Below are 57,671 nucleotides of genomic sequence, written 5' to 3'. Positions count from 1 at the left end.
CCCTTTCCAGCTCCTGCCCTGTGATCTCCCCTTTTACCAGGTAGTCCGTGGCACCAGCCATCATTGCTTCATTATCTATGGCATAATCTCCCTTGCCCGTGAGCATGATCACGGGAGCTTCATAACCAATTTCATGAAAATGACGGAGGGTGTCTATACCGGTATGCTGCCCAAGGCGGTAATCTACCAGATATAGTTCATGTTCCTTTTTCTCAATGGCGGCAATCCCCTTTTGATAGGTGGGCGCCCATTCCACTTCGTACTGGTCAGGGGCAGTATCCTGTAACAAACTGTTGACGAGGAAAAAATCATCCTCATCATCGTCTATCATTAAAATGCGCTTACGTGTATTTTTCATCCGTTCAGTTTATCAGCAATAAGTATGCTCTTTTTTCGAAACCCCGGCTTTTTTATTGTTTGAGGGGTAGAATGATCACGAAAGTGGCTCCTTTTCCCGGATAGCCGTAGGCACTGATGTAACCATGATGTGCGTCCACTATCTTTTTACAGATGGCCAGGCCAATGCCGGTACCTTTGTATTCGCTGACGCCATGTAAACGTTGAAAGATCAGAAAAATGCGTTCTGCATAGGCCTGATCAAACCCGATCCCATTGTCTTCTATCGTAAAGCGGCAGTAAGTGGCTTCCTGTTTATCGTCTTTCACAACACCTGTTTCCCTGCCGGTTAATAGTTCTTTTTTGATCCTTATTTCCAGGTTGCGTTCCGGATAGGCAAATTTTATGGAGTTGGAGAGCAGGTTGAGGAATAACTGGTGAAAAGCAGTATCGCTGCCCTCAATGTCCGGTAGCTGATCAGCATAAACAGTGCCTTTGCGTTCCTGCAGGGCCAATTCCAGGTCTACGATCACATTCTGGAGGAGCTGGTTCATGTTCACCGGTTTTACAACCTCTGTAGTGATCCTGCCTGCGCGGGAAAAGGTGAGCAGATCATTGATCAGCACCCGCATCCGGGACACGGCTACCACCATACGGTCTATCAATTGAGACGCTTCAGGGGGAAGTGCCGGTTTATATTTTAGCTGCAGGCGGTCTGAAAACGTAGAGATCTTACGCAGGGGTTCCTGCAGGTCATGCGAAGCCACGTAGGCAAACTGTTCCAGTTCCAGGTTACTTTTATTCAGCAGGTTGATATTTTCCTGGAGTTCCCGCTGGTAATTCTTGAGGCGCGTTTCTATATGTAATTGCATGCGGAATTCCCTGGTGAGGATAATATAGGAATAGACGCCGATAAAAATGGCAAAGATGGAAATGATAAAAACAACGGGGATCCAGAGATTGGAGAAGAACTGGAAGAGGCGGGACCTTTCCGTTAACTGCTTTTCTTCGATATCGGTCATCTCCTGTACTTTCTTATCTATCAGGTCCATATACGCTTCCCCTTCCCCTACTGAGATGCTGGCTCCGATAACAGCATCCTTTTGTTCACCTGCAGTGAGCTGTTTATATTTTATATCCAGCAGTTTCTTCAGGGTATCGAGGTTCTTCTGCTGAAGAGGGTCCGTCATGATCTTCCGGAGGTTCATGTACTCCTTTTCGATCTTGATACTACGGGTTTCCATACTGGGATGCAGGAAAGCCGTTTGTTTGGTGAGGTTGTATCCACGAATGGCGGCTTCCGCATCTTTCAGCTGTTTGGTGATCACCTCCAGCTTTTTGGATACTTCAATGGTATGATTCAACTGATTAGCGTTATGCATTAGGTTTTTCGCTATCAGATATGATAATACCGTGGCTCCTACGATAATCGTAAACGCGATAAAGAAGCCAATCCTGATCTTTTTCTGTACGCTGATATGCATTTGATAAATTAAGATGGGCTTAACTAAGTTACTTAAAAACAAGTACTTATTAGTGTTTCCCCCCTCGTGCAACAATTTCTACAGTTTGAAAAGGTATTTCTACATAACAAGATCAGGCCGATAGAATGGTGCAGGGGTAATAGTGCTTACCCCATGAATATTAGGATTGTTAACAGCAATTGAAACCACTTGTGGTTGTAATTCTCACGCCTATACCTCTATCAGAACGCAAATGTGATACCGTTATTGGAATGTTGTTTGAAATATTTTCCATGTCGTGCAGCAGTGCATATCTATTCTTTACATCTTATTAAAATTGTGAGTTATGAACAGCCTAACCAATCAGGACAATCCTGTAAAACCCGGCCAACCACAGCCGCAGCCACCAGGAAAGGAAGAGGAAAAAGGGAGACATGGAGAAGGAGGTGGGCAACCTAAACCTGAAATACCAAGTGTACCGGAAGAAGTTCCTAAACGTGAGATAGATCGTAAACCGAGTGACCCGCAGTCTGTTCCCAACGGACCAGAGCAGGGACCTAAAGAACAGATACCGGATAAAGGAGAAAGTGAGGAGAACACTGATGTGGAAGAACAAGACCCGGACCTGTTGGTAGAAGATGACCGCGATACCGGGAACAAAGATCCGGAGAGTTTAGTAGACAGCAGGGATCGTTTCCCTTTTCCTAATAAAGAAACACCATATAAAAAGAACAAAAATGGCAACTAAGAAAGCATCCCCCGCAAAAACAAAGACCGCTTCCTCAACAAAGAAGAACGGTAATGCAAAGATGGAAAACTCCAAATTCCATCAATTATTTATGGACGAACTGAAAGACATTTACTGGGCGGAAAAACACCTGGTAAAGGCTTTGCCCAAAATGCAGAAGGCCGCTACATCTGAAGAACTGGCCAATGCGATCGGCGAACATCTCGCTGTGACCAAAGAGCAGGTAAGCCGCGTTGAAGAGATCTTTGAACTGCTTGGCGCCAAGGCTGTGGCCAAGAAATGTGAAGCAATGGAAGGCCTGGTGATGGAAGCACAGGAACTGATCGAAGAAGAAGAGGAATCCGCTGTACTGGATGCCGGTTTGATCATTGCGGCACAGAAAGTGGAACATTATGAAATTGCTGCTTATGGAAGTCTCCGTACGCTGGCAAATGTAATGGGCCATACAGAAGTGGCGAAATTACTGGAACAAACGCTGGCAGAAGAAAAAGAAGCGGATGGCTTATTAACACAGATCGCCGAATCAACGGTGAATGAAGAAGCGTTATCTGAATAACCAGCGCGGAAAAACATGCAGAAAGCAAATCGAAAAAAGGATATCAGACCGCCGCAGCATCAGAACAAACAGCCTGGTATAGAATCAAAGATGAAACCGCTGCCGGTTGCAGAGAGGGAGATCGTTTCCGCCAGTGGACGGTTACAGGGGAAAGTAGCTTTGATCACTGGCGGAGATAGTGGCATCGGGAAAGCGGTGGCTTTGGCATTTGCAGCGGAAGGTGCAGATGTAGCGATCGCTTACCTGGATGAGCACAACGATGCAAAAGATACTGCGAAGCAGATAAAGGAATATGGCCGCAAGGCGTTATTGATCGCGGGGGATATCGGTCGGGAGAAACATTGTGAGAAAATTGTTCGGCAAACTGTGAAGGAATTCGGGAAGATCGATATCCTCGTGAACAATGCTGCCGTGCAGTACCCGCAAAAATCCATTCAGGATATCACTGCGGAACAACTCCTGAAAACCTTTACGGTGAATATTTTCGCCCAGTTCTATTTCGCCAAAGCAGTTTTACCACATATGGCGCGTGGCAGCAGTATTATTAATACAACTTCTGTTACCGCCTATCGCGGTAGTGGCCATCTATTGGATTATTCATCCACTAAAGGCGCTATCGTTAGCTTCACCCGCTCTTTATCTTCCATGCTGGCGGATAAAGGGATCAGGGTAAATGGCGTGGCGCCCGGGCCTATATGGACGCCATTGATACCGGCTACTTTCAGGGCGAAAGATGTTGCCGAATTTGGTTCGGATGTTCCGTTGAAAAGAGCGGGACAACCTGTGGAAGTTGCGCCCTGTTATGTGTTCCTCGCTTCTGAAGATGCCAGTTATATAACCGGGCAAATACTACATCCTAATGGAGGAGAGATAGTGAACGGGTAAATCATGTGTTACGGCTGTTCTTTTCGGAGCAGCCGTTTTGAACCCCTTCTAATTGAAGAACCAACATTAGGTTATCTGTTGGTTTGTTTTCCCACCTTATAATAAAAAACCGCCTCAGAACTTGTTCCGAGACGGTTTTTTTCCACTAGCCTATCTTCACAAACCACCAAAGATTGCTTGTTCATCGCGGTCTTCCACAGGGATCTTCTTTAAGAAGTCATCAAACCCCGCTTCGTCATGCGAACTGTACATGCCGTATGCATCCACCACATAGCCTTTATGGCCTTCCTTATCTTCAAGCAGGTACAGTACGGCGCTGTCAGATGGGTCTGACTCACCTTCAAAACGATAGGTTTTGATGATCTTCAGGTCTTCCGGATCATAGATCTGATCCCCTTCTACAGGTTGCATTCTTCCATGGTCGCTCATCTTAAATTCATTATCGTATCCCTTTGAATGAAGCTTGTTCATTATCTGGGAGAGAGTTGTCATTTCGCCTGGTTTATTAGGAGTTGGTGTTTCCATAAAAGTATTTTTTGTTCAGTAGTATAAATCCAAAAGCTATGCCACATCAAAGTGGCGCAATTATTGGATGGTTTTTATAAAATAATTAACATCTATTCCCCCCATAGTTATGCATATTTATTAAGCTAATTCCGTCCCGGTCCCGGGACGGTTTTTTTTGCTGGTATAATGATTGATATTCTATTGTTATAAAATCATAATAACTATGAGAGCTGTATGGTCAGGTAGTATAGGCTTCGGCCTCGTAAACATCCCGGTTAAATTATACAGTGCTGTTCAGGAGAGTAGCCTCGACCTGGATATGCTGGATAAAAAAGATCATTCCCGCATCCGCTTCCAGCGGGTCAATGAAAAAACGGGGAAAGAAGTGGTGTGGGGGAATATTGTGAAGGGATACAATCTGAATGATGAATACATTGTTCTGGACGATAAAGATTTTGAAGATGCCAGTCCGAAGAAAAGTAAGATAATAGAGATCTCTTCTTTTGTGGAAGCAGCGGAGATTGATGACGTGTATTTTGAATCACCTTATTTTATTGAGCCGGATAAAAGTGGCGGGAAAGCATATGAATTACTGCTCCGCACACTGGAGAAAACAGGTAAGGCAGGTGTAAGCCTGTTTGTATTGCGTAACCATGAGAACCTTGCTATTGTGCGGCCCAAAGAGAATTACCTGATGCTGCACCGGCTACGTTTTGAGGAAGAGATCCGCAAACCGGAGATAAATCTTCCCACTAATGTGAAGATCTCCAAGAAGGAACTGGACATGGCAGTAAAGCTCGTGAACGAGTATACGGAGCCGTTTGATATTTCCCAATACAAAGATGAGTATAAGAAAGAACTAATGAAGATCATCAAAGCCAAAGCCTCCGGCAAGAAACCTACTGTGAAGAAACTGAAGGTAGCGCATACCAGGAGTACAGACATCTTTGAACAGCTCAAAGCGAGCCTTGGTGGTAAAAAGAAAGTATCATGAGCCTTGCGAAGTATAAACAGAAAAGAGATTTCAAGCAGACCTCGGAACCTGTTTCCGGTAAAGCAGAGGGTAAACACATCTTTGTGGTGCAGCGGCATCATGCTACACGATTGCATTATGACTTCCGCCTGGAGATAGACGGAGCGCTGAAGAGCTGGGCAGTCCCTAAAGGGCCTTCTTTGAACCCTGCAGATAAACGGCTGGCGATGGAAGTGGAAGATCATCCTTACGACTATAAGGATTTCGAAGGGCAGATACCGGCTGGGAATTATGGAGCAGGGTATGTGTATATCTGGGACAAAGGAACTTTTGAACTGTTGGATAAAAAGGGAAATGCACTGAAGGAATGGAAGTCTGGCAGTATGAAGGTGGTGTTGCATGGGAAGAAGTTGAAAGGAGAATTTGCGATTGTGAAGATGAAGGGAGGAAGAGAGGAGAATGCCTGGCTGCTGATCAAACATAAGGATAAGTATGCGGTAGATGGAGAGTATAACAGTGAGGATTATACGCCGAAGCGGGTGATTGCGAAAAAGAAGGGTGATGCGGAGAAGGGAGTTCCAGAGAAAGCCGCGGTTGCAAAGAAGGGCACTAATAAAAAAACAGCAGCGAAAAAGACGCCTGAGAAAAAAGCTACGGTGAAAAAGGCAGCAGCAAAAGTAACTACAGCTAAAGGCGCTTCAAAGAAAGCCGCCACCCAGGTAAAAAAAAAGCTCCGCCAGCAAAAAGTAAAATAAAAGAATGGTATCATCCCATGCTCGCTACGCTGGTTGATGAACCTTTTGACAGAGCAGGATGGATCTTTGAAACGAAGTGGGATGGTTATCGTGCTATTGCGGCGGTGCAAAACGGGAAGGCTGAACTCTATTCGCGGAATCAACTTTCTTTCAATACAGTATATGCTCCCATTAAAGCGGCCGTAGAGAAAATTCCTCACAATGTGGTACTGGACGGAGAAGTAGTGATACTGGGCGCTAATAACTACACAGATTTTCAGGCTTTACAGAATTATAAATCTACCAGAAAGGGAAAGCTCACCTACGAAGTATTTGATCTCCTGCACATGGACGGTCATGATCTGAAGGCTTTAACATTAATAGAAAGGAAAACATTATTGCAGGAGTTGGTGAAACAACTGGATGACCCTGCGGTTAAATACTCCGGGCATGTGGCAGAGAAGGGAGTTAAACTTTTTGAGAAAGCAAAGGAGAAAGGCTGGGAAGGGATCATTGCCAAAAATGGGGAGAGTGAATATTTGGAAGGTGATCGTTCTCTTAACTGGCTCAAGGTAAAGATATTGAACCGGCAGGAGGTGATCATTTGCGGATATACAGAACCCCGGGGCAGCAGGAAGAAGATCGGCGCTTTGATATTAGGCGTATATGACAAGAAGAAACTCCGGTATATCGGACATTGCGGTGGCGGATTCAATGATCAGGGATTAAATGACATGCATCAGCTGCTACAGCAATATATACAGGAAAGCTCCCCTTTTGCGGAAAGGATCAAAACCAATACAGCCGTTACCTGGTTAAAGCCGGTGTTAGTGTGTGAGGTGAAGTTTGCCGGTTGGACGGAGGATGGGGTTTTACGGCAGCCGATCTTTGTGGCGCTCCGGGAAGATAAACCGGCTAAGAGTATTAAGGAAGAGAAACCTTTGGATGTAGAAACCATAAAAGGAAAAACCATGGCTACCAAAACACTTTCGAAAACGGTTAAATCTGGAAAAGCAAAAGCATCTACAGCGTTAAAGGCAACAAAAGCCACCGCAAAAAACGGAGAGATAACAAAGCAGACATCTGCAAAGGCATCCACTTCACCCAAAACAAAAGCATCCCCTGAAAACGAACGCACCCTGCTCTTAAATAAAAGATCCGTTTCCCTCACCAACCAGCAGAAGATCTACTGGCCACAGGAAAAGATCACCAAGGGGCAACTGATAGATTATTACATCTCAGTTGCCGATTACATCCTCCCCCATCTGAAAGACCGGCCTTTATCCTTGCACCGTTTCCCCAATGGCATTACAGGCATGAGCTTTTATCAGAAGGACATGGATGTGAAAACTATCCCATCCTGGTTGAAAACAATTTCCTTCCTGGCTGAATCCACAGGGAAAGAAGTGGATTACCTGCTCTGCAACGATACCGCCACCTTATTATACATGGTGAACCTGGGCTGCATAGAAGTGAACCCCTGGTTATCCCGCATCAGCAAACCGGAACATCCTGATAATATAGTAATAGACCTCGACCCGGAAGGCATTCCTTTCTCCGCCGTGATAGAAACTGCGCAATGTGTACATGAGATACTGGAGAAATACGGCATCAACTCCTATTGCAAAACTTCCGGTTCCAGGGGTCTGCATATTTTCATTCCCACCGGCGCAAAATATGAATATGATACCTGCAGGCTCTTCGCGGAATTCATTGCCAGGGAAACCAATGCACAATTACCCGGTATCACCAGCGTGATACGCACAAAATCCCAAAGGAAGAAAAAGGTGTATGTGGATTTTTTACAGAACAGCCGCGGACAAACCATTGCAGCCCCTTATTCCGCCAGGCCCAAACCAGGCGCTACCGTTTCCACGCCACTGGATTGGAAAGAAGTAAATGAGAAACTGGACATGAAAGATTTTCATATAGGCAATACCGTAAGCCGTCTTAAAAAGAAAGGAGACCTCTGGGCCAATATCTACAAAGATAAAAACGATCTCAAAGCAGTGCTTAAAAACCAGGTAAAATGAACAAGTATTTCATAAAAGGCCTCTTGACAGGCACGTTTATTGGATTTATACTCACATCACCCAAGCGGGACTTGTGGCTGCAACAATTGCAATGCAAGCTGAAACGTATTGCCCGCAAGACGATTACTAACCAAAAATAACGCGTATGCCAGAAACAACTGTTCCATCTCCGCTAAAACTAACATGGGTATACGGTATCCTGATTGCGCTTGTATGCATCGCCTTAACCATGATCTTTTACATGACACAATGGGCCGCTGACCTGTGGACAGGTTACCTGGTAAGCGGCGTATTATTCATTGGTGTACTCTTCGCCGTTATCCATGCGAACAAAGCCATGGGTGGCAAGGCTTCCATCGGAAGTTTATTAACGATGGGTGTTCTTACCGCCGCCATTGCTATTATCATGATCTCTACCGCTACTATCTTTTTCCACCTGGCCACAGAGCCCAACGTGGATAATTCAGTGAATATCCCTTCAGACGGGGGCCGTTTGAGCGAATACAGTGTTACCAAAAGAGAAGGTTTCTGGATCTACCTGGTCACCAATGTTCTCTTCATGAATTTAGTGCTGGGCTTCCTTGCCGCAGGGATCGGGGCCATGACCGTAAAGCGTAATCAGAAAACTACTGCGGCCAAATAGTACTTTCCCCCTACCTTTGCATGCATGTCCAAAGGTCAAATTCTTATTATTGATGACGAGGAGCAGTTACGCAAACTGCTGGGGAGATTATTGTCGCTGGAAGGATATAATATCCTGGAGGCAGGAAACATCAAGGCAGCAGGTAAGCTGCTGGAGAAAGAAGATGTGCAGGTGGTATTGTCTGATGTGAAATTGCCGGATGGCAATGGTGTACAGTTCACGAGTGAACTCAAACGCCTGTACCCGGAAACGGAAGTGATCGTGCTCACAGCGTATGGCAATATTGCGGATGGCGTGCAGGCCATTAAAAATGGCGCGTTCGATTACCTGACTAAAGGGGATGATAATAACCGCATCCTTCCATTGGTGAGTAAAGCCATGGACAAAGCACAGCTGCAATTCCGCATCCGTTCGCTGGAGAATAAGATCGGGAGTAAGTACGATTTCGGGAATATCATCGGGCAGTCCAAAGAAATAAAGGAAGCAATTGCGGTGGCAGAGAAAGTGGCAGCCACGGATGTAACAGTGTTATTGCTGGGAGAAACAGGTTCCGGTAAAGAAGTGTTTGCACAGGCTATCCACCGTGCCAGTTCCAGGCGTTCACAACCTTTTGTGGCAGTGAATTGTAGTGCATTTGGGAGAGAGATCCTGGAAAGCGAACTCTTTGGACATAAAGCCGGGGCCTTTACCAGTGCGGTGAAAGATAAAAAAGGGTTTCTGGAAGAAGCACATAATGGCACCATTTTCCTGGATGAGATCGGGGAAATGGCGATAGAGTTGCAAGCGAAGTTGTTGCGTGTACTGGAAACACAGGAATTCTATAAGGTGGGGGATTCAAAACCCATTAAGGTAAATATCCGCATTATTGCGGCTACCAACAGAGAGCTGGAAAAAGAAATAGAGGCCGGGCATTTCAGGGCGGATCTTTATTACCGGTTGTCTGCTTTCCAGATCAAGTTGCCTTCCCTGAATGAGCGCAGTAAAGATATTCCCATGCTGGCGCAATTCTTCCTGCAACAGTTTGCACCTAAAAACGGCAAGAAGATCACGGGCATGACGGAGGCTTTTTCCAAAGCGCTGCAACAACATAACTGGAAGGGTAATATCCGCGAACTGCGGAATGTAATAGAGCGGGCGGTGATCTTATCTGATGCCACCGAGCTGGATACGGATTCTTTGCCTTTTGAATTCCAGTTTGCAGGGCCAGCCTCGGCAAACAATTCCTCTCTTACTTTGGCCGATGTTGAAAAACAGCATATTATAAGGGTACTGCAATTTGCCAAAGGGAATAAGACCAAAGCGGCGGAGTTAATGCAAATAGGCTTAACCACTCTCTATAATAAGATCAAAGAGTACAACATTTAACCAACCCATTTTTGCACATACCCTTCAATTTCTGCATGGTTGCCGCTTTTTAAGCAGCAACCTTTTTTTAATGTTGTTTGTTAATTACCAATGAGTTGAGAGCGGATTTACACATCTGGCACCCCAATGGCATATACCGGGAAAATTGAACAACATGTTACCGGATGCTAAAATCCCCTTACTGATCGCTCAACAGATCCCCGCTTTGTCGCCAGGCATGGAGCAAACGGGGCCCGTAACGCAAACGATCAGAACTTTTACCGCCTACACAAAGCAATTGATCAACAAAGGACAGCTACAGGAAGTGAAGAAGTGTTTTTCCATGGCTGGCGTGTTGTACAGGAACGGGAGTACCCTGTTAAAGAATGCGATCGAGGATGTGTTCCTCTACAGCATCTCTCCTTTCCTGGAAGCGCAGCAGTACATAAAGGAATCCCTGCCGCAGTCCTTAAAACACCTGAGAAATCAACAACTAAAAAATACATTATGTTAATGTTCCTGCTCTTTTTAGCCGGTATTGTCAGCTTCTGGCTGATCTATAAGGCGGTCGACTTTTTTGAAAAGATTTAAACTGTATCAATTATGATGAACGCATTATTTGTATTGTCCATCCTCGTTTTCCTATACATGATCTATGTATTGCTGAAGCCTGAAAAATTTTAAAGCAATAAAATGAATACAGAATTATTAGGCGTCATTGCCACATATGTGCTGACGCTGATCATCGCCATACCATTGGGGAAGTATATCTCCAAAGTTTTCAAAGGGGAAAAGACCTGGCTGGATTTTCTAAACCCCGTGGAACGGTTTATCTACAAGATCTGCGGGATCAATCCCAAAGAGGAAATGAACTGGAAGCAACACCTCAAGGCATTAATTACCATCAACATGCTTTGGTTTGTGTATGCTTTCTTCCTGCTTATTTTCCAGGATAAACTTCCCCTGAACCCTGACGGCAATCCAGGCCAGACACCGGACCTCGCTTTCAATACAGCCATCAGTTTCCTGGTGAACTGTGACCTGCAACACTACTCCGGTGAATCAGGACTAACCTACCTCACGCAATTGTTCGTGATCACTTTCCTGCAATTCGTGAGCGCTGCTACAGGTATTGCCGCACTGGTTGTATTGTTAAAAGCATTCAGGGATAAAACCACTACCAGGCTGGGCAACTTCTGGGAGTTCCTCGTGAAAACCAATACCCGTTTGTTATTACCACTGTGCATAGTGATTGCGTTGATCCTTTCATTTAACGGAACACCTGCCAGTTATGCAGGTAAGGATACCATCGTAACCATGCAGGGAGATACAGTAGGTGTATCCCGTGGACCGGCTGCGGGCATGATTGCCATTAAACATCTTGGCACCAATGGTGGTGGCTGGTTTGGTGCTAACTCCATCCATCCGCTGGAGAACCCCAGCTACCTTACTAATATGACGGAAGCTATTGCACAAATGATCATACCCATTGCGATGATCTTTGCATTAGGATTCTTTATTAACCGCAGAAAGTTTTCTTATGTAGTATTCGGGGTGATGACGGCAGGTTTCCTTTTACTGCTGGTGCCCTCCATGCTTTATGAAATAAACGGTAACCCGGCCATCGCTAAAATGGGTGTTTCCCAACTAACAGGGGCCATGGAAGGAAAAGAAGTACGGTTCGGGCCTGCTGCTACTGGTTACTGGAGTACCATCACCACAGTTATATCTACCGGCTCTGTGAATGGTTTCCATGATAGTACCATGCCACTTACAGGTATGATGCAAATGATGGGAATGATGACGAATGCTTTCTATGGAGGTTGTGGTGTAGGGTTCCTCAACTATTTCATTTTTGTGATCATCGCAGTATTTATATCAGGATTGATGGTAGGCCGTACGCCTGAATTTATGGGGCATAAGGTAGAAGCGAAAGAAGTAAAGATAGCGGCGTTGGTAGCATTGCTGCATCCTTTCCTCATTCTTTCAGGAACGGCTCTTTCTTCTTATATGATAGCCCACAATCCGGCCTTGCCCTGGTTAAATAACCCCGGTTATCATGGTTTCTCAGAGATGTTGTATGAATACACCTCTGCTGCAGCCAACAACGGTTCCGGTTTTGAGGGGCTGGGGGATAATAATATTTTCTGGAACGTAACTACAGGTTTCGTGCTCATATTCTCCCGCTTCCTGCCTATCCTTGGCCCTGTAGCCATTGCAGGCATCCTGGCGCAGAAGAAATACATTCCTGAATCGGCAGGTACCCTGAAAACCGATACTGCCACTTTCGGGATCATGACCTTCGCGGTGATCCTCATCCTGGCGGCATTGTCTTTCTTCCCTGCACTGGTGCTGGGTCCAATTGCTGAGCACTTCTCCCTGTATTAATGATAAAGCTGAAATCAACATGAAAGCAAAAGATAATAAACTCTTCCCCGCGGACCTCGTGAAAGAAAGCCTCAGGCAGTCTTTCGTAAAACTGAACCCGCGGTTACTCATCAAAAATCCGGTGATGTTCACGGTAGAGATTGGTACCATCGTTATGCTGGTGGTTACACTCAATACCTTTTTCACCGGCGATCTTTCCCAGGGCAGCTTCGGCTATAACCTGACCATCTTCATCGTGTTATTACTAACGGTGCTCTTCGGCAACTTTGCGGAAGCGATTGCAGAAGCAAGAGGTAAAGCACAGGCAGAAAGTTTACGAAAAACCAGAGAAGAAACACCAGCCAAAAAGATCCTGGCCGTGGGCGAAATGTTTACGGATGAGATCAAAGTGATATCTTCCTCCCTGTTGCGTAAAGGTGATCTGTTCGTTTGTGAAGCAGGCGATATCATTCCCTCAGATGGCGAGATCGTAAAAGGACTGGCCAGTATAGATGAATCTGCTATTACCGGGGAAAGTGCTCCCGTGATCCGGGAAGCCGGTGGCGACAAAAGCAGTGTGGTAGGCGGTACTAAAGTATTGAGCGACCGTATTGTGGTAAGGGTAAGTACAGAACCGGGGGAATCATTTCTTGATAAAATGATTGCACTGGTAGAAGGGGCTACCCGTCAGAAAACACCCAATGAAATCGCCTTAACGATATTATTGGCCAGCTTCACGCTTGTATTCATTATTGTGTGTGTAACGCTGAAACCTTTTGCCGATTATGCGCAAACACCCATCACCATCGCTGCGTTCATTTCTCTTTTTGTCTGTTTGATCCCCACTACTATAGGTGGCCTTTTATCAGCTATCGGTATTGCGGGAATGGACAGGGCTTTGAGGGCGAATGTGATCACCAAATCCGGTAAAGCCGTAGAAACAGCCGGAGACGTGGATGTGCTGTTACTGGATAAAACCGGGACCATCACCATCGGTAACCGTAAAGCCACGAATTTTTATGCAGCCAGTAGTTTTACCAGTGAAGAATTTATTCGGGCCAGTGCATTAAGTTCCCTGGCGGACGAAACGCCGGAAGGCAAATCCATTGTGGAACTGGCAGGTAAAGAAGTGGTGAGCCGTTTATCCGTACAGGGAGCAGCATTGGTGAAGTTCACTGCGGAAACACGCAGCAGTGGTATTGATCTGCCTGATGGTACAAGGATCCGCAAAGGTGCTTACGATGCTATCCGCGACATGGCGGTAAAGGCAGGTAATGAAGTTCCTGCGGAAACATTGCAACAGGTAAAACAGATCTCCAGCAACGGCGGTACACCACTGGTAGTAGCTGTAAACAACGAAGTGATGGGTGTGATCGAATTGCAGGATATTATTAAACCCGGTATCCAGGAACGTTTTGAACGCCTTCGCAAAATGGGTGTGAAAACCGTGATGGTAACAGGTGATAACCCGCTAACCGCAAAATACATTGCACAGAAAGCCGGTGTGGATGATTTTATCGCAGAGGCCAAACCGGAAGATAAAATGAGTTACATCCGCAAGGAGCAGCAGGAAGGAAGACTGGTTGCCATGATGGGTGATGGTACAAATGATGCGCCGGCACTGGCACAAGCGGATGTTGGGGTGGCCATGAACAGTGGTACACAGGCTGCAAAAGAAGCCGGTAACATGGTAGACCTTGATAATGATCCTACCAAACTGATTGAGATCGTAGAGATCGGCAAACAGTTACTGATGACGAGAGGTACATTAACCACCTTCTCTATTGCAAATGACGTAGCAAAATATTTTGCGATAGTGCCCGCCCTCTTCATTCTTTCTATCCCTGCTTTGCAAAGCATCAATATCATGCAGCTGCATAGCCCTGAAACGGCCATCCTGAGTGCAGTGATCTTTAATGCCATCATTATACCATTGCTGATACCATTGGCGCTGAGAGGCGTGGCTTACAAACCAATAGGGGCTAGTGCATTGTTACGCCGTAACCTGTTGATCTATGGCCTGGGAGGTGTGATCATCCCCTTCATTGGTATCAAGCTGATTGACATGGTGGTTTCTTTATTCTATTAATTCTCACAATCATGAAAAGATATTTTTTGCCTGCTTTAAAACTGACTGCCGTACTGGTGGTATTAACTGCCGGAATTTATCCCCTGCTGGTGGCAGGTATATCTAAACTGGCACCCGGTAAAGGAGATGGGGTAACCATTGAACACAAGGGATCAGTAGTGGGCTACGCAAACGTTGGACAGTTATTCTCTGACGATAAATATTTCCAGGGCCGCCCATCTGCGGTAGGTTATAATGCCGCAGGCTCCGGTGGTTCCAATAAAGGACCTTCCAACCCTGATTACCTGAAAGTAGTACAGGAAAGGATAGACACCTTCCTGGTACACAATCCGGGCGTTAAAAAATCCGAGATCCCTGTGGAACTGGTTACAGCTTCCGGTAGTGGATTGGACCCTCACCTTTCTCCTGAGGGCGCCCTGGTTCAGGTACAACGTATTGCTACCCTGCGTGGCATTTCTGCAGAGAAGCTGAAAGAACTGGTAAAGGAACAAACGAAAGGCCCGTTGCTGGGAATGTTTGGGCCTGCTACCGTGAATGTGCTGCAATTGAATATAGCACTGGATAATATCAAATAAACGATTCCTATATAAACCTTGTGTGCGCCGGGCATAAAAGTTTGGCGCACACTATCAAAGAACTTAAATGAAGAAGACAATTTTACTGGCCGCAGGTAGCATCCTGTGTATGCATGTGATGGCGCAGGACCAACCTGTGAAAGAAGCGCCAAAGATCAGTTTCTCTGGTTATGTGGAGGCCTATTACTCTTTTGATCTCAATGAACCGGCAGATCACTTACGTCCCGGTTTCCTGTATAATCACAACCGGCATAATGAACTGAACGTTAACCTGGCTTACCTGAAAGGCAGTTATGCAAGTGACCGTGTACGTGCGAACCTTTCTATTATGGCCGGTACCTATGCACAATATAACCTGGCAGCAGAATCAGAACTGATGCGCCATATCTATGAAGCGAATGTAGGGCTGTGTGTTGGAAAGAATGTATGGGTGGATGCAGGTATCATGCCTTCGCATATTGGTTTTGAGAGTGCTATCACCAAAGATAACATGACCCTCAGCCGGAGCCTGGGTGCAGAGAATTCTCCCTATTATGAAGCCGGAGCAAAGATCACCTGGACGCCGAATGAAAAATGGACATTGGCGGCCATGTACCTCAATGGCTGGCAAAGGATCAAACGTGTGAACGGTAACCAAACCCCTGGATTTGGTACACAGATCACGTTTAAACCCAGCAGTAAAGTAACGTTGAACTGGAGCACTTTTGTTGGAAACGACAAACCGGATTCCGTACGCCAGATGCGTTATTTCAATGATGTTTACGGTATCTTTAATATCACAGATAAATTCAGCCTGATTGCCGGGTTCGACTATGGCCTGGAACAAAAAGAGAAAGGCAAAAGTGATCTGAATAACTGGTACACTCCTGTGCTGATGGCCAAATATGCCTTTACGGATAAGATAGCATTGGCAGGCAGGTATGAGTATTACAATGATGAAAATGGTGTGATCATTGCCACGGGTACTCCCAATGGATTTAAGACCAGCGGTTATTCCCTGAACTTTGATGTGGCGCCTGTGAGCAATGTGTTGTTCCGTTTGGAAGGAAAATTATACAATAGCAAGAATGATATTTTCGTGAAGAACACGGAAGTTAAAAACAGCAACGTAGCGTTGACCGCCTCACTGGCAGTGTCATTTTAAACCATAAGCAAAAGCCATCTCCGAAGCGCTTCCCGAAAGGGAGCGCTGAGGTGGTTTAAACCAGTTTGCAAATGATGCAACGTTTTTTACACCTGGCCAATAAAGCGGGCCGGGGAGAATTCAAGATCTACATTGGCATGAGTGCCGGTGTGGGGAAGAGTTACCGGATGTTACAGGAAGCGCATAGCCTTCTGCGGAAAGGTGTGAATGTACAGATAGGATTCATTGAAACACATGGCCGGAAGGAAACGGAGGCTTTGGTAGAGGGCCTGCCATTGATCCCCCGGCGGCAGGTTTTCTATAAAGGCAAGATGCTGGAAGAAATGGACCTCAACGCCATTCTCTTACTGGCGCCGGAATGGGTGATCGTGGATGAACTGGCACATACTAATATCCCGGGATCGAAGAATGAAAAACGCTGGCAGGATGTGATGGACCTGCTCAATGCCGGGATCAATGTGATCTCTGCCGTGAACATCCAGCACATGGAAAGTATCAACCACCAGGTGAAAACAATCACAGGGGTGGAAGTACAGGAAAGAGTGCCGGACAGTATGTTGCAGATCGCGGATGAAGTAGTGAACATAGACCTTACGGCAGATGAACTGATCACCCGGCTGAAAGAAGGAAAGATCTACGACCCCGCTAAAGTGGAATCGGCCCTGAAGAATTTCTTTCAATCGGAAAAGATCTTGCAGCTGCGGGAGCTGGCATTGAAAGAAGTAGCTTCGCAGGTAGAAAGGAAAGTTGAGATAGAGATCCCGCGGGGGCAGCAAATGCGGCATGAGCGGTTCCTGGTTTGCATTTCCACGAATGATGAAGTGGCGAAAAAGGTGATCCGGAAAGCGGCAAGACTGGCCGCTTATTATCATGGGGAATGGTACGTGCTGTATGTGCAAACACCCCGGGAAAGTGTAGGACGCATCAAACTCTCCGATCAGCGGCATCTGATCAATAACCTGAAACTAGCTACAGAGCTGGGAGCAGAAGTACTGCGGGTACAGGATTCCAATATCTCCCATGCCATCATGCAAACAGCGGTTGAGAAGGATATTACTACTGTATGTATCGGCAAACCGCATATCAGCCTGTTTGGGATTATTTTGCGGACCAATGTGTTTTCCCAGTTGTTGAAAACGTTATCCTCTAATGAAATCGACTTAGTTATATTATCATGAAGCGGTTAGGACTTAAATCAAAGATCACGGTAGGGGTTTTATTCCTCTTTCTCATGCTTATGCTGGTAAGCATACTGGGATACTATTACCTCAATCGCGTGAACAGGGATGCCCGTACGATCCTTCAGGATAACTATGAATCCGTAGAATATGCCAAAAACATGCTGCAGGCCCTGGATGCCCAACCGGTGAATGAAGCTGTTTTCCTCGCGAATCTGCAAAAGCAGCAGCAGAATGTAACAGAACCCGGAGAAGCATTGGTTACGGCAAGAGCAGCCCAACATTTTAAAACGGCGATACCGGAAGCGCGTAAAGACCTGTATGCGATCATGGAGCTGAACATGCGTGCCATTATCCGGAAAAATGAAAGTACAAAAGATGCGGCAGACAAAGCCATCCTATACATTGCTATTATCAGTGGTGTCTGTTTTGTACTGGGCATCACCTTCGTTTATAACTTCCCCGGTTATATAGCCAACCCCATTCATGAACTAACGGAAGGGATCAAAGGGATTGCACAGAAAAAATATGAACAAAGGCTGCACTTCAAATCTATGGATGAGTTTGGAGAACTGGCATCTGCCTTTAACACCATGGCGGAGAAACTGGATGAATACGAACACAGCAACCTGGCAAAGATCGTATTTGAAAAGAAACGGGCGGAAGCAGTGATCAGTAGTTTGAAAGATGCCACCATTGGTGTGGATAATAAAGGCACCATCCTTTTTGCGAATGCAGAAGCGCTGCAATTGCTCAATATGACGGAAAAGGATGTGATCGGCTGGGCAGCTTCTGAAATAGCTAAAAAGAATGACCTGATGAAATACCTGCTGAATCAACTGGAAGGCGGCGGCCCGGTGAAGATTGTGGTGAATGGAAAGGAGAGTTTCTTTACCAGGGAAACAGCGGATGTACATTATGAAAATGCGAAGATCGGGTACATCATGATCCTGAAGAACATTACAACGTTTAAGGAACAGGACCTGGCCAAAACACATTTTATTGCTACCATCTCCCATGAATTAAAAACTCCACTGGCAGCAACAGATCTTAGTTTAAAACTGCTGGAAGATGAACGTACGGGCCCTCTTTCCAGTGAGCAAAAGGAACTGATGGAGAGCATCCGGCAGGATAACCGCAGGATGATCCGTATGGTAAGTGACCTGCTTGACTTCTCAAGAGTGGAAAGCGGGAACATACAATTACAAATTCAACCAGTGCCTCCGGAGAATATCGTGCAATACGCATTGGATACTGTGCAGAAACAGGCTTTTGGTAAACAGGTGAATATCCGTACCACATTACCTCCCGGCTCCCCGATGATAGTAGCGGATGCAGAAAAGAGTGCCTGGGTGCTGGTAAACCTTTTAACGAATGCCATCCGGTATTCTTCCAAAGGAACGGAGGTGGAACTGGATGTGCTGCAAACGGAAACGGGTACACTGCATTTCAGTGTACGGGACCATGGAAAGGGTATTGACCCTGCTTTTCGCAGCAGGATATTTGAACGTTTCTTCCAGGTGCCGGGATCTGATGATGCCAAGGGCAGTGGGCTGGGATTGGCCATTGCCAAGGAGTTCATTGAAGCCCAAGGTGGTGCCATAGGGGTGGAAAGCGAATTAGGGAAGGGAAGCCGTTTCTGGTTCTCTTTGCCGCTGGCTTAATTCTTCTTTATTTGCTCCATTTCCTTTTTTAATACTTCCTGTGCATCCATATAGATCTTGATGGCGAGATTGATGTCTGGCATGACGGTGTGCAGATAGGTTTTGTTGCGGACGTTATGCTCTATTTCCAGGATGATCTTTGATAAAGGGTCTATGCGTACGATCATAAAACTACTACGCAGCAGGCTTGCGTGCTGAAGCGCATCTTCCCAGTTCTCCAGCTGTGCGCTGTTCTGCAGGTTATCAAACATGCCGGCTGTTCTTTCCAGAAAAGTGTTCAGGAGGTCCAGCATGGCATCCTGGTCATCGTCTACAATACTACGCAGATAATGCAGATCAATGAAGGGGCGGTGTGTTTGCTGTTCATAATCCAGGGCTTCGAAATTAGCGAATCCGGGATCCCTTTCTCCGAGTACTTCCAGGATCTTCTGGAAGAGTACATTGGGTATAAATGGTTTGGCGATATAATCATTCATGCCGGCCAGCAGGCATCTTTCGCGGTCTCCTTTTAAAGCGGAAGCGGTCATGGCAATAATGGGAATGCCAAGGCCCTGATCCCTGATCTGGCGTGTGGCACGGAGCCCATCCATGGTGGGCATCTGGATGTCCATCAATATCAGGTCATAGGTATTTCCTTCCAGTTTGTTCAATACTTCTACCCCATTCTCTGCAATTTCCACTTTGGCGCCTGCCTGTACCAATGTGCGTTGGGCCACTTTCTGGTTGAGCAGGTTATCTTCCGCCACGAGAATGGATTTTCCATAGAGAGGTGGCAGATGCAGGTTGCCTGTTTCGGAGGCCGCTGTTTGCTGTGGTACGGCAAAAAGATAATAAGGAATCGTGAAACGGACCAGGGTACCGGCTTCTTCATTATTGTGAATGCTGATGCCGCCATCCTGTAGTTTGAGTAAGGCCCGTGTTAATGCAAGGCCAAGGCCTGCACCACCAAACTTTCTATCGTTGCTTCCCTGGATCTGCGAGAAACTCTCAAATACTTCTTCATGCAAATGCTCGGGGATGCCCATGCCCGTATCCCTTAATTCAAAAGAGAAAGTGACCTGCTCTTCATCCTTTGCGCTGACCTGTGCGGAGAGGTGAATGCTGCCTTTTTCCGTGAAACGGATGGAATTATCCAAGAGGCTTACGATCACATCGTGTAAACGGCTTGGGTCGCCGATCACGGTTTCCGGCATGGCCAGGTCTATGTCCATATCCAGTGACAGGCCTTTGTTTTCGGCTTCTTCCCTTTTGCTGTTCAGGGCTTTGCGGATCACATGTGCAGGATTGAAATCTACGCGGGCCAGGGTTAGTTTGCCGGAGTTGAGATGAGAGAAATCAAGGATCTTTTCTACGAGCACCAGCAGGTTGTTGGCAGATTCCTTGATGTCTGTGATATATTCTTTTTGTTCCGGTTGTACCTCTGTTTGCTTTAAGAGATTGGTGATACCAATAATTCCGTTCAATGGTGTTCTGATCTCATGGCTCATATTCGCCATAAATCTTTCCTGTGTTTTACGGGCGTGCTCTGCTTTTTTCCTGGCGCTGATCAGGGCATGTTCATGTTCTATCCTGTCTGTAATATCCGTGGCAATTCCGCAGAGGCCATATACCCTTTGGGTATGGTCCCTCAGCGGGAATTTGGTGATAAAGAAATAGCGGGTTTCGTTGTTGATCTCCAGCATATCTTCCATTTCCACGGGTCTTTCATGTAAGACCACTTCCTTGTCTGAAGGCGCATACTTTTCCGGTTTCAGTTTGGAAGGGAATTCTTTATCTGTTCTGCCAAGGATATGTTCTTTATTGATACCGAACACTTCTTCAAAACGTTCATTGACCATCTGGTACCTGCCATACACATCTTTAATGAAAATAACGGAGGGCGAATTGCGCAGTACGGATTGGAATCTGAAATTGATGATATCGAGTTCCTTCTGTGTGTTTTCCGCTTTCATCTGCATCATTTTCCTGGCGTGGATATCCTTCACAATACATTGGTATTGTTTCACCACACCATGCTGGCGAAGCAGTACAACCTGTTGCTCCACCCATTTTTTCTCTCCGTTCTTGTGGCGGATGGGGAATTCTATCGTTGAATCGTCCGGCCCCTCAAAGGCTTGCGTTTCGTAGAAATTGCGCAATTCCTTTTGTTGCGGAGGGTCCAGCAGCATGGTGTATTGTTTGCCCAGCAATTCTTCTGCGGTATATCCTGTAAGGGCCAGTGCCTTGCTATTTACATAAGTAAAGAAGCCGCCACGGTTAGTGGTGAACATGGTAGCGCCGGCACCTTCTATCAGCTGGCGGTATTTCTTTTCACTGCGGCGGAGTTCGTCTTCTGTTTCGCGGGCTTTATTGATCATTTTCACCAATTGGTAGATTCCCCATATGAGAAAACCTACAAAAAGAATACTTATGAGGAGGGAAAAGAGGTAAGGACTGCGGTTTTGTAATTGATTGCCGAGGCGGTTTTCCAGCAGGGCATGTTCTTTTTGGAGCATGCTGGCCAGTAAACGGGAGCTGGCATCTGTACTGAAAGCAGGTTTCCTGGTTTGCAGCATAGCGCCTGCCATTACAGGAGATTCCTGGTTGGCCCGGATGAGATAATTGAAGAAAATGATCTTTTTTTCTATTTCTGCGCGAAGGGAATCCAACTGTTTTTGGTCTGCCGTGTTATCCTTATATAACAGCATGAGATTGGCCAGCGGGGTACGGAGATGGGCTTCCATATAGTCCTCCCGGTAAAGGAAACCGGAATCACCTGTAATAACATAGGCTCTGACGGCGGATTCCATAGATTTTACCGTGTAGGCGATCTGTTCCAGCTGACGGATCTTGTCATTCACGTGACGGACCCGTTCGTTATTGGTCATGGCCAGTTTGTCGGCAGACCAGGCGTGATAAACGAACCAGGCAACGGATATGATGGCAGCAACAAAAATGATAATGAGGGGGCTGCTGATTTTTTTCATGCAAACAATTATTTTCAATCCCGCTACACGTATGGCTTTTCAGGCTATCGGGGCTTAAAACAACTAACGTGTTTCGAACTACATGATTGACTTTGGTGTGATAACTACTAGCTTTACAATTTACTTAAAATAGGTGAATCGGCCGTAGGGTAAATTACCATGAATTATTTTTGCAATATTTTAACCCTTTGGTTTATTTGCATTCCATTAAATTTGCCTGATATTCTTTTTGCCAAGCATTTAAACATATTATGAAAAAATTACTTTTTACACTGGGTTGTATCGCGGCTTCTACGGGTGTTTTTGCGCAGGATAATATGGCTGGCGCGGCCATGGGTAAGGCTCGCGAAAGGGCTACCTACTCAAGGGACTTCTTCATGATCCAGTTTTCTATTGATGGCTGGGCGCAGAAACCCGATAGTGTTAAAACGAAAGGATTATCCCGCGGTTTCAATGTGGCATTCATGTACGATGTACCTTTTAAGAATTCCAATTTCAGCGTAGCGCCGGGTTTGGGAATCAGCACAAGCAGCATGTTCCTGGATGATCGTTATCTGGATATGTCCAACGGCAACTCTAATGTAGTGAGGTTTGCGCCTAATGCAGGCAAGTATAAGAAATTCAAAGTAGCTACTACCTATCTGGAAATTCCGTTGGAATTGCGGTACCGCCAGGTGAAGGATAATGCCAATACCGGCTTTAAAGCATCTATTGGTGTAAAAGCAGGCATGCTGATAAATGCGCATACCAAAGGAAAGAATACCCTGGGTGGCGAGAAGAACATCATCAAAGAACAGAACAGGCGTTTCTTTAACCCCTGGCGTTTTGCTGCCACTGCCCGCGTAGGCTATGGCAACTTTGCCCTGTTTGGTTCCATGAACCTAAACCCGCTGTTTAAAGACAATGCGAATATGGAAGTAAGGCCATTTTCCATTGGTTTGGCGCTGAGCGGTTTATAAGAGAAATAACGTACCTTTATAGAAGAGGGGCTGATCTAACATTGTTAGGTCAGCCCCTTTGTTATGATACTATATTAACGATTTGGCCCGGGTAAAGGATGAACGAACGAGTGGCGAACCTGTCTTATAGGATTGACTTTAGAACCGCCCGTTAAAATATCATCATTCCCCCTTAAAAACAGGCTTCCTTTTCTCGAGAAAAGCCTGCACCCCTTCCACATTATCGGCCGTATTTCCGGCTATTTCCTGGCAATAAGCCTCATAATCCAATACAGCATCCAGGTCGTCCGTCATGCCCTTTGTGAGCATTTTTTTGAGGAGGGCGATGGCTTTCGTAGGGGCGTTGGCGTAAAATTCCGCTTCTGCCTGTACGGCAGCATCCAGTTCTTCCGGTTTCACAACTTTATTGATCAGGCCTAACTGTAAAGCTTCTGCGGCACTGAGTTTGGTGGCTTTGGTGGCCAGTTCGAATGCACGGTGATAACCAACAGTACGGGGCAGGAAGTAAGAAGAGCCGGAATCCAGTACGAGTGCAATGTTGATGAAGATCTCTATCAGGGAGGCGTTTTCTGAAGCAATGATCACGTCACAAGCCAATGCCAGTGAACATCCTGCCCCCGCAGCCACCCCATTCAGCCTGCAAATTACAGGTTTGGGCATATTGCGGATAGCACGGATAATAGGATTATAGCGCTTGTGCAGGGAATCTCCCAGGTTGCGGGGCTTGCCGGAACTGTCCATGGCGGCTTTCAGGTCCTGCCCGCTGGAAAAAGCTTTGCCGGCACCGGTTAGTACAACAGCCCTTACTGCGGGATCTTTCTCTGCCTTTTTCAGGGCATCCTGCAATTCATAACTCAGCGGATCATTGAAGGCATTATACACATCAGGCCGGTTGAGGGTGATGGTGGCAATACCGTTTTGTATATCAAGTGTGAGTGAGGTCATGGTTTAGAGTGTTTCTGTTAACCAGTTAAAGAATTCCCGTTGCCATACAATCGCATTTTGCGCACTCAGCACCCAGTGGTTTTCTTCGGGGAAATACAGGAGCTTGCTTTTGAGTCCTTTCAGCTGTGCTACCTGGAAAGCCTGTAAGCCCTGTTCAATTCCAACCCGGAAATCTATACCTCCCTGCACGATCATGATAGGCCTGTTCCAGTTATTCACAAGATTACTTGGGTTGAATTCCGCATAACTTATGGCATTGTTCTTATCCCAGTAAGCACCGATATCCCAGTTGGCAAACCAGAGTTCTTCTGTGGTACCATACCAGCTACGGAGATCAAAAAGGCCATCATGTGCAATGAATGTTTTAAAACGGTCCTTATGTACACCGGCCAGCATGTAAACGGAATATCCGCCGTAACTGGCGCCCACGGCTCCAAGGCGGCTTTTGTCAACATAAGGTTCTTTGCTCATGTCGTCAATAGCTGCGAGGTAGTCGCGGATGGCTTGTCCGCCCCAGTCTTTGCTGATATCTTCATTCCACTTCACGCCATGCCCTGGCATGCCTCTGCGGTTAGGCGCTACCACAATGTATCCCTGCGCAGCCATCAGCTGGAAGTTCCAGCGATAGGAGTAGAATTGGGATACGGCAGATTGCGGGCCTCCCTGGCAGTATAACAGGGTGGGATATCTTTTATTGGGATCAAAATCGGGGGGATAAATGATCCAGGAAAGGAGGTCTTTTCCATCACTTGTTTTCGTCCAGCGTTCCTGTACTTTGCTTAACTGGAGCGAGTTGTAGACATTGTCGTTTATGGTGCTGAGTTGTTTCAGGGCGCCGTTTTTCAGGTCTACTGTATAGAGTTCAGCAGCATGGTTCATGTCTGCCCGTGTTACGATCAATGTGTTGCCATGCTGGCCAACAAAACCATTGATATCAAACTGGCCTTTGGTGATCTGGCGGATCTCTGCTTTCTGTTCGCTGGTTTCAAACAACTGCTCTGTACCCTTTACCACGGCCAGGAACTGAATCTTTTTGCCATCGTTGCTGAAGCGGGCGGAGGAAACAGTGCCATCCCAGTCCCTGGTTAAGTTGATGCGGGTTTTGGTGGCGATATCATAACGGATGATATCATTTTTATCGGCTTCATAACCATCGCGGGCCATGCTCAGCCAGAGTAATTTGTTGCCATCAGGACTGAATACAGGTTGCACATCATAACCGTTCAGGCCTTCTGAAAGGTTCTCCGTTTGGCCACTGGAAAGGGTGTAACGATAGATATCTGTATTGGTGCTGATCGCATAATCCTTGCCGTGTTTCTTTTTACACACGTAAATGATCTGTGTGCCGGTGGGGTCCCAGATAAAGTCTTCGCCGCCACCAAAGGGCATTTGCGGGCAATCGAAGAGTTCCCCTTTCATGATATCCTGTGGCTCTCCTACTTTTCCGGTGTGTATATCATAGGTGGCGTAGAACACATGATTGTATTTTCCGTCCTCCCAGGTATCCCAGTGGCGGTAGTTGAGGCTGGTGTAGATCTGTGCGTTGGATTTGGGGAGGTCTTTATGAAAATCTTCCCCGCTCACTTTTTCCAGTTTCACTTCATTGGAGAAAAGCAGGTGTGTGCCTTTGGGAGAAATGCGGATATTCTGCATGCCACCTTCCACATTTGTTTTCTGTACGGGGTTTCCACCATCTTTATCCATTTCCCATAACTGCCCTTTATAGCTGTAAAGGATGCGGCCGTTAGGAAGGACCTGTGCGCCGGATTCTGCACCAGGACTGGTAGTAAGCTGTTTTGCAGTGCCACCGGCTACGGGAATGGCATACAGGTTCCTTTCACTTTTATTTTCTTTAAGATCGTAGCGGGAAACACCGTAAAGAACAGTACCGTCTGCGGTAACGGTTTCTCCACTTACTCTTCCCAGCTGCCAGAGCAGCTCAGGGCTCATTTTCTGTTGTGCCATGCTGTTTTGAATGAATAAAATACCTGCAAGCAGGAGAGACTTATGCATTGGTGTAGATTTTGTTATGACGATAGGGCATAAATGTAGGAAAAATATAGCTGAAGGCAGCCCTTGCCATAAGCGGCGATGAATTCATTAACTTTGCACAAATTCTTATAATACTTTGATAGAAAAACAACAAGTAGTACAAAATGACGAACGTGCGGTACTGATAGGTCTTATTCACAAAGAGCAGACAGAAACCGAAGTAAGCGAGTACCTGGATGAACTGGCCTTTCTGGCAGAAACAGCAGGTGCTGTGGCCGTAAAGCGATTTACGCAAAGACTCCCGCATCCGGACAGGGCTACTTTCATCGGGAAAGGAAAGCTGGAGGAAGTGCGGCAATATGTATTAAATAAAGATGTAAGTCTTGTAATATTTGACGATGAGCTGAGTGGCTCCCAGATCTCCAATATCCAAAAGGAACTGAAGGTAAAAGTGATCGACCGGAGTGACCTGATCCTGGACATCTTTGCCCATCGTGCCAGAACGGCGCAGGCAAGAACGCAGGTTGAACTGGCCCAATACCAGTATATCCTGCCACGCCTCCGTGGTATGTGGACGCACCTTGAACGTCAGAAAGGGGGTATCGGGATGCGCGGACCGGGTGAAACGGAAATTGAAACGGACAGGCGTATTGTGAAGGACAAGATCTCTCTTCTCCGTAAACGGCTCGCGGAAATCGACAAACAATCCCTCACCCAAAGGAAAGAACGGGGTGAGTACATCCGTGTGGCATTGGTAGGATATACCAACGTAGGTAAGAGCACCATCATGAACATGCTCAGCAAAAGTGAGGTGTTTGCAGAGAACAAACTGTTTGCCACCCTGGATACCACCACGCGGAAAGTTGTGTTTGAACAAACGCCTTTCCTCTTAAGTGATACGGTAGGGTTTATCCGTAAGCTCCCCCATCACCTGGTGGAGAGTTTCAAATCCACTTTGGATGAAGTGCGTGAAAGTGATATCCTGCTGCATGTAGTAGATATTTCCCATCCTCAATATGAAGATCAGATCGAAGTGGTGAACCGTACCCTTGCAGATTTGAAGGTATTGGACAAACCCACTATCATGATCTTCAACAAAATGGACCTCTACGAAAAACAGACATTCGATGAATGGCTGGCAGATGATGTGAAGGATGATATCCTGTTCCAGCTGAAGCAAAGCTGGCAGCAGCGGGCGAATGGAAACTGTGTGTTCATTGCCGCTACAGAGAGAAGGAATGTTGAAGAACTGAGGAAAACGATCCTGGAGAAAGTGATGGAGATGTATCGCCAGCGCTTCCCCTATAAATCAGAATATTTCTTTTAATGAGCAAGCAGTATAACTGGTACCGGCTAACGGATGAAGTGTCAGCGGATGAACAGGCTATTACGGTGCAGGAAGTGAATGGGAAGAAGGTCTGTTTCTCCAGGTACCAGGGGCAGTTGTATGCGTTTGCGTATAAATGTCCGCATGCCGGAGGGATTATGGCAGATGGGAGGATGGATGGGCATGGGAATGTAGTGTGCCCTTTGCACCGGTATAAGTTTAGTGTACGGAATGGGTATAATAGTAGTGGGGAGGGGTTTTATCTGAAGACGTACCCGGTGGAGATGAGAGAGGATGGGGCTTATGTGGGATTGGAGAAGAGTTGGTTGGGATGGTGAGTGTGTGGCCTGCTGGGTGAGTGTTTGAGTTGTGGATGTTTTGAATAGCAGGCTTGATTGGTGAGTGTTTGAATTGGCAGGTGTTTTGAATTGTTAGGCTGGTGTTTCGAATGAAGTTGGCTTTGCCTGAATGGGCAGCTTACCAGGTGAGTGTTTGAATTGATGAATGTATCAAGGTGTGTTTCGTTTGAATTGGTGGTTATTTTGAACTGACAGTGTTTTGAATGGAGCTGGCCGTGCAATAGGATTTTTTAAATATTTATAAGGCTCGCAGATTATTTCTGCGAGCCTTCTTTTTTACCTGAGTTCAACAACAATTTCTTCCTTCACATTCACAAAAGCTCTCTTCTGCACTTTACAAACAACAGGTGGCGTAGCCTCTCCCTGCGGATCAAATCGGGAGATCGGTTGCAGGAAGGCAATTTCATCCGACTGCATATTTTCCTGTTTGCCGAACCCATGCAAGATCAGCTGGATGGATTTGAACTTCGAACCGATCTGTCCTTCAGCGGCTGCGAATAACAGCTTGTTGGTTGATGGGTCATAAGTAATGGTACGTTTATAGAAGGCCCCTTTTTCATAAGCATAACTTTCTCCATCATCTTCATAATAAATGAATTTATTTTTCACGTTTCCTTTGTAAACATGTACAAACAAGGTATCCGTTGGTTTTTCTACGGTTGTCTGGATCAATGACTGCATGGGAATGATACTGCTCTCTTTCACAAATACCGGCAGCTGCTGCATCGATAGGGTGAATATTTTTTCTTTGCCACCGGCTTCAATGCTATCATTATAGAAATTATACCATTTGCCCTGCGGGAAATATACCGGAGCATAGGTTTGCTTGCTTTCATATGGCGCAATGAGGAACGAAGGGCCAAAGCAGTATTCATTTTGAAAGCGGGTATCGTATACGTTGGCATCATGCGTGTTATCCAATGCCAGCGTGCGCATGATGGGCAACCCGGAAACAGAGGCTTCGTAAAAGTTTGAATAGAGATAAGGCAACAGCCTATAACGCAGGTTGATGTAATTGCGTGCGATCTCTAAAACCTCTTCTCCAAAAGCCCATGGCTCTGCGGATTTTGTATTGATGCCCGTGTGACTGCGGAAGTATGGAATGAAAGCGCCGATCTGTATCCAACGGGCATACAGGCTGGGGGAACCGTTTCCTGTAAAACCACCAATGTCCATACCGGAAAAAGGAACGCCACTAAGACCGAGACTGTTCATTAAACGAACACCTAATAACATGTGATCTTCTTCTGCACGATTATCGCCAGTCCAGATAGCGGAATAGCGTTGAAGGCCTGCATAACCTGCGCGGGTAAGGATGAAAGGCCGTTTATCAGGTAAGGCCGCACGATAACCTTCATAGCTGGCACGGATCATTTCTAATCCGTAAACATTGTGTGCCTGTTGATGGGTAACGGGGTTTCCTTCAAAATCAAAAATTACATTGTCCGGCATGTTCTGGCCCCAGGTGGCAATTTCATTCATGTCATTCCATAAGCCGGATACGCCGCTTTTGGCATAATGGGTTACCTGGTTCTTCCACCATGCTCTGCCTTTTGAGCTGGTGAAGTCCGGAAAGTGACACCAGCCGGGCCATACCTGGCCTGTGTAGTTCTGGCCATCGCTGTATTTGATAAAGATGTCAGACTGTAATCCACTTTCGTAGGCATGGTATCCTTTTTCCACTTTGATACCTGGGTCTACGATCACCGTGGTTTTGAAACCTAGTTTGTTTAGCTTTTCGTTCATGCTCCCGGGATCAGGGAAGCGGGTTTTATTCCAGGTGAAAAGTTTATAGGCATCCATATGATGAATGTCCAGCGTGATGCCGTCTGCAGGGATCTCTTTCTCCCGGAGGGTTTGGGCAATGCGCATCACTTCAGCTTCCGGATAATAACTGTAACGGTTCTGTTGATAACCAAGGCTCCATAGTGGTGGCAGCGTGATGCGGCCTGTTAGTTGTGTATAAGATGTAATGATATCTGCCACCCGCTGATGGAAAATGAAGTAGTAATTCATTTCACCGCCATTGGCGTTGAAAGAAGAGAAACGGTTGTTACTGGCGCCGAAGTTGAAATTGCTGCGGTAACTATTATCGAAAAAGATGCCGTAGTTCAAACCATGATGTACTCCGATATAGAAAGGAATAGTAGAATAGATCGGGTCCTGGCTTACAGTGTAACCAAATGCGTCTGTATTCCAGTTGGTGTAGGAGCTGCCTTTACGGTCCAGGTTTCCCGTTTTCTCGCCAAGGCCGATAAAACGTTCTCCCTCCTGCATGGTTTTGTATGTGGTTACTTCTTCACCGATCCATGAAGTGCCGAGGCCCTTTTCATCTGTGTTGATGAGGTGACCATCCGGTGTGGTGAATGTAACGGCGAAAGGGTTTTTACTAATTATCGCAATGAGCGAATCCGTTTCCAGTTTTATTTCATCTGCGTTCTGCGTGATGCGGGGTTTAAAAACAAGGGGGCTGCTGATCACTGCATAGGAAAAATCTTTGGCCAGTGGCTGTTTGTCTATTCTCACGCGAATGATAGAAGGACTGTAAGCAGTAATGACCGCGAAACCATGCTGTGTGGTGATCCTTATTTCCTGCGGCTGTATGTTCACCGCAGTGACTTTACCAGTGTTCTTTACAGGCTGGGCATTTGTAACAGTTGAAAAAATCAGACAGAGAAAAAAAACGACTCTAAATACCATGATCATCTTTTTTATGACACAAAAAGGAACCACCAGGGGGCATATAACATGCCCCCTAATGGGTAAGTTTGCTTTGATAAGCAAATCCTTAATAACCGGGATTCTGTGAAAGATTGGGGTTAACAGCCAGATCGTTTACCGGTATGGGGAACAGCAGGTTCTTAGGATCGTCAGCCGGTTTCAACTGCCAGATGGCCAGATACTTGGAAAAACGGATGAGATCATGCCTGCGCCATCCTTCCCAATAGAATTCGCGGCCACGTTCATCGAGCATCACATTCAGATCTACAGCCCCTAGTGGTGTAGCTTTACGTTTCACGCGAAGATCATTCACGATCGGTAATGCGCCGGCAGCATCATTGCTGCGGATCATGGCTTCCGCTTTCATTAACAGCACATCTGCATATCTCAGGAACACATAATCATTGTTTCCGTTGTTGCTGTTGGAGCCGCCGGGAGTGATCATATCCGGTGGATATTTCACTACACGGATGCCTTTCACCTCAAGGTCATTGCCGGATTCAGACAAGGCCAGTTCACGCGTAAAGATGAGGTTATTGCCGTTACGGTCTTTCAGCGCAACACCATCTTTGTTGTACTGCTGGCCTATGAGGAAACCAACATTTGTACCGGTGAGGTTTGTAACACCAGTGTAGGGGCCACCCCGGCGGGAGTCCACAGCTTCAAACTTGTCATAGAAATCAGACACCGTTGCAAAACCATTCCATCCACCGGGTGTTTGGTAATAATGCAAAGTAGGTGCCCAATGGCAGAATGCGGCGTTACCGGGTCTTACAGTACTAAGGCCGGGGCCGTTTTCCTGCGTAAAGATGTTTTCGGTAGACAGTACATTATTGTTCTGCGTAAAGTTGTCGAAGTAATTAGTGGCGAGCGTATACCTGCCGCTGGAGATGATGGTGTTGGCGATGGTGATCACCTGTTGCATATCTGCAGCTGCAAATGTAGGAGCGGCGGGGTTTGCAAAAGCACCCTTTTGCAGGTAACATTTCATCAGCAATGTTCTTGCCGCATCTTTGGATGCTACGAAAGCAGGTACGGTAGCAGAATGTTCCGGCAGGTCGTTGATGATAGCCGTGAGTTCTGCGATGATAAAATCAGATGCTTCGGCGCCCTTCAATACTTTGGGTGCTTTCAGCAGATTATCCCCTGGTTCGCGGAAAGGTACCTGACCCCATCCATCCAGTACAGAGTACATGGATAGTGCACGGAGGAAACGGGCTTCCGCAGCCTGACGTGCACTAGGATTAAAGTTCAATACGTTGGTAGCGCTGAACTGCAACAATAGTAAGTTACTGAAGGCTGCGCCGATGGTTCCATGTTCGGCAGTCCAGGTATGTGTTTTCAGAGAACGCCATGCGCCGTTATCATCCCAGTCGCCACCACGTGTTGGGGCAACTGCTTCATCGGAAGGCATTTCCTGTAAGGCCCAGAAATTAGATTGGTCCTGGTAAGGAAGTTGTAAGGCATCGTATGCGCTTTTCAGCAGAGAGGAAACCTGTATCACAGAGTCCGCCTGGCCTTTGGTGATAGTGGAACCTAATTTTTCATCCAGCTTGGTACAGGAAGCAAAGCCATATCCTACCAGTAATAAACAAGCAATTTTTTTATATAGATGCATGATCGTAGTTTTTAAAGTGATTAAAGGGAAAGATTGATACCGAAGATTACGTTCCTTGCAGTGGGGTATGGAGAATACTCGATACCAAAGGAGGTAACACCGTTTACATTCTTATCTGTATTCACTTCAGGATCAAAGCCACTGTACTTAGTGATCACAAAAAGGTTTTGACCGGTGAGATAAAGCGAAACGTTTTTGAAAGATTTCCCAACATTCCCCAGGGAATAACTGAGGGTAGCATTGGTGAGTTTCATGAAGTTGCCATTTTCCAGGTAGCGGGTGGAAGTAGTGATCGGGTTGGACCTGCTTTCTTTCAATGCTAACAATTCCAGCGCCACATTCCTGGAGCCGAGGTTGGTGATGGGCAATACCGTATTGGCGGTATTGTTGTATACTTTATGGCCGAAGGCGCCATTCATGTTCACGGAGAGGAACCATTTCTTATAACCGAATTCTGTAGTGAGCCCCAGCATTTGTTTAGGGTTGGGGTCGCCGGAATAGTAGAAAGAGTTACCATTGTCTTCAAAAATGCTCAGACCGTCTTTATCCAGTCCTTTGAATTTACGTACATAGAATACGTTCAGTGGCTGGCCGTTGGCGAAACGTTGTACGGTTGCACCACTCACACCTTGTCCGCTGATAGAACCCGTGAGTACATTGGGCCCTGTGTAGTTCTTCAATTCATTTTTAATGAAAGTGGCGTTTGCTCCCAGCATCCAGGAGAAGTCCTTTCCACGTATAATCTCTCCTCTCAGTGCAACTTCCACACCCTTATTGATCACTTCTCCCGGAAGGTTCACCCATGTATTGGATGCCGGAGCAGGCGCAATGGCAGGGAAGTTGAAGAGCAGGTTGGAGGTGTTTTTGTTAAAGTAATCCACGTTACCGCTGAGCCTGTTATCCAGTATAGAGAAGTCCACACCAATATTCAACTGTTTGGAGCTTTCCCATTTCAGGTCAGGATTGGCCACGTTCATCAAACCGGCTGCGCCAGCTGAACGAAGATCATATTGTTCCTGTGCAGCACCGGCAGGAAATTCCTGGTTACCCGTTTGGCCCCATCCTGCGCGTAAAGCAAGGTTCTGTACAAAGCTGTTGCCTTTCAGGAAATCTTCTTCACTAACATTCCATTTCGCAGCGAAGGAAGGGAAATAACCATAGCGGTTGTTCTTACCGAATTTGTTGGAGCCATCAGCCCTTAAAGTAGCCGTGAGGAGATATTTCTCTTTCAGGTTTACCGTTACCCTGCCGAAAATAGATTGCAGTTCAGAGCTGGGGTTTTCATAAGAAGACATAAATGTATTGGCCTGTGCCGCATTCTGGAGGATGCTGGTATATGGTACTGCATCCGTTGAAAAACCACTGGCACCGAGGTCTGCTCCTTTGAAATTGAAATCCTGGTATTCGTACCCTACTACTGCATTCAGGTTGAGTGCAGAGGAGATCTTTTTGTTATAGCTGAGGGTGTGCGTGAATAATTTCGTGGTGAGTTCCGCATTGCCATAATAGGCGATCCCGAGATCTTTAATTCCCTGGATGTTGATAAAGGAAGCGATCTGCGCACGGCGGATACCAGTCTGGCGGTTCACAGAGAAGAGGAAGCGGTATTCCAGATCGTCTGTAATCTTATAGTAAGGAGAAATGCTGCCGAGGATGTAGGAGATATCCGCTTTATCTTCCCACGCTTCAGACATGGCCAGCGGATTGATCGGAGAGTTATCACCTTCCATGATGTTCAGGGAACCGTCCGCTTTTCTTATGTTACGGGTGGGGTTCCATTGCAAAGCCTGGCCTACCAGGCTTCCCAGGTAACCGGCGTTATTGGAAATAGGCGCCAGTTGTTCCGTGGTATGAGAAGCCATCACGTTGAAATCCAGTCCTAATTTTTTAGACTCTAAGAATTTATATTGGCCGGTGATGTTACCGGTATATTTTTTCATACCTGTTTTGCGGATGATACCTTCCTGGTTCATGAGACCAAAAGAAGCGCGGTATCTGCCGGTTTCGTTTCCACCGCTAACACCCACATTGAAGTTTTGTGTAACGCCTTTACGAAGGATAGCATCCATGGCATCAGCATTTCCTCCTTCATCTCCCCCGGTAAGGTTGTATTGCGCTAGTGCCGCCTTGTATTGACCGGCGTCCAGCACTTTCAGTTTTTTCATGATACTGCTTACACCAACAGAGTAACCGAAATCCAGTTTAGCCGGCCCCGTTTGTCCTTTTTTGGTAGTGATCATAATCACCCCGTTGGATCCGCGGGAGCCATAAATGGCGGTAGCCGATGCATCTTTCAGTACTTCCATGGAAGCAATGTCGAAAGCGTTCACGAAATTCAGCGGGTTAGCATCAGGTGAGGTACCTAAAGAGGTATTTACGCCTGGGCGGGCAATCCGGCCATCCAGGGGAACACCGTCAATTACATAGAGCGGTTGGTTGCCGGATCTTACAGAAGAGACGCCACGGATGCGAACAGTAGTTGCAGCTCCGGGGGCTCCACTGTTGTTCACTACCATTAGTCCTGCAACTTTACCCTGGATCAGTTGGTCCGGGGCATTGGTGATTCCTCTGTTAAAGTCCTTTGCTTTAAGAGAGGCCACGGCGCCGGTGAGGTCTTTCTTTCTGGCTACACCGTAACCTACTACCACCACATCTGCGAGGGTGGTATTGTCCAGTTGCAGCGTAATGTCAAATTCAGTTTTTGCACCGATGGGTACTTCCTGTTTCAGGTAACCGATATAGGAAATGATAAGGGTTGTGGCTGAGGCCGGTACAGAGAGTTTGAAAACACCGTTGCCGTCAGTTACTGTACCTGAGTTGGTGCCTTTTATCTGGATGTTGGCACCTGGAATGGCAGCGCCTTGGGCGTCCCGGATACTTCCGGTCAGGGCTTTTGTCTGGGCTAAAACTCCTGTGGCAAGAAATAGGAGTGGGAAGAACAGAAGCGCTTTGAGTAGTCGCATTTTGGTCATAACGTAGTGTTTAAAAGAGTTACTAGGATGTGTACAGGAAACCCGGTGGAATTATGCTTTCTGTACGTGGAATGAATTTTTGGTTGAAATCAATTCAAAGTAAACGGGTCTGATCAGGGTGGCCAATTAGTATGGGCAAAGTATAGAAATTAAAGGGGGATCAAGATGGGTTGACGCTCTTAACGATTTGCTAATTAGTTAGTTGTGTAAATATATAAATTAATGTAATATTGACGATTTAGATCTTAATTCCCATGATTTTTTCCTCAAATTCATCGTTTGGGAGGAGGGATTTGTTCCGGATCTTGGTTTTATAGGCGTAAATGGTGTTCACTGAGTATTCGAGGATCTGGGCTATTTTTTCATTTTCACTGATGCCGATGCGGATGAGGGCATAGATGCGGAGGTCCGTGTTCAGGAGTTCGTTGTCTTTTAGTTTGATCTGGTCTTCTTCTTTAAAGAAGGAGTTGAAGTGGGCTACGAAATTGGGGAAGATCTTCAGGAAGATGCGGTCGAAGTTGCGGAACAATTCATCCCTTTCCTGTTTAATATTAATGTTGTTAACGAGGAAGCGTATTTCAGAGTATTTATTGTCAAGCAGTTTGTGGTCTACCTGGTTTTTGAGTTTCTCGATCTTGTCGATATAAGCCGAGGCGATCTGGAAGCAGTAGCCGATGTATTCTTCCTTTATCTTATTGGATTCCAGGAGTTTGTCGTTTATTTCCTGCTGGATCTGGTTGGCTTTGGTTATGGTATTCTGTGCTGCTTTGAGCTTTTGCACCTGTTTGTAGATGATGAAGGACATGACGATAGAAGCCAGCAGCAGGAAAGTGGCTACAGCGGAATAGATGAAAAGGCGGTCTTTCTGGCTTTCGACCGTATTGAACCGTTCGCCTTCGATGATGGGGAGGATGGCACTTACCTGTACTTTTCTTTGCCTGGCGCCGTAGAAAGTGGCGTCTTCCACAGCTTTTTCGATGTATTTAGAGGCATTTTTTATGTCTCCGGTTTTGAAAAGGATGGAAGCGAGGTTAAAGGTTGCGGTAGTTTCTTTTACAGAACCTTTGGCATCCGCCATAGCAGATCTCGCGAGGAGGTCTACGGCCTTTTCGTATTCGTTTCTAATCACATATATGAAGCCCAGGTTGGCATTTACCCTGGCTTGCTCGTGAAAAGAGAGGTCGTTTTTAGCAATGATACGGTTGAAGTAGTAGAGGGATGAGTCCAGATTGCCTTGTTTATAGTATTTATATCCCAGGCAGTCCAGGCGTTGAAAATGGTTTTCAGGGTAGAGGGCAACGGCGGAGTCTGTGTAGCGGGCAGCTTCCTTTAAGTAGATGGGGGAATAATGCTGATCGTTCACATAATCTGCGAGGTCATAGTAATAGCGGCGCATGAGCACAAAGAATTCTGCGCGCATGCTATCTGGCAGGTGATTCGTTTTGAGGGTGTCCATGATCTCTGCAGTTTCGCGGAACATGCCGGAAGAGAGCAAAATGAAGCCCAGTTTGATTTTAGCGTATTGGCTGCGATGGTTGTCCTGCATTTTGTTGGCGATGTCCTGGAGCATGAGGGCGTAGGAGAAAGCCGAATCGTAGTGGAAGGCTTTGTAGGCTTCGTAGAGTTGGAGGCAAACATCGTATTGCTGTGGCAGTTGTTTGGCCTGGGCGAGGTTGTTTTTAAGTTGTTTGAGATGGGTTAGTTTGGCGTCATCGTATGTTTTGGATTGGGCGAGGGTTTGGTTGAGTTGGCGGAGTAAGCTGTCAGTATTGGTGGTATTGGTGTTTTCGGTAAGATTGGTGTTTTCGGCAGCATAGCTACTTGCAGTACTTTCAGCATTAAGGGTACCTGCATGGGCTTTTGCCCCGGCAATTGCGAGTATGAGGAAAAGGTTAAGCAGAATCCACTTCATATTAAATCTGGCTGCTATAAAGATATCAGAATTGCGGGTGTTTAGAAAAAAAGTTGAATTAGATTTTGCAGAAATAAAAATTTGTCTATTTTTGCAATCCCAATTTGAAACGGGAAATTCCTCCTTAGCTCAGTTGGTTAGAGCATCTGACTGTTAATCAGAGGGTCGTTGGTTCAAGTCCAACAGGGGGAGCGAAAGCCTTATCAGTATAATCTGGTAAGGCTTTTTTCTTCTTATCAATTTATTCCCAATCTCCATCTGCTTCATTTAAAGCTAATAGCTACCTTTTTACGGTCTAAAGTATTAAATTGGTATTAGGCTTAATCCCCATTATCTTGATTTAGTATAAGATAAACCTGCTATTAATCACCAAAACATTTTTACAATGGAAACAACGGTTTCATTTAATCGGGTAGAAACTCCTTCCATGGATGATATCAATAGGATTGATTTCACCATGGTGAAATTAAAATTACAGGAACCTCCTTATGAAGGACATGGTTGGTCTGTATCTCAAGCAGAGGTGGCAGAAATCGAGTATAAAAGATTTCTTGGATTGAAGCGAAAGTATCCCGATAAGGATATTGTTCCGAACAGAGATGTTGATATTTTCTGGCATCAGCACATTCTTGACACAGAAAAATATGCAAAGGACTGTGAAGTGATTTTCGGATTTTTTTTGCATCACTTTCCTTATTTCGGAATGAATGGGCCACAGGATGAACAAAATTTGATGGATGCTTTTGAGGAAACCAGGCAATTGTATGCTGATAATTTCGGTTCCGATTATTTAGCAAAACCGACAAAGCCTAAAAGATGTGTGGCGCCCAAATGCAGAACACAATGCAAGCCAATGAAATGTAGATAGATTTGTTTTTTACAGGTCGAGCTTACAAAGAATGATTTAAGGGTTTCTATCACTTGAAACTCTTAAATCATTCTGTAGTTATTTGAAAGACTTTTGTAACTAAACTAAGAATTGTACATTGTAATATGGATTTTTCAGTTGATGAGAATAATGAAGGCAGTGACGCTCTTTCTCTCAGTTTGCAAGATGAAGGCATTAAAATAGCATCTGAAAGGCTGGGATATCCGCTGGAAGACGAATTAATTACAAATGTTCGCCAGCAGAAATGGAGTTATATGGGATTGGAAATGATGATTGATACTGTTAAGACAATTGAAATATCAGAAATTACAAACTATCTATCAAAATTTGATTAGATGAGCTTTTTTTCATTTCTCAAATCCCTTTTGTCCAAACAACTTCCTGCTCCTGGGATTGCCCCCAACGAATATGTTCCATCGTTTTGGGAGGATGATTATTGCCAAATTGAAATTGTACCATTAGAAAATGGGGAATTCATCAGGAAACAAGTTGGGCATATTGAAGATTTTTCAGCAAAGTCATGGGATGGTTCTGGCTTCACGGATATTTTCGTAAGGGATGATCTCCCCACTCCGACAATTTCAAAAGAAATAAGAACTGACTATCTGGAAACTACACTTCTAAATTTGAAATTCATAAGGGCAAATTATATTCGGTTTGATGGAAAGCAAATGCTGAATTGCAAAACAGGAAATACAAAGGCTTTTGGATTTCCGGAGTTTACTATCTTTTTTGACACACAAGGTGAATTCGTAAAAAACATTTGGATCGATATTAGCCTCATCGTCTCAGTGCCACAATTTGGCATTATCGAAGCCGCTTTGTATACTTTAGCTGAGGAGTGTGAGCTTGTCCTTATTGATTGGAATAGTTCAGAATTATTTGACTTAGCCGATAAAAGCCAAATTGAAAAATACTTAATGGGCAATTGGAGATAACAATTCGGCATTTCTAGCCCTACCCCTTGCAGGAACTACAATTATTTCCCAACTTTACTTAATCCCTTTACCTCCCAAAAACAATATTATGCTACACATCGTGCCCCCAGAAGGTCCCCATAACTGGAGCAATGAAACAAAAGAAAAACATGCGGATACTATTCGCAAAATGAATGAGCACGAAAATGAACTGCTCAACATGCGCTTTTCCTGGTTCACAACCCTGCAAGGGCTACTTTTCGCCAGTCTCGGTTTTGTATGGAAAGACAGCCCGCTGTTTGTGATGATCATCATCAGTATTATGGGGATCGCCGTTGCCCTCTCCTTCCTATCAGCCATAAAGTTAACCCGTGCCGCATATGAGAATCTTAGCCAGTGGTGGGATAAACATTTATCTGATTACGATGGCCCACCGCTGAAGGCCCTGCAGCTTAATAGTAAGATGACTTTCATCCGATTCTTCCGTCCATGGCGGATAATGCCCTGGATCTTTATTTCAGCCTGGACGATCTTGCTTGTTTATAGAATAGCTGCATAAACCAGCACCACCATCCCTTTGCTAAATGACCTCGCTTCAATAAGCGTAAGGTCTTGCCTGCCATTGAAGATAGGCAGACCGCTTCCCAGTATCACCGGGTTAATAACCAGGTGATATTCATCAATAAGCCTTTCTTTGATCAATGCAGAAACAAAACTGGCACCCCCGTAAACGATAATATCTTTCCCACCCTGTGCTTTCAGGTTATTGACTTCAGTAACCAAGTCCCCCTTAGCCAGTTCTGTGTTATTCCAGCGTGATCTTTCGAGCTTTTGCGTAACTACTATCTTACGCGCATTGGTAATATTCCTTGCAAAAGCAGACTGGGGATTGTTTGTGTTAATCGCCATATCAGCCCAGTGATCAATAAACCCTCCCTCCGCCATTTTCCTGCTTAGCAATACACAATCAATAGAAGCCGTCAGACTGGTATGGTATTCCTGCAAATCCTTATCCCAACCCCAGTTCTCACCAAAGTCCCATACCATCCAGTCGGACGACTTACCATTTGCAGAGGAAACAAACCCATCTACCGAAAGCTGCATCTGTAATTTTAGCTTTTTCATTGTTTTTAAAACAAAGATATTGGCATATTGCCACCCACTAAGGGTGTGTTTCCGACATTATAGAGGGCTATTCACGCCATAAGTAGCCGGGTATAATCTCCTGAACATAATGTAGGTGACCGTTACCATCACAAATGCTACAACGGCATCTATCGCAGCAGAAGGTTCCAGCACACTTAATTTGGAGAAGAAGGCAAAAACGATGTCGAAAAAGATCCCTGCAAATACCCATTCTTTTAGTCTCAGTAATCTGTCAGGGGTTAAAAGGACAACAATACCTGAAAGCTTAGCCACTCCCAGAATATAAATGAAATGCGGAGGATAACCCAGCTGTACAGTGATATCCCATACAATCGGATTTTTCGTTAATTCAAAAAATCCGCTGGCTCCAAACCATAATGAGGTTAATACGGCGCCTGTCCAATAGATTGCTTTTGTTGTTTTTAAGTTCATGATTGCTGGTTTTGAAACAAAGGTGTTTTAAAACCAGTGGCTGTGGGAGCAGTTTCCGGCGAAGTGGACAGATTAATGTGTGGGGCGGACAATTCTGGGTTTTATAAAATAGATCCCAAAAGAGGCCAATGCTAAAACGAAGACGCGCATTTCCGGGAATATATATGCATGTACTAACACCTTACAGATCAGCGGCTATAAACTTCGGATTAAGTTTTGGGAAATTGAAAGCAAGGTCGGGTTCAAAGAAGATCAGTAATGATGACCTGAAACTGTAATGCTGATAGATCAACGCCAGCAAATACTTCCTCCAATTCCCCCTTTAAATTGCTGTTTCATGCTGGCCTAATTTTAGTGTTATTAAATCGATCAAAATGTTATCTTATGAGAAAGCTATTTGTATCTATAATGATGTCGTTGGATGGGTTTATTGAGGGGCCAAACCAGGAACTGGACGATTTCACCGATGATGAAGAACTGTTCAGTTATTTCCATGATGTATTAGATTCAATAGATCTGATGATCTACGGCCGTAAATCGTATGAACTGATGCTGTCCTATTGGCCAAAGGACAAAAGCTCCTTTGCGGATAAGATGAATAATAAACCCAAGCTGGTTTTTTCCCGCACACTGGAAAAAGCAACATGGAATAATACAACGTTAGTAAAAGACGATGTAGAAGGAACGATCAAAAAATTGAAAGCACAACCAGGGAAAGATCTTGTGCTTTTTGCGGGTGCGGAGATGGTATCCACGCTCAGAAAGCTAAATCTTATTGACGAATACCGGATCATTGTTTATCCTTTGGTGCTGGGTAGCGGAACGCCATTATTTAAAGACCTTAAGACAACACTCCAACTTGAACATGTGAATACAAGGGTCTTCACAGGAGGCCAGGTACTGCTTTCCTATAAGCCACGTTAATTAAAAGATCTTCTCTTATAACCAGGAGAAAGGGAGCCCGATTAATTGCACTGGATTTGGGCAAGGCACTGTTTATAAGAACTTTTCAACGCAAAGATTGCGTCTGGATGCGCTTGTTTGATAAGTGACATATGCATTTTTTGTGGCTTATGTTCTACAAGACCATATAGAATATTTTTGAGCAAAACAGACCTTGTAGCTTGATTTACATGAAATTACATATTCTACTGTTGTTTGGGAGAAGGGTTGTATGCTTTAAAATCCTGCAAACGCACCAAAATACGTATCTTTACCTCCGATTACAGCTATGTGAATGTTTATTTCGCCAGATATTTAATTCCCTTCGCTTACGATCAATAGTCCTCGTTTGTAATTCACCAGAAGAGAAAAAGAATCATTCAGCGCATTATTTTGTTTAAAAAACAATCAAACACATATGAATAACGAAATTGGGAGATATCAGCAATTGTGGAAAAAATACGTACCTGCTATCAAGATCCTGTTGAAAAAATCTTTGAATGAGGAGCAGCGTTTATCTCTTTCTAAAAGGGAATTCGAAGTTGCTGCCAACAAGGTAAAGTATAACTACCAGTTCACGTTAGAGATCGAAAAAGGGAAAGTGCAGAATGATATCAGGGATTCCGCTGTTGCCATAGATCTGATGCAGTTGTTAAATGAGAATGGTGATGTGCAACGCTGGTTGGTCGATAAAAGCGTGAAGATGAACATGAGCAAAGGTTTTGAGTTGAGCCTGAATGCTTCCATCCTGGAGCCAGTGGCTGCAGATCCCGAATAATCAATAAGATACTTTTAATATTATAGGCCGCCCTCTTTGAGGTGCGGCCTTTTTTATGCGATTTATTTTATATTCGCGTTGAACTTCTGTATCTGACTGAGCATCTAATCGAGACCGTATTTAATTACCAAAATTAAAACGGTATCGTATGTCTAAGAAACAACCAAAGTACAACATCAGCAAAAGCGCAGCTAATTTAAGTATTGATTCTTTCGGACCTATGTACAATTGGATGTTTGAATTGTTCGAAAGAATTCAACCCTCGCGGAAGGGGCTAAAAAAGATGATCATTCAGGACACAAGAATAGAGTTTTTCAGGAAAGGAGAGATTATCCAGGAGAATAATAAAATCAACCGCCAATGCTATTTTGTCTTTAAAGGATTAGTAATGGCATCTTATATTAAGGATAATGGAGAAGAAGTGACTTCCTGGTTTATGAGAGAAAATGATGTAGTTATTTCTGTTAGAAGTTTTTTTACTCAACAACCAAGTCGGGAAGTTATAATCGCTTTGGAAGACACCATTTGTATTTCATTGTCCTATGAATTCTTACAGAAGATTTATGGTGTTTTTACAGAATTCAACTTTGTAGGAAGGGTGCTTACTGAAAAGTATTACATCCAGATGGAAGAGAGGGCTTACTCACTCAGGATGGACAATGCGACTCAACGGTATAATAAATTGTTGACTAATCATCCGGATATCTTACAAAGGGTGCCATTGAAATACATTGCATCTTATTTAGGGATCACTCCTCAGTCTCTGAGCAGGATCAGACGTAAGAAATAATTTTTTACCAAATGGTAAGCCGCTGGATAAATTTCGTACTTAGCTTCGTAAGAGAAAATTATCCTAGTAATAAAAACACCACGGTAATGAAAGACCTCAGCAGAAAGCTGTTCTGTTTAAGAGCACTACACGGCTACACGCAGGCTTATGTAGCAAAACAAATAGGTGTCTCCACCACCATCTATGTAGGTATCGAAAAGGATGCTTCCACCATACCTGTTAAACGGTTGGGAAGCATTGCAGCATTGTATAATCTTACATTGGAGAACTTATTTGCTTTTAATGAAAAAGACCTGATCGATCTTCTCAAAGGCAAAATTCCTGCTATTTTACAGGAAGAGTTTTTACCACAATTGGTGGCGAAACTGGATGCAATAAATAAACTATTGTGTCAGCTTGTGCAGCATGCACTTTCCCAATTGGGGAACAAGGGGCCCAAAGCCTGATTAATGTTTCAATCCGGCTTTCCGCGCAATGGAATAATATAAGGGAGGAATAAATTTACGCAGCCACCAAAGCAGTTTTTCATTGCGGGCAATGATCACATGTCTTTTCTTTCTTTCTATTGCTGTCAGTATCCTGGCAGCACATACCTGAACGGGTATACCGTTCTGTTGTCCCTTATCCATTTGATTGTGTAAACTACCGGTGCCGGTGAGCGCATGGAGGGATATGGGTGTGTTCACCCGGCCCGGGCTAACAATGGTAATATGTAAACCGGGAATGGTATGTTCTACCTGTAAGGTTTCAAAGTAACCATGCAACGCATGTTTGGCAGCAGAATAGGCAGTACGTAATGGAAATCCCATTAACCCGGCCATACTGCTGACCACAATCACGTGGCCGGATTGCCTTTCCCGGAAATGGGGCAAGAGATGTTTCGTAAGGGATATCGGGGCGAAGAAATTTATTTCCATCAGCTTCCTGTCTACTTCCAGCGTAGTGTCTATTGCCAGGGAACGTTGTGTAACACCGGCGTTGTTGATGAGGATATCAATATGGCCATAGGCACGAAGGGCTGCTGATGTTAGTGACGCTAAAGGATCTTTGACAAGGTCTGCCGGCAGCAGGATGCAATGGGGAGTATAGGACAGGCATTGCTGCTGAACAGCCTGTAAGGCGGTTTCATTCCTGGCGCTTAAGATCAGGCGGGCCTTTTCTTTCGCCAGCTGGAGAGCCAGTTCAGCACCCAATCCTGAAGAGGCGCCTGTTATCCAGATCACTTTATCTGCAAAATGCTTCATGCACATAAAGATAAGGAGCCGGCCGATACACCAGCCAACTCCTTTTTATTTTTGGGTAACAAAGATCTGTCTTAACTGATCGATCAACACTCCATTCCCACTTACACTGATACTATTGATCTTTTCAGCAATCTTCTCCACATATTCCATCTCCTTCAATTTGAACAACATAGGATTATCTTCCATCAATTTGGCAGTGTTCAGCAAGCTACGGGTACTTGCAGTTTCCTCCCTTCTCATGATGATATTGGCCTGCGCTTTCTTTTCTGCTACCAACACCTGGTTCATGATATCCTTCATCTCACCTGGTAAGATGATATCCCTGATACCGATGGCTAATACTTCTACTCCCAATTCTGCTACGTCTACATTCAAACTGATGTTGTCTTTCTTTTCCAACAATTCATCGAAGCTGAATGCGGCCACATATTCCCTTAAAGCCAACTGAACGGTGATGTACAATTGACGTTCATATTCCTTGTTCTGCAACAAAGCTTTGATGATATCAGTTACCTTGTACTGCACCCAGGCATTGATCCTTAATCCGGCTTTATCCTTCGTTAGGATCTCCTGCCCGTTGATCTCCAGCTGTAACTGACGGGTATCTGTTTTAGCAATATGAACAGCAATGTTGTTCTTCCACCATAAATAAGTTCCGCCACTTAATGTTTGGGTATACTTACCATCCACAAACAATAAAGCCTGCTCGTAACTTTCCACAGTATAAGTTCGTACATATGGCATTACATGTTTACTCAACAAAGTAGATCTATCCAAAGCTTCGGTGATCTCGATCTTACTGATATCTGCATGAACGAATTGGTATTCGATCAGGCTTTTCCAGTATGCATAACGACCAGGCGTTAATACTTTCTTCAACAGACCGTTCTCGTATTGCAAAGCAATCTCATTGTCCTTAACCTCTACTACATGCAAGGCTGCTGCTAATGCGGCGTCCTGTAAGTAGATGTTTAATTCCTCTGACGGATGGAAGGCTTCAAATTTATTGGCATAGATCACTTCTTCGGAGAAGCCGATCCAGTAAGTTCCTTCCGTCAACATTCTTTTGTACACACCACGCTTGAAAACCAAGCCGGTCTGGTATGCATTGATGATAACTCTTTTCATTTCATATAGGTTTTAAAGTTTAAAAAGTCAGCCATGCTTTCCATTCAATTCACACGGAAGCGGATTTCAATGATGTTGTGCCTGTTAGTTGTGCAACTCTTAATAACAAGTAATAAGCGCGCGTATCATATTTACATCCGTTTGCAGAGCGTTCACCGAATTTTGCGGCAAGCGTTGCTGACTTTTCCAGAGGCCATTTTATAGAGTGGCCGGCTCCCTTAGATCCTCCTAAAAAGAGGGGCAGTTTTCAAGACTGCATTTGTTACTCTACCCGTTGAGTTACGAAGTCTATACTCCGATGGGATTCGAACCCACAACCCACAAATTATGGTGGTTACAAGAGCATTACCACAACAGCATACAGCCAGCAACCTGCCGCTGCACTGTGGGGCTATACAGAAACCCTCACCTGGTTTGTGCATAATGTTTGTAACTATCTTTCACTAATGCTGCCATCAGCGTTGGTGGACAAGACAGGACTCGAACCTGTACTGGCGGTGCTTCAGACCACTGCTCTACCATTGGAGCTACTTGTCCTTAGCGGATAAAGAAAGATTCGAACTTTCAACCAGCGGCTTAACAAGCCGGTGCTCTGCCGTTGAGCTATTTATCCATTGTTGGCCCGGTGAGATTTGAACTCACAACACCCGGTTTAAAAGACCGGTACTCTAACCACTTGAGTTACGAACCAATATATCAGGGTGTTTGCGGGGATCGAACCCTTATCTTCCGATCCACAATCGGACGTTCTGCCATTGAACTACAAACACCATATGCAGATACCGGACTCAGATTCGAACTGAGAACATCACAGTCAAAGTGTGATATGTTAGCCATTACACCATCCAGTAGTTTGTAGCGACTGACAGGTTCGAACTGTCGATCCCTACGATATGAGCATAGCGCTCTGCCAACTGAGCTAAGTCGCTGTGGTGACTGACAGATTCGAACCGCCGGCCGCTACGATATCAGCGTAGTGCTCTACCAACTGAGCTAAGTCACCATACAATAAAAAACCCGGTCGTTTGCGCGACCGGGTTTTATTTCTCCTGCTACATAAAATCATTTATGTAAAGACATAAAAAGGTCGCATTGATCTTTGATCAATCATATGTTTGAGCGGTATATTCCTAAATCGTTGTGGCATCATCCTGAAAATTAAAAACCCCGCAATTGCTTGCAGGGCCTTAGTTATATCGAATTTGTTTTTTCAACTTATTCTGTGGCATAACATGCACCGCAAACTTTATAGCCCCTCATAGTGCTATCTGTTTGAATCTGATTTGAATGTTTGATAAACCGTTGCATGTGTTTAATTATTTTTAACGATGCAAAGATGAAACTAATTTTCAGCAATTAAAAACTTTAATGACGAAACGCATTGATCATTATTTGAATCACACAAATATTCATTTCAACACGTAAAAAGGATATTTAAAACAACACATCACTGCTTCGGATCATTATTAAAATATCTTGATCCCCAAAAACCGCATGGAGCAAAATGTAATTTTAATCACTGGCGCTAACAGGGGATTAGGCCTGGAAACAGCCCGTCAATTGGCAGCATTGGGGCATATTATTTTTCTTGGGGTAAGAAGTGAAGAGAAAGGAATAGACGCCATTCAGAAAATAGAAAGCCTGCATCCCCTGATCCCCGTGATCATTGATCTGGAAGATGAAGATACTTTCAGCAACGCAGTAGATGTTATCACCACTACTTACGGAAGACTGGATGTATTAATTAATAATGCGGGTGTTATGCTGGAAGAGGATATTATGAAAGACTCCACAGATAATGTGACGAGTAACATACTGAAACGTTCTTTCGAGACGAATTTCTTTGGTACAGTGGCACTTACTAACCTTTTGTTGCCGCTGCTCATGAAGAGCAAAGCACCCCGGATCGTGAATGTTTCCACTAATATGGGATCCCTGTCTTTGCGTTCAAATGGAGAACCACTCCTGAAAACCTTTGCTTATAATACTACTAAAACAGCGCTCAACTCTTACACCATCCATCTTGCCAATGCTTATGCAGGCACTTTGCTGAAAGTAAATTCTGCTTTCCCGGGTTGGGTGAAAACGGATATGGGTACGGAATGGGCTCCCATGGAAGTATCAGAAGGAGCAGAAACCCTGGTTTGGCTGGCCACTTTGCCCGAAGAAGGCCCCAATGGCGGCTTTTTTCACAAAAAACAGGCTATTTCCTGGTAATTTTGACATCTTCCTGACACTTAAGCCCTTAAACAACAGTATCAAATAATAGATAATTTGTATCTTTGTAAACTGCAATAACATATCAGAAAAACCTATTTTTTTAACTAGTAAAAGCAATGTAGCGGATGAAAATGAGATTTAGCAAAAAAAGATACATACTACCCTTCCTGTGCCTTACTTCACTTTTGAGCCTGAAGGTTTCTTCCATAGGTAAAAAGAATACCGGCGTTGTAAAACATACTGTTGCAAAAACAGGTGTGTCTGCCAATGCTATGTTGTATGATCAACTGGCACTGGGCGCTTTAGGGCTTTCCCAACAGGCCTATGAATATGCACTGGCTGGATACGAGCGCCTGCTGGAAGAAGGTAAACTGAAGAACGATGAGATCTTATCTATTGTAGACTTTAGTCTCCCCTCTTCTAAAAAACGTCTCTTCGTAATAGACCTGGCCTCTGGTAAGCTGTTATTTAATTCACTGGTTTCTCACGGACGTAATTCCGGAAAGGACATGGCCACCAATTTCTCCAACTCACAGGAAAGCTTTCAGAGCAGTCTTGGATTCTATGTGACCGGTAGCACTTACAGAGGTAAACATGGGTATTCCTTAAAACTGGAAGGTGAGGAAGAAGGCATTAATTCCAATGCTATGTCAAGAGGCATTGTGATGCATGCTGCCAGTTATGTGGATGAAAAGCTGGCCCGCCTGCAAGGTTACATTGGCCGCAGCCTTGGCTGCCCTGCTGTGCCCGTGAAGCTGCATAAAAAGATCATCAGCAAAATACAGAACGGCAGTTGCCTGTTTATGTACAGTCCTGATCAGAATTATATCAGTGCTTCCAAAATGCTGCAACACGCGGCGTAACGGTTCATTTTAATCAGTTTGTCTATCTTACATAGACAAACTGGCTACGATGAAACGCTGCATTTTCCTACTTCTTTTATTTTTCACCACTGCTGTACAGGCAGAATATATCCGGATCAATCAACTCGGGTATCTTCCTGCGGGTATTAAAGTGGCTGTGTGGGGAAGCCTCACAGATGCAACGCTGCAATCATTTGAACTGCTGGATTCTGCTTCAGGCAAAGTAGTATTCAAGGCCGCCGCCGGAAAAGCATTCGGGAGTTACGGCCCCTTCAAGCAATCTTACCGGCTGGACTTCTCTTCTTTTAAAACACCGGGCACTTACCAGTTGAGGACCGGCAATACTTCCTCTCCTTATTTTCGTATAGCCCGAAACGTGTACCAGGGTTCTGCCGATTTCTGCCTGCGTTATTTGCGCCAGCAGCGTTGCGGCTTCAATCCTTTCCTCAAAGATTCCTGTCATACTTTTGATGGATATACCCTCTACGGCCCCATGCCGGACAGTACCTATATCAATACAATAGGCGGCTGGCACGATGCCAGTGATTATCTGCAATATTCCACCACCTCCGCAAATACTGCTTATCATTTACTGGCGGCCTACCGGGATTTCCCGAAAGTATTTGGTGACCGGCACGATGCTAATGGCCTGCCGGGAAAGAACAGTACAGCAGATGTATTGGACGAAGCACGCTGGGGATTGGATTGGTTACTGAGAATGCATCCGCAGGACGACTGGCTTTTTAACCAGATCGCAGATGACAGGGACCATAAGGGTATGCGTATTCCCGGACTGGATCCTTTCTATGGAAGAGGTTTTGAAAGGCCGGTTTATTTTTGCTCAGGGGAACCACAGGTGCAGGGTGTGAAATATAATAAGATGAACAAAAGTACCGGCGTAGCTTCTACGGCAGGAAAATTCTCGAGTGCTTTCTCCCTCGCGTATTCCCTCTTTCAGAAAAATGACCCCGTTTATGCCAGCCGGTTATTAAAACGTGCCAATACTGCTTATAGTTTAGGTGTAAAAAAGCCCGGAGTACAACAGACCGCATCTGTACTATCCCCTTATATCTACGCAGAAGATAACTGGACGGATGATATGGAACTGGCAGCGGCACAACTTTTTGCTGTTACAAAAAAGCAGGCCTTCTTAAAAGAAGGGCAGATATATGCAGCAAAGGAAACGATCACTCCCTGGCTGGGAAAAGACACGGCCAGCCATTATCAGTGGTATCCCTTCATTAATATCGGGCACTATGAATTAGCGAAACATTCCAAAGGAGCTGCCAAACAACAGCTTATTCAATATTACAAAACAGGTGTGGAAAGGGTTTGGGAGAAAGCGAAAGAAAATGCTTTTTACCGGGGTGTGCCTTTCATCTGGTGCAGTAATAATCTCACCACTTCATTTGCCATCCAGTGTTACTGGTATCAGCAACTTAGCGGAGATGCTTCTTTTGCTGCACTGGCGCAGGCGAATTTTGACTGGCTGTTTGGTTGCAATCCCTGGGGAACCAGTATGGTATATGGTTTACCGGCTAACGGCGATACTCCTGTAGATCCGCATTCTGCTTTCACCCATCTGAAGAATTACCCGATCGATGGAGGATTAGTGGATGGGCCGGTATATGGTACTATTTATAATAGTCTTATCGGCATCCGCTTAGCAGACCCGGATGAGTATGCGGCTTTTCAAAGCAGCCTGGTGGTATACCATGATGATTATGGAGACTACAGCACGAATGAACCTACCATGGATGGTACGGCTTCATTGATCTACCTGCTGGCGTTAAAAGAAAATGAAGGCAATTAAGAGCGGGGTCCTTTGTAAACCACTGCGCAGCAGCCGTAATGCTTTACGCATATGCTGCTCTACGGTGTTCACGGAGATACCGGAACGTTCCGCGATCTCTTTGTTGCTGAGTTCTTCGGAGCGGCTTAATAAAAATACCTGGCGGCATTTTTCCGGTAATTGCTGAATGGCATCGGATACCTGGAGTGTTAGTTCCTTATGGGAAAGATAGGATTCCACATCATTGCTGATGGCAGGAGGCCGGGTTTCCTGGTATACTTCGTATTTATGATGGATGAACTGGCGATGCAGATAGTTCAGCACGCGGTTGCGCAATGCGGTGAAAATATAAGCCTTAAAAGAGGTGTGAATATCCAGGCGGTCTTTCCTTTCCAGTAACTCCAGGAAAACCTCCTGCACAAATTCGCGGGCAGTTTCTTTGTTACCGGTCTTTTCATATGCTTTCTTTAATAACATCACGGCATAACGTTGGTATAAGGCGTCAAATGCAGCCTGATCGCCCTTTTTCCATGAGGAGAGCAACTCTACGTCCGTATGGTGTGTATGCTGTGGAATAGACCCTGTAATTTTGCGTAAGTTAAATGTAAGGAAATTTAAGCGCTAATTTTCCAAGGAAAATGGGATTTCATCAAAGAATAATATTTTTTTCAGGGGAGTAACGGTTTGTTTTTTATTGTTTGTCCTTATATAATGACGGAGGTCTCAATTCCCACTTATGAGCTTGTTAGACGTTAAAGAACTATTAGAAAAATACAAATCCGGCACCTGTACGCCAGAGGAATTACAAGCTTTGGAAAGCTGGTATGAAACCTGGCAGCATCCGGAAGCGGAATCGCTGCAATGGCGGTCGGATGAGGAATTGGCACAGGAATTACTGCAGGATTTTACAGATTACCGCCGCAGAAAGGAAACCCTTTTCCGCAGCGGCTCCCGTCATATCTGGCTGCGTGTGGCGGCTGTTCTGATCCCTATTGTGGGGATCGGCGTTTTATTATGGTTCACCCGTCCTTCTGCAAAAGAGCAGGGTGGCGCCAGCCAGCTGCTGGCCGTTTCTCCGGATGCGCCGGAAAGCAAACGTTTCATCCTGCTGCCGGATAGCAGTACTGTTGTATTGCGTGAAGGCAGCAGCCTCATATATCCTGCTTCATTTAAAGGTAACAGCAGGGAAGTAACACTTAAAGGAGAGGGCTATTTTGATATCCGGCACCAGCCGGGTAAACCTTTTGTGATCCATTCCGGAAGATTACTGACCACTGTACTGGGAACAGCCTTTAATATCAAAGCCTATCCGGACCAGTCCTCTGTTACAGTTACTGTTACACGGGGTAAAGTGAAAATAGAAGATGAACAGAGCCGTGAATTGCTCGGCATACTTTTACCGGATCAGCAAATTGTATATGAGAACAAAGTAGCGGCTACTAAAGTGGTAAAAGCAGAAGAAACCGTTGCATGGCTGAAAAAAGGCATGGACTTTAATTCTATACCATTCGAGGATATCGCTAAACAGATAGGCGAACAATACCAGGTGCCCATACGATTTGCTAACCCTGCTCTCCGCCATTGCAGGATCCGCGCCACTTTTGAAGGGACAGAATCACTTGATAAAGTCTTATACATTTTATGTACCGTTGGAAACGCTTCTTATATCGTGGAAGAAAACGAAGTGGTTATTGACGGGAAGGGATGTACTGACAAATAGAGACTATTGCTAACGTTAATTTTACCAAAATCTTTTTCCATGAGCTGGATCACGCGTCCGCCCACCTAACTTTTTTTGACAAAAAAAATTCCCCTCCGTACTGTGGAAGGTCCGGGAGGGGATTCGCTTAGAACATTAAACAGCCCTCAGGCTATTCTTCATCATTCTAAACAATTGCAAAATATGCAAAAATCAGCGGTTTTTGCTACAGGGCGGCTTGTGTCCGCGCTGTCTCTAGCAGTTTATTCCTCGCAAATGCGTTTTTTTATGAGATTAAGCCTCTCCACCATCATTTGCATGCTGGTTAGCTTTCAGCTTCTTTGGGCAGTTTCCGGCAAAGGCCAGGCGCTCGAGGAGAAGAAGATCACCATGGAGGTTACCGATGCCACCCTGGAAAAAGCGTTAACGCAGGTCGAAAAGCTTTCCGGCTTTCGCATTGCATTTGCCTCTGAACTAGTGGAACGTTCAGGGCGTGTATCCCTCCAATATGCTACCCGGAGTGTAGGCGCCACACTCAGCGCTTTGCTGAAACCTGCCGGCCTGGGGTATAAATTAACAGACAACACGATCATGATCGTAGCCCGCCATGAACAACCGGCTGAGCTGAATCCTTCCATGGTTGCGGATTCTGTTGTTACCATCAAAGGAAAGGTGATGGACGAATCCGGCGTACCCATGCCGGGCGTTTCCGTAAGGATCCAGAACACCACAAAAGGAGTGTACACGGATGTAGACGGGGCTTTTACCCTTACTGCCAATCGTGGACAGGTGGTGATCTTTAGTTCCATCGGAGCTGTTCAGCAGGAAGTGGTAGTAGGAAAAGCTACTGTGCTCAATGTAATCCTAAAAGGAGATAACCGTAAACTGGATGATGTGGTGATTGTAGGGTATGGTACCCAAAAGAAAGCTAACTTAACCGGTGCCGTAACTTCTGTTGATATTAATAAAACACTGAACTCCAGGCCCATCTCTGATATCGGCCGTGGATTACAGGGAACGGTACCCGGTTTAACGATCACTTCTGCAAGTGGAGATCTTGGTAGGAATCCTGCTATCCGTTTAAGAGGTATGACGGGTTCTCTCAATACCGGTGCTGCCGGTGCGCAACCTTTGATCCTGGTGGACAACGTAGAGATACCCAGCCTGCAAATGATCAACCCGCAGGATATTGAATCCATTTCAGTATTGAAAGATGCGGCATCCACTTCCATTTATGGTACACGTGCTGCCTGGGGCGTGATCCTCATTACCACTAAATCCGGTAAAAAAGGTGCGCCCACTACGGTGAACTATTCCAATAACTTCTCTTGGAGCAAGCCAACCACCATGCCTAAAATAGCCGGTGCTGTGGAAGGTGCGGAAGCCATGTTTGCCGCTTACCTCCGCCAGGAACCCAACAAAGCTTTCTTCGGCACACTGGGTATGGGCTTTGACAGAGAGGGGATCGAAAAAATGAAGAAATGGCAACAGGATTATGGTGGTAAAGAACTGGGAGATTCGATGGTGCTGAACCGGGACTTTGAGATCCGCAATGGCCTGCTTTATTTTTACCGTCCATGGGATGTGGGTAAACGTTATATGAAAGACTGGACCATGATGCAAAAACATGACCTCTCTTTTAACGGCGGCGGAGAAAAAACAAATTACCACTTAAGCTTAGGATACCTCAACCAAAGTGGTGTATTGAAATTCAAAACAGATAAGTTCCAAAGATATAACGCTACACTTTCTGTAAACTCTGCGGTGAAAGACTGGCTGGATGTAAGAGGAAAGATCATGACAAGCCAGTCTATCTTTGAACAGCCGATGTCTTATTCCGGTGCACAATTAGGCCCCTGGTATTATCTCTATCGCTGGCCTGTTATTTATCCATATGGCACCTACCAGGGAAAACCTTTCCGCAGTGCTGTAACGGAAACTCAGCAGGCGAATATGGATGAAACCAAATCAACTTTCAACAGGGTACAGATTGGCGGTACACTTAAACCGTTAAAGGACCTTACCATTGATGTTGATTATACCTATTCTTCTACTAATAACCACTTCCGTACTGCCGGAGCACCCACTGCAGGGATCAATTTCTGGGCTAACCCCACACAATTGAATTACTTTACCAATTACCAGGATGCGGTATGGGACCGCGTAAGGTATGTTTCCTCCTGGAGCGAATGGAATACCGGCCGCGCTTTTGCTACTTACAAGAAAGATATTGGCCACCATCACCTGAAAGGAATTGTAGGGATGGATGTGGATCTGTTTCGCAGCTGGTCACAAACTTCGGAAAGAAGAACACTGATCGATCCGAACCTTGGTGAGATATCCCTGGCAACCGGTGATCAGTTTGCTGGTGGAGACAGGGGGCATTGGGCTACCAATGGTTATTTCGCCCGTATTAACTATGATTATAAGAACAAGTTCCTGTTTGAGATCAATGGACGTTATGACGGGTCTTCAAAATTCCCGGTGAATGACCGCTATGGATTTTTCCCTTCAGCATCTGCCGGATATGTGATCACAGAAGAAAATTTCATGGAGTTTGCAAAACCGGTACTGTCCTTCTTCAAACTCAGGGCTTCCTATGGATCATTGGGTAACCAGAATGTAGGTAACTACCGGTTCATTTCTACAATGGATCCCAGCGCCTCAGGCTGGCTGATAGGAAGTACAAACCAGATCACTGTTTCCACACCGGGATTGGTGTCCAGCTCCCTCACATGGGAAACAGTTACGAGTGCAGACCTTGGTTTGGATGCCCGCTTCTTTAATAATGCACTGGGTATAACTTTCGACTGGTATAACAGGACCACCAGTAAAATGATCGGTGCAGGTGTTACTTTACCGAGTTCATTTGGTGGTGCTTCACCCGTTCGGAACTTTGGTGAAATGCAAACCAAAGGCTGGGAACTGGCTATTGATTATAGCCACACACTGGAAAATGGCCTGCGCTTTAACGTACTCGCCACATTATCCGACTTCCAGGAAAAGATCACCCGTTTTGCCAGTGCATCCAAACTCCTGGCTAATAACTACGAGGGAAAAACCATTGGTGAAATATGGGGTTATCAAACAGACCGCCTGTTCCAGGAAAGTGACTTTACCAAACAAAACGGTGTATGGGTACCCAATGCAGGTATCGCTGATCAGACAGTGCTGGCTGGTACTGCACCTTGGTTCTACTTCCAACCGGGAGACGTAAGATATGTAGATCGTAACGGCGATAAAAAAATAACACCTGGTGCTTCTTCCCTGGATGATTACGGAGATATGATGGTGATCGGTAACTCCACTCCCCGTTACCAATATGGTATACGTTTAGGAGCAGATTGGAAAGGAATTGACTTTAGCATATTTATACAAGGTGTGGGCAAAAGAGAGCTCTGGCCTTCCGGTCCATTATTCATTCCAGGCTTTGGAACAGACTCCTGGTATGATCACCACCTGGATTACTGGACGCCTACTAACACAGATGCATATTATCCGCAACCTACTTTTACTGCTGGTTCTAATGCTACCCGTAACTTCCAGCGCCAAAGCCGTTATTTGCTGAACATGGCATATACCCGTTTGAAGAACCTTTCACTGGGTTATACACTGCCTGTAAATATTAGTAACAGAGCCCGTATAAAAACAGCGCGCATTTATGTGAGTGGTGAAAACCTGTTCACATGGGATAAATTACAGATCCCGCTGGATCCGGAAATTGATTACACACCGGAACAAACAGATGCCACAGCATTCGGACGGACGTATCCTTTCCGTAAAGAAATTTCATTCGGGCTTCAACTTACTTTCTAAAAACACAAATCTGGATCTTTATGAAATCGAAAATATATATCCTGGTATTGTTGGCATGGCTCGGCACCGGTTGTAGCAAGGAATTCCTGGACCGTGGCCCATTGGATCAGGAGAGTGACAATATTTACTGGTCTAACGAAAAGAACGTGCGCACTTTTGCGTATGGTTTTTATACCACTTATTTTGGTGGGTATGGTACCGGCTTTGCTTTTGGTGATTATTTCTACCAGGGGCAATCACTGAATGATGATTTTGGGCCTACCAGTCCTCCGCAGTTCGTTAAGATCATCCCTGCCAGTGGTGGTGGATGGTCCTTTACGAATGTTCGTAAAGCGAATATCATGCTGAACCGTGTACAGAACATGAGCAGCCTGGATGAGCCCACTAAAAAACACTGGATGGGCATTGCCCGCTTTTTCCGTGGTATGGCCTATTACCGCTTAGTAAAAGCTTTCGGCGATGTGCCCTGGTACGGCTATGCCATGGATGTTTCCGAAGAAGCTCAGTTATATAAACCTCGTGACCCGCGCACTTTGGTGATGGACAGCGTATTGCTCGACTTCAAATATGCTTCCGAAAATGTGCGTGCTGCAGATGGAGAGAAAGGATTAAATGTTACCAAATGGGTGGTGGAAGCTTTTATGTCCAGAGTATTCCTGTTTGAAGGTACCTGGCAAAAGTATCACCTCAACAATCCGGCAAAAGCACAGGAATACCTACTGGCAGCAAAAGCGGCTGCCGATGATGTGATCACTAACGGAGGGTATGTTTTCAACCAAACCTACCGGGAGTCTTTCAATAACCTGGACCTTTCCAAGAATACAGAGATCATCATGTACCGCCGTTATGCAACAGGTTTACTGACGCATTCGCTGAACAGTTATGTTAATGGAGAAGGACAGACGGGGCCTAACAAAAACCTGATGGAAGCATACCTGTGCACAGATGGAAGACCTATAGGCACTTCTGCTGTTTACCAGGGAGATAAAACCAATGAGAAGGTGAGAACTAACAGGGACCCACGTTTGCTGGATACCTTCAACCCTGAATTACGTCCGCCGGGTTCCAACAACCGGTATAATAAACTGGGAACATCAACTACGGGTTATTGCACCTGGAAATTCCTGAACGATGCTATCCGCGATCTGCCGGAAGGATCTTCCAGCGTAAATCCTACACATGCTCCCGTGATCCGTTTGGGAGAAATATTGATCAACTATGCGGAAGCAGCTGCAGAAACAGGCGCTATTACACAGGCGGACCTGGATAAATCTATCAATAAACTTCGCCTGCGCCCTTCCGGTACAGCAGCCAAACTGCCTAAACTGGAAGTATCCGGTGGCCAGCCTGCCATTGCCGGTGTAGTATATACAGATCCCAAAAGAGATCCCACGGTATCTGAAATGCTCTGGGAGATCCGCAGGGAACGCCGCGTGGAATTAACCATGGAAGGCATGCGCCTGGATGATCTGAGAAGATGGAAGAAACTGGCGTATGTAGATACCAGGGCTAATCCTGATCTGAACAGGGGCTGCTGGATCAATCGCGCAGAGTGGGCAAAAGTTCCCACCGGCAGCTGGTTATCCAATGTTACACTGGAAGGCGGCGGACAGGAAGGATATATTATCCCTGCTCCCAACCCGCTTACGGACCGTTTATTTGTAGAAGGGTCTGCAGATAGCAGGTGGTACCTCGATCCACTGCCACTGGACCAGATAAAGTTATATAAAGATAAAGGAGTGGACTTGCTGCAAAATCCGGGCTGGGTGCAGTAACTTCCCTTAAAAATATAACGTATGCTGACAGTGTTGACCAACGGTACTTTTTTTACCGGGAAGGAAATCATCAAAGACAAAGCACTATTACTGGAGGATGGAACTATTAAAGGTTGGATTGATCCAGTCAGCATATCAACGGAAGCCCGCGTCATCAACCATGAAGGCCACTACATTGTACCAGGCCTGCTAGATCTGCAGATATACGGAGGAGGAGGTCATCTGTTTTC

Annotated in this window: 49 protein-coding genes and 7 tRNA genes (2 of these 56 running past the window's edge); 35 read left to right on the top strand and 21 right to left on the bottom strand. The window is 45.3% G+C overall.

Translation table 11 applies throughout. The annotated features are described in order from the left end of the window. Together AAHN97_RS24175 and AAHN97_RS24170 are read right to left on the bottom strand one after the other, a co-directional pair. Nucleotides 1-358: the 5' end (the start) of a hybrid sensor histidine kinase/response regulator gene (locus AAHN97_RS24175; RefSeq protein WP_343304669.1), read on the bottom strand. It extends 1,079 nt beyond the left edge of the window; only the first 358 of its 1,437 coding nucleotides appear in the window; its start codon is at nucleotides 356-358; its stop codon lies off the left edge, out of view. A 52-nt stretch (nucleotides 359-410) separates the two neighbouring features. Then, on the bottom strand, nucleotides 411-1,718 hold the full coding sequence (locus AAHN97_RS24170) for a sensor histidine kinase (RefSeq protein WP_343304668.1): 1,308 nt from the start codon (nucleotides 1,716-1,718) through the stop codon (nucleotides 411-413). Nucleotides 1,719-2,145: 427 nt separating this feature from the next. Between AAHN97_RS24170 and AAHN97_RS24165 the strand changes: the two genes are divergently transcribed. Genes AAHN97_RS24165 through AAHN97_RS24155 form a run of 3 tightly spaced genes read left to right on the top strand, consistent with a single transcriptional unit; the run spans nucleotide 2,146 to nucleotide 3,988 of the window. Next, complete coding sequence (locus AAHN97_RS24165) at nucleotides 2,146-2,547, top strand: hypothetical protein (RefSeq protein ID WP_343304667.1); 402 nt, start codon at nucleotides 2,146-2,148, stop codon at nucleotides 2,545-2,547. Then, on the top strand, nucleotides 2,537-3,103 hold the full coding sequence (locus AAHN97_RS24160) for a ferritin-like domain-containing protein (protein WP_343304666.1): 567 nt from the start codon (nucleotides 2,537-2,539) through the stop codon (nucleotides 3,101-3,103). The genes AAHN97_RS24165 and AAHN97_RS24160 overlap by 11 nt, the downstream gene beginning before the upstream one ends. A 15-nt stretch (nucleotides 3,104-3,118) precedes the next feature. After that, nucleotides 3,119-3,988 carry an SDR family oxidoreductase gene (locus AAHN97_RS24155; protein ID WP_343304665.1) on the top strand — a complete coding sequence of 290 codons (870 nt, stop codon included), beginning with the start codon at nucleotides 3,119-3,121 and terminating at the stop codon, nucleotides 3,986-3,988. Nucleotides 3,989-4,144: 156 nt separating this feature from the next. On the opposite strand, the gene AAHN97_RS24150 is transcribed toward AAHN97_RS24155, so the two are convergent. Next, the gene (locus tag AAHN97_RS24150; protein WP_074241749.1) at nucleotides 4,145-4,513 is read right to left on the bottom strand and encodes a hypothetical protein; all 369 of its coding nucleotides are present in this window, start codon (nucleotides 4,511-4,513) and stop codon (nucleotides 4,145-4,147) included. 205 nt (nucleotides 4,514-4,718) lie between these two features. Here AAHN97_RS24150 and AAHN97_RS24145 point away from each other — a divergent pair, with 205 nt between their 5' ends. From AAHN97_RS24145 to AAHN97_RS24090, 13 genes are all read left to right on the top strand, one after another. Then, on the top strand, nucleotides 4,719-5,489 hold the full coding sequence (locus AAHN97_RS24145; RefSeq protein WP_343304664.1) for a Ku protein: 771 nt from the start codon (nucleotides 4,719-4,721) through the stop codon (nucleotides 5,487-5,489). Continuing rightward, a complete protein-coding gene (locus AAHN97_RS24140) occupies nucleotides 5,486-6,223 on the top strand; it encodes a DNA polymerase ligase N-terminal domain-containing protein (protein WP_343304663.1) in 738 nt (245 codons plus the stop codon). Before AAHN97_RS24145 ends, AAHN97_RS24140 begins: the two co-directional genes overlap by 4 nt. Before the next feature lie 17 nt (nucleotides 6,224-6,240). Next, nucleotides 6,241-8,235 (top strand): DNA ligase D, encoded by a 1,995-nt coding sequence (gene ligD / locus AAHN97_RS24135; protein WP_343304662.1) that lies wholly within the window; start codon nucleotides 6,241-6,243, stop codon nucleotides 8,233-8,235. A 145-nt stretch (nucleotides 8,236-8,380) separates the two neighbouring features. Further along, nucleotides 8,381-8,878: a hypothetical protein gene (locus AAHN97_RS24130; protein ID WP_343304661.1), complete on the top strand. Its 498-nt coding sequence runs from the start codon at nucleotides 8,381-8,383 to the stop codon at nucleotides 8,876-8,878. 24 nt (nucleotides 8,879-8,902) lie between these two features. After that, entirely contained in the window at nucleotides 8,903-10,243 is a 1,341-nt protein-coding gene (locus tag AAHN97_RS24125; RefSeq protein ID WP_343304660.1) for a sigma-54-dependent transcriptional regulator, read from the top strand. A 154-nt stretch (nucleotides 10,244-10,397) separates the two neighbouring features. Next, nucleotides 10,398-10,736 carry a DUF7674 family protein gene (locus tag AAHN97_RS24120; RefSeq protein ID WP_343304659.1) on the top strand — a complete coding sequence of 113 codons (339 nt, stop codon included), beginning with the start codon at nucleotides 10,398-10,400 and terminating at the stop codon, nucleotides 10,734-10,736. 89 nt (nucleotides 10,737-10,825) lie between these two features. Continuing rightward, nucleotides 10,826-10,906 carry a potassium-transporting ATPase subunit F gene (locus tag AAHN97_RS29000; protein WP_074241754.1) on the top strand — a complete coding sequence of 27 codons (81 nt, stop codon included), beginning with the start codon at nucleotides 10,826-10,828 and terminating at the stop codon, nucleotides 10,904-10,906. A gap of 9 nt (nucleotides 10,907-10,915) precedes the next feature. Further along, nucleotides 10,916-12,610, top strand: a complete 1,695-nt coding sequence (kdpA, locus tag AAHN97_RS24115; RefSeq protein ID WP_343304658.1) for a potassium-transporting ATPase subunit KdpA — start codon at nucleotides 10,916-10,918, stop codon at nucleotides 12,608-12,610. A 19-nt stretch (nucleotides 12,611-12,629) separates the two neighbouring features. Further along, nucleotides 12,630-14,678 (top strand): potassium-transporting ATPase subunit KdpB, encoded by a 2,049-nt coding sequence (gene kdpB, locus AAHN97_RS24110; RefSeq protein ID WP_343304657.1) that lies wholly within the window; start codon nucleotides 12,630-12,632, stop codon nucleotides 14,676-14,678. Between the two features lie 11 nt (nucleotides 14,679-14,689). Beyond that, the gene (locus AAHN97_RS24105; RefSeq protein ID WP_343304656.1) at nucleotides 14,690-15,253 is read left to right on the top strand and encodes a K(+)-transporting ATPase subunit C; all 564 of its coding nucleotides are present in this window, start codon (nucleotides 14,690-14,692) and stop codon (nucleotides 15,251-15,253) included. A gap of 67 nt (nucleotides 15,254-15,320) precedes the next feature. Then, nucleotides 15,321-16,397: a porin gene (locus tag AAHN97_RS24100; RefSeq protein WP_343304655.1), complete on the top strand. Its 1,077-nt coding sequence runs from the start codon at nucleotides 15,321-15,323 to the stop codon at nucleotides 16,395-16,397. A 71-nt stretch (nucleotides 16,398-16,468) separates the two neighbouring features. Next, nucleotides 16,469-17,575 carry a universal stress protein gene (locus AAHN97_RS24095; protein WP_343304654.1) on the top strand — a complete coding sequence of 369 codons (1,107 nt, stop codon included), beginning with the start codon at nucleotides 16,469-16,471 and terminating at the stop codon, nucleotides 17,573-17,575. After that, the gene (locus AAHN97_RS24090; protein ID WP_343304653.1) at nucleotides 17,572-19,239 is read left to right on the top strand and encodes an ATP-binding protein; all 1,668 of its coding nucleotides are present in this window, start codon (nucleotides 17,572-17,574) and stop codon (nucleotides 19,237-19,239) included. The genes AAHN97_RS24095 and AAHN97_RS24090 overlap by 4 nt, the downstream gene beginning before the upstream one ends. On the opposite strand, the gene AAHN97_RS24085 is transcribed toward AAHN97_RS24090, so the two are convergent. Next, on the bottom strand, nucleotides 19,236-22,205 hold the full coding sequence (locus AAHN97_RS24085) for a PAS domain S-box protein (protein WP_343304652.1): 2,970 nt from the start codon (nucleotides 22,203-22,205) through the stop codon (nucleotides 19,236-19,238). The genes AAHN97_RS24090 and AAHN97_RS24085 overlap by 4 nt on opposite strands. Nucleotides 22,206-22,456: 251 nt before the next feature. On the opposite strand from AAHN97_RS24085, the gene AAHN97_RS24080 reads away from it, so the two are divergent. After that, nucleotides 22,457-23,164 carry a porin family protein gene (locus AAHN97_RS24080; RefSeq protein WP_343304651.1) on the top strand — a complete coding sequence of 236 codons (708 nt, stop codon included), beginning with the start codon at nucleotides 22,457-22,459 and terminating at the stop codon, nucleotides 23,162-23,164. A gap of 162 nt (nucleotides 23,165-23,326) precedes the next feature. Here the strand turns inward: AAHN97_RS24080 and AAHN97_RS24075 are convergent, their stop codons facing one another. Next, complete coding sequence (locus AAHN97_RS24075) at nucleotides 23,327-24,109, bottom strand: enoyl-CoA hydratase-related protein (RefSeq protein ID WP_074241761.1); 783 nt, start codon at nucleotides 24,107-24,109, stop codon at nucleotides 23,327-23,329. A 3-nt stretch (nucleotides 24,110-24,112) separates the two neighbouring features. Then, nucleotides 24,113-26,122, bottom strand: coding sequence for a S9 family peptidase (locus AAHN97_RS24070; protein WP_343304650.1), 2,010 nt, complete (start codon nucleotides 26,120-26,122; stop codon nucleotides 24,113-24,115). Between the two features lie 115 nt (nucleotides 26,123-26,237). Between AAHN97_RS24070 and hflX the strand changes: the two genes are divergently transcribed. Next, nucleotides 26,238-27,428 (top strand): GTPase HflX, encoded by a 1,191-nt coding sequence (gene hflX, locus AAHN97_RS24065; protein ID WP_343304649.1) that lies wholly within the window; start codon nucleotides 26,238-26,240, stop codon nucleotides 27,426-27,428. Continuing rightward, on the top strand, nucleotides 27,428-27,766 hold the full coding sequence (locus tag AAHN97_RS24060; RefSeq protein ID WP_343304648.1) for a Rieske (2Fe-2S) protein: 339 nt from the start codon (nucleotides 27,428-27,430) through the stop codon (nucleotides 27,764-27,766). Before hflX ends, AAHN97_RS24060 begins: the two co-directional genes overlap by 1 nt. 297 nt (nucleotides 27,767-28,063) lie before the next feature. Here AAHN97_RS24060 and AAHN97_RS24055 read toward each other — a convergent pair whose 3' ends face one another. The 4 genes from AAHN97_RS24055 to AAHN97_RS24040 all read right to left on the bottom strand — a co-directional run bounded on the left by AAHN97_RS24055 (nucleotide 28,064) and on the right by AAHN97_RS24040 (nucleotide 37,010). Continuing rightward, complete coding sequence (locus tag AAHN97_RS24055) at nucleotides 28,064-30,487, bottom strand: TIM-barrel domain-containing protein (RefSeq protein ID WP_343304647.1); 2,424 nt, start codon at nucleotides 30,485-30,487, stop codon at nucleotides 28,064-28,066. An 88-nt stretch (nucleotides 30,488-30,575) separates the two neighbouring features. After that, nucleotides 30,576-32,126: a RagB/SusD family nutrient uptake outer membrane protein gene (locus AAHN97_RS24050; RefSeq protein WP_343304646.1), complete on the bottom strand. Its 1,551-nt coding sequence runs from the start codon at nucleotides 32,124-32,126 to the stop codon at nucleotides 30,576-30,578. Nucleotides 32,127-32,146: 20 nt separating this feature from the next. Beyond that, a complete protein-coding gene (locus tag AAHN97_RS24045) occupies nucleotides 32,147-35,098 on the bottom strand; it encodes a SusC/RagA family TonB-linked outer membrane protein (protein WP_343304645.1) in 2,952 nt (983 codons plus the stop codon). A gap of 238 nt (nucleotides 35,099-35,336) precedes the next feature. Further along, complete coding sequence (locus tag AAHN97_RS24040) at nucleotides 35,337-37,010, bottom strand: DUF6377 domain-containing protein (protein WP_343304644.1); 1,674 nt, start codon at nucleotides 37,008-37,010, stop codon at nucleotides 35,337-35,339. A gap of 118 nt (nucleotides 37,011-37,128) precedes the next feature. Between AAHN97_RS24040 and AAHN97_RS24035 the strand changes: the two genes are divergently transcribed. The 5 genes from AAHN97_RS24035 to AAHN97_RS24015 all read left to right on the top strand — a co-directional run bounded on the left by AAHN97_RS24035 (nucleotide 37,129) and on the right by AAHN97_RS24015 (nucleotide 39,375). Continuing rightward, nucleotides 37,129-37,202: transfer RNA gene (locus tag AAHN97_RS24035), tRNA-Asn, on the top strand. Between the two features lie 193 nt (nucleotides 37,203-37,395). After that, nucleotides 37,396-37,878 carry a glycine-rich domain-containing protein gene (locus AAHN97_RS24030; RefSeq protein WP_343304643.1) on the top strand — a complete coding sequence of 161 codons (483 nt, stop codon included), beginning with the start codon at nucleotides 37,396-37,398 and terminating at the stop codon, nucleotides 37,876-37,878. A 125-nt stretch (nucleotides 37,879-38,003) separates the two neighbouring features. Beyond that, the gene (locus AAHN97_RS24025; RefSeq protein ID WP_343304642.1) at nucleotides 38,004-38,234 is read left to right on the top strand and encodes a hypothetical protein; all 231 of its coding nucleotides are present in this window, start codon (nucleotides 38,004-38,006) and stop codon (nucleotides 38,232-38,234) included. Continuing rightward, complete coding sequence (locus AAHN97_RS24020; RefSeq protein ID WP_343304641.1) at nucleotides 38,235-38,837, top strand: hypothetical protein; 603 nt, start codon at nucleotides 38,235-38,237, stop codon at nucleotides 38,835-38,837. An 88-nt stretch (nucleotides 38,838-38,925) separates the two neighbouring features. Continuing rightward, nucleotides 38,926-39,375, top strand: coding sequence for a hypothetical protein (locus AAHN97_RS24015; protein WP_343304640.1), 450 nt, complete (start codon nucleotides 38,926-38,928; stop codon nucleotides 39,373-39,375). Here the strand turns inward: AAHN97_RS24015 and AAHN97_RS24010 are convergent. Both AAHN97_RS24010 and AAHN97_RS24005 read right to left on the bottom strand, forming a co-directional pair. Then, nucleotides 39,357-39,941: a dihydrofolate reductase family protein gene (locus tag AAHN97_RS24010; protein WP_343304639.1), complete on the bottom strand. Its 585-nt coding sequence runs from the start codon at nucleotides 39,939-39,941 to the stop codon at nucleotides 39,357-39,359. The two genes, AAHN97_RS24015 and AAHN97_RS24010, sit on opposite strands and share 19 nt — an antisense overlap. 57 nt (nucleotides 39,942-39,998) lie before the next feature. Further along, nucleotides 39,999-40,394 carry a DoxX family protein gene (locus AAHN97_RS24005; RefSeq protein WP_343304638.1) on the bottom strand — a complete coding sequence of 132 codons (396 nt, stop codon included), beginning with the start codon at nucleotides 40,392-40,394 and terminating at the stop codon, nucleotides 39,999-40,001. 384 nt (nucleotides 40,395-40,778) lie between these two features. Here AAHN97_RS24005 and AAHN97_RS24000 point away from each other — a divergent pair, with 384 nt between their 5' ends. From AAHN97_RS24000 to AAHN97_RS23985, 4 genes are all read left to right on the top strand, one after another. Next, a complete protein-coding gene (locus tag AAHN97_RS24000; protein WP_343304637.1) occupies nucleotides 40,779-41,318 on the top strand; it encodes a dihydrofolate reductase family protein in 540 nt (179 codons plus the stop codon). Nucleotides 41,319-41,754: 436 nt separating this feature from the next. Beyond that, the gene (locus AAHN97_RS23995; protein ID WP_074241772.1) at nucleotides 41,755-42,114 is read left to right on the top strand and encodes a hypothetical protein; all 360 of its coding nucleotides are present in this window, start codon (nucleotides 41,755-41,757) and stop codon (nucleotides 42,112-42,114) included. A 148-nt stretch (nucleotides 42,115-42,262) separates the two neighbouring features. After that, nucleotides 42,263-42,904, top strand: coding sequence for a Crp/Fnr family transcriptional regulator (locus tag AAHN97_RS23990; RefSeq protein WP_343304636.1), 642 nt, complete (start codon nucleotides 42,263-42,265; stop codon nucleotides 42,902-42,904). An 86-nt stretch (nucleotides 42,905-42,990) separates the two neighbouring features. After that, entirely contained in the window at nucleotides 42,991-43,350 is a 360-nt protein-coding gene (locus tag AAHN97_RS23985) for a helix-turn-helix transcriptional regulator (protein ID WP_343304635.1), read from the top strand. On the opposite strand, the gene AAHN97_RS23980 is transcribed toward AAHN97_RS23985, so the two are convergent. The 8 genes from AAHN97_RS23980 to AAHN97_RS23945 all read right to left on the bottom strand — a co-directional run bounded on the left by AAHN97_RS23980 (nucleotide 43,351) and on the right by AAHN97_RS23945 (nucleotide 46,279). Continuing rightward, nucleotides 43,351-44,148 carry an SDR family oxidoreductase gene (locus AAHN97_RS23980; RefSeq protein ID WP_343304634.1) on the bottom strand — a complete coding sequence of 266 codons (798 nt, stop codon included), beginning with the start codon at nucleotides 44,146-44,148 and terminating at the stop codon, nucleotides 43,351-43,353. 45 nt (nucleotides 44,149-44,193) lie between these two features. Next, on the bottom strand, nucleotides 44,194-45,276 hold the full coding sequence (locus AAHN97_RS23975; protein WP_343304633.1) for a slipin family protein: 1,083 nt from the start codon (nucleotides 45,274-45,276) through the stop codon (nucleotides 44,194-44,196). A 462-nt stretch (nucleotides 45,277-45,738) separates the two neighbouring features. After that, nucleotides 45,739-45,813: transfer RNA gene (locus AAHN97_RS23970), tRNA-Phe, on the bottom strand. Nucleotides 45,814-45,817: 4 nt separating this feature from the next. Beyond that, nucleotides 45,818-45,889 (bottom strand) — tRNA-Asn (locus AAHN97_RS23965). Between the two features lie 4 nt (nucleotides 45,890-45,893). After that, nucleotides 45,894-45,967 (bottom strand) — tRNA-Lys (locus tag AAHN97_RS23960). A gap of 8 nt (nucleotides 45,968-45,975) precedes the next feature. Then, nucleotides 45,976-46,047: transfer RNA gene (locus AAHN97_RS23955), tRNA-His, on the bottom strand. 85 nt (nucleotides 46,048-46,132) lie between these two features. Next, nucleotides 46,133-46,205, bottom strand: a tRNA-Met gene (locus AAHN97_RS23950). A gap of 1 nt (nucleotide 46,206) precedes the next feature. Then, nucleotides 46,207-46,279 (bottom strand) — tRNA-Ile (locus AAHN97_RS23945). 491 nt (nucleotides 46,280-46,770) lie between these two features. Between AAHN97_RS23945 and AAHN97_RS23940 the strand changes: the two genes are divergently transcribed. From AAHN97_RS23940 to AAHN97_RS23930, 3 genes are all read left to right on the top strand, one after another. Continuing rightward, on the top strand, nucleotides 46,771-47,493 hold the full coding sequence (locus tag AAHN97_RS23940) for an SDR family NAD(P)-dependent oxidoreductase (RefSeq protein WP_343304632.1): 723 nt from the start codon (nucleotides 46,771-46,773) through the stop codon (nucleotides 47,491-47,493). Between the two features lie 128 nt (nucleotides 47,494-47,621). Further along, nucleotides 47,622-48,359 carry a murein L,D-transpeptidase catalytic domain family protein gene (locus tag AAHN97_RS23935; protein WP_343304631.1) on the top strand — a complete coding sequence of 246 codons (738 nt, stop codon included), beginning with the start codon at nucleotides 47,622-47,624 and terminating at the stop codon, nucleotides 48,357-48,359. 49 nt (nucleotides 48,360-48,408) lie between these two features. Beyond that, nucleotides 48,409-50,172 carry a glycoside hydrolase family 9 protein gene (locus AAHN97_RS23930; RefSeq protein WP_343304630.1) on the top strand — a complete coding sequence of 588 codons (1,764 nt, stop codon included), beginning with the start codon at nucleotides 48,409-48,411 and terminating at the stop codon, nucleotides 50,170-50,172. Here AAHN97_RS23930 and AAHN97_RS23925 read toward each other — a convergent pair. After that, the gene (locus AAHN97_RS23925) at nucleotides 50,149-50,694 is read right to left on the bottom strand and encodes an RNA polymerase sigma-70 factor (protein ID WP_074241779.1); all 546 of its coding nucleotides are present in this window, start codon (nucleotides 50,692-50,694) and stop codon (nucleotides 50,149-50,151) included. The two genes, AAHN97_RS23930 and AAHN97_RS23925, sit on opposite strands and share 24 nt — an antisense overlap. A gap of 193 nt (nucleotides 50,695-50,887) precedes the next feature. On the opposite strand from AAHN97_RS23925, the gene AAHN97_RS23920 reads away from it, so the two are divergent. The 4 genes from AAHN97_RS23920 to nagA all read left to right on the top strand — a co-directional run. After that, nucleotides 50,888-51,871: a FecR family protein gene (locus AAHN97_RS23920; RefSeq protein WP_343304629.1), complete on the top strand. Its 984-nt coding sequence runs from the start codon at nucleotides 50,888-50,890 to the stop codon at nucleotides 51,869-51,871. A gap of 267 nt (nucleotides 51,872-52,138) precedes the next feature. Beyond that, nucleotides 52,139-55,666 carry a TonB-dependent receptor gene (locus AAHN97_RS23915; protein WP_343304628.1) on the top strand — a complete coding sequence of 1,176 codons (3,528 nt, stop codon included), beginning with the start codon at nucleotides 52,139-52,141 and terminating at the stop codon, nucleotides 55,664-55,666. 20 nt (nucleotides 55,667-55,686) lie between these two features. Further along, on the top strand, nucleotides 55,687-57,441 hold the full coding sequence (locus AAHN97_RS23910; RefSeq protein ID WP_343304627.1) for a RagB/SusD family nutrient uptake outer membrane protein: 1,755 nt from the start codon (nucleotides 55,687-55,689) through the stop codon (nucleotides 57,439-57,441). A gap of 21 nt (nucleotides 57,442-57,462) precedes the next feature. After that, on the top strand, nucleotides 57,463-57,671 hold the start of the coding sequence (gene nagA / locus AAHN97_RS23905) for an N-acetylglucosamine-6-phosphate deacetylase (protein ID WP_343304626.1). It continues 895 nt past the right edge of the window; 209 of the gene's 1,104 nt are visible here — the first part of the coding sequence; it begins with the start codon at nucleotides 57,463-57,465; its stop codon lies off the right edge, out of view.

This window comes from Chitinophaga niabensis (genome assembly GCF_039545795.1).
Taxonomy (GTDB): domain Bacteria; phylum Bacteroidota; class Bacteroidia; order Chitinophagales; family Chitinophagaceae; genus Chitinophaga; species Chitinophaga niabensis_B.
The sequence above is the reverse complement of the archived record's forward strand: the minus strand, read 5'-3'. Positions and strand labels throughout refer to the sequence as shown.

Bases quoted from the DNA above. Each gene is read 5' to 3' on its own strand.
- AAHN97_RS24005 (WP_343304638.1), bottom strand. From the start codon at position 40,394: ATGAACTTAAAAACAACAAAAGCAATCTATTGGACAGGCGCCGTATTA.
- AAHN97_RS23935 (WP_343304631.1), top strand. From the start codon at position 47,622: ATGAAAATGAGATTTAGCAAAAAAAGATACATACTACCCTTCCTGTGC.
- AAHN97_RS24170 (WP_343304668.1), bottom strand. From the start codon at position 1,718: ATGCATAACGCTAATCAGTTGAATCATACCATTGAAGTATCCAAAAAG.
- AAHN97_RS24150 (WP_074241749.1), bottom strand. From the start codon at position 4,513: ATGGAAACACCAACTCCTAATAAACCAGGCGAAATGACAACTCTCTCC.
- AAHN97_RS24030 (WP_343304643.1), top strand. From the start codon at position 37,396: ATGGAAACAACGGTTTCATTTAATCGGGTAGAAACTCCTTCCATGGAT.
- AAHN97_RS24000 (WP_343304637.1), top strand. From the start codon at position 40,779: ATGAGAAAGCTATTTGTATCTATAATGATGTCGTTGGATGGGTTTATT.
- AAHN97_RS24080 (WP_343304651.1), top strand. From the start codon at position 22,457: ATGAAAAAATTACTTTTTACACTGGGTTGTATCGCGGCTTCTACGGGT.
- AAHN97_RS23990 (WP_343304636.1), top strand. From the start codon at position 42,263: ATGTCTAAGAAACAACCAAAGTACAACATCAGCAAAAGCGCAGCTAAT.
- AAHN97_RS24050 (WP_343304646.1), bottom strand. From the start codon at position 32,126: ATGCATCTATATAAAAAAATTGCTTGTTTATTACTGGTAGGATATGGC.
- AAHN97_RS24070 (WP_343304650.1), bottom strand. From the start codon at position 26,122: ATGCATAAGTCTCTCCTGCTTGCAGGTATTTTATTCATTCAAAACAGC.
- AAHN97_RS24140 (WP_343304663.1), top strand. From the start codon at position 5,486: ATGAGCCTTGCGAAGTATAAACAGAAAAGAGATTTCAAGCAGACCTCG.
- AAHN97_RS24090 (WP_343304653.1), top strand. From the start codon at position 17,572: ATGAAGCGGTTAGGACTTAAATCAAAGATCACGGTAGGGGTTTTATTC.
- AAHN97_RS24040 (WP_343304644.1), bottom strand. From the start codon at position 37,010: ATGAAGTGGATTCTGCTTAACCTTTTCCTCATACTCGCAATTGCCGGG.
- AAHN97_RS23940 (WP_343304632.1), top strand. From the start codon at position 46,771: ATGGAGCAAAATGTAATTTTAATCACTGGCGCTAACAGGGGATTAGGC.
- AAHN97_RS24105 (WP_343304656.1), top strand. From the start codon at position 14,690: ATGAAAAGATATTTTTTGCCTGCTTTAAAACTGACTGCCGTACTGGTG.
- AAHN97_RS23920 (WP_343304629.1), top strand. From the start codon at position 50,888: ATGAGCTTGTTAGACGTTAAAGAACTATTAGAAAAATACAAATCCGGC.
- AAHN97_RS29000 (WP_074241754.1), top strand. From the start codon at position 10,826: ATGATGAACGCATTATTTGTATTGTCCATCCTCGTTTTCCTATACATG.
- AAHN97_RS24160 (WP_343304666.1), top strand. From the start codon at position 2,537: ATGGCAACTAAGAAAGCATCCCCCGCAAAAACAAAGACCGCTTCCTCA.
- AAHN97_RS24020 (WP_343304641.1), top strand. From the start codon at position 38,235: ATGAGCTTTTTTTCATTTCTCAAATCCCTTTTGTCCAAACAACTTCCT.
- AAHN97_RS24165 (WP_343304667.1), top strand. From the start codon at position 2,146: ATGAACAGCCTAACCAATCAGGACAATCCTGTAAAACCCGGCCAACCA.
- AAHN97_RS23915 (WP_343304628.1), top strand. From the start codon at position 52,139: ATGAGATTAAGCCTCTCCACCATCATTTGCATGCTGGTTAGCTTTCAG.
- AAHN97_RS24125 (WP_343304660.1), top strand. From the start codon at position 8,903: ATGTCCAAAGGTCAAATTCTTATTATTGATGACGAGGAGCAGTTACGC.
- AAHN97_RS24145 (WP_343304664.1), top strand. From the start codon at position 4,719: ATGAGAGCTGTATGGTCAGGTAGTATAGGCTTCGGCCTCGTAAACATC.
- AAHN97_RS23975 (WP_343304633.1), bottom strand. From the start codon at position 45,276: ATGAAAAGAGTTATCATCAATGCATACCAGACCGGCTTGGTTTTCAAG.
- AAHN97_RS24055 (WP_343304647.1), bottom strand. From the start codon at position 30,487: ATGGTATTTAGAGTCGTTTTTTTTCTCTGTCTGATTTTTTCAACTGTT.
- kdpB (WP_343304657.1), top strand. From the start codon at position 12,630: ATGAAAGCAAAAGATAATAAACTCTTCCCCGCGGACCTCGTGAAAGAA.
- kdpA (WP_343304658.1), top strand. From the start codon at position 10,916: ATGAATACAGAATTATTAGGCGTCATTGCCACATATGTGCTGACGCTG.
- AAHN97_RS23985 (WP_343304635.1), top strand. From the start codon at position 42,991: ATGAAAGACCTCAGCAGAAAGCTGTTCTGTTTAAGAGCACTACACGGC.
- AAHN97_RS24130 (WP_343304661.1), top strand. From the start codon at position 8,381: ATGCCAGAAACAACTGTTCCATCTCCGCTAAAACTAACATGGGTATAC.
- AAHN97_RS23980 (WP_343304634.1), bottom strand. From the start codon at position 44,148: ATGAAGCATTTTGCAGATAAAGTGATCTGGATAACAGGCGCCTCTTCA.
- AAHN97_RS24015 (WP_343304640.1), top strand. From the start codon at position 38,926: ATGCTACACATCGTGCCCCCAGAAGGTCCCCATAACTGGAGCAATGAA.
- AAHN97_RS24100 (WP_343304655.1), top strand. From the start codon at position 15,321: ATGAAGAAGACAATTTTACTGGCCGCAGGTAGCATCCTGTGTATGCAT.
- AAHN97_RS23910 (WP_343304627.1), top strand. From the start codon at position 55,687: ATGAAATCGAAAATATATATCCTGGTATTGTTGGCATGGCTCGGCACC.
- AAHN97_RS24095 (WP_343304654.1), top strand. From the start codon at position 16,469: ATGATGCAACGTTTTTTACACCTGGCCAATAAAGCGGGCCGGGGAGAA.
- AAHN97_RS24060 (WP_343304648.1), top strand. From the start codon at position 27,428: ATGAGCAAGCAGTATAACTGGTACCGGCTAACGGATGAAGTGTCAGCG.
- AAHN97_RS24155 (WP_343304665.1), top strand. From the start codon at position 3,119: ATGCAGAAAGCAAATCGAAAAAAGGATATCAGACCGCCGCAGCATCAG.
- AAHN97_RS23930 (WP_343304630.1), top strand. From the start codon at position 48,409: ATGAAACGCTGCATTTTCCTACTTCTTTTATTTTTCACCACTGCTGTA.
- AAHN97_RS24085 (WP_343304652.1), bottom strand. From the start codon at position 22,205: ATGAAAAAAATCAGCAGCCCCCTCATTATCATTTTTGTTGCTGCCATC.
- AAHN97_RS24025 (WP_343304642.1), top strand. From the start codon at position 38,004: ATGGATTTTTCAGTTGATGAGAATAATGAAGGCAGTGACGCTCTTTCT.
- AAHN97_RS23995 (WP_074241772.1), top strand. From the start codon at position 41,755: ATGAATAACGAAATTGGGAGATATCAGCAATTGTGGAAAAAATACGTA.
- AAHN97_RS24075 (WP_074241761.1), bottom strand. From the start codon at position 24,109: ATGACCTCACTCACACTTGATATACAAAACGGTATTGCCACCATCACC.
- AAHN97_RS24120 (WP_343304659.1), top strand. From the start codon at position 10,398: ATGTTACCGGATGCTAAAATCCCCTTACTGATCGCTCAACAGATCCCC.
- AAHN97_RS24045 (WP_343304645.1), bottom strand. From the start codon at position 35,098: ATGACCAAAATGCGACTACTCAAAGCGCTTCTGTTCTTCCCACTCCTA.
- AAHN97_RS24010 (WP_343304639.1), bottom strand. From the start codon at position 39,941: ATGAAAAAGCTAAAATTACAGATGCAGCTTTCGGTAGATGGGTTTGTT.
- ligD (WP_343304662.1), top strand. From the start codon at position 6,241: ATGCTCGCTACGCTGGTTGATGAACCTTTTGACAGAGCAGGATGGATC.